The following is a 50,798-nucleotide window of genomic DNA, read 5'->3' on the forward strand; positions in this document are numbered from 1 at the left end:
CCGGCTCGCCGGTCCCCCTCCTGTGCACCCGCCCCTGTGCGCCGCTTGTCCTGGCGGGTTCTTGCTTGGTCTGTTGTTGTTGAATGAGTTATTATCTTGATAGTTAATAGGCGATAAATATTTCATAGGTTGAAACGGGGGAGTTCACGAGCCGCCCGTGTCGACCGACCTCGTGGCCTGGTCCCTGATTCCCGCAACAGGCCCCGGAGGTCGTCACGGACCGGCACAACCGATGAACTCCTCGACGACGGCGTCCGCGGTGCGCCAGATCCTGGCGAGCACCGAGGGGTCCTCGGCATCGACGCTGTCGTGGATCAGGCGCACCCGGGAGTGCTCGATGCGGCAGAACTCCGCCACCTCGACCCGGAGCTGGCGGTCGAGGTGGCGGTCGAGGCCCGCGGTGGCGAACTGCTCGGCTGAACTGCCCGCGAGCCCCAGCCACAGCGTGCTGCGCACCGCGAGGTTCGACCCCTCCCGGGTGTAGGCGAAGCCGTGGGCCCAGGTGCGTTCGATCCAGCCCCTCAGGATCGCGGGCGGCCCCGACCACCAGACCGGGAAGACCGCGAGCACGTGATCGGTCCGCCCGATGCGCGCCTTGTGCCCTTCGACCTCGGGCGAGCCGGGCTTGCCCGGGTCCGCCCAGTCCGGTTCGTCCTCCGGCCGCATCCTCGGGTCGAAGCCCTCGGCGTACAGGTCCAGGAAGTCGATGTCGAACCCAGCGTGGACCAGCCGGGCCCGCACCCGCGCCGCGACCTGGCCGGTCAGCGAGCCCGCCCGGGGGTGGGCGAGCACCAGCAGGACCCGGTTCACCGGTTGACGTGCACCGACTTGTGCCTGCTCTCGGTGAAGGTGGCCGGGCGGCAGGCCGTCGTGCACCGGGCCATCGGGGCGGTGTCGGGATCGTCGAGCCGCCAGGAGGTCTCCACGCTCGCGTAGGCGCCGAGGTCGGCGATCTTCTCGGGGCGGGAGACGAGCGTGCGGGTGGCCACGTCGATGGTCTCGACCAGGATCTCGTCGTCGGCGACCTCGAAGTGCTCGTGCAGCAGCGCGATGCCGAACCGCCCCAGCATGCCGTGCTCGGCGAGCACCGCGCGGAGGTCGTCGAAGCAGGGCCGGTCCGCCTCGGTCAGCGGGGGCACGTCGTCGATGTCGGGCAGGGCGGGCAGCGGAAGTCCACCGATTCGGCTCACCATGGCTCCTCGGGTTGTGTCGGTGACGCAATCGTGCTGATCGACGCCCGGCGTTGTCATCACTTTCGGTCAACCTCGGTCACCCGTAAGATCACGGAGTGTGAGACCGGTCGAACGGGGAGTTCCGCCCGCGCCCACCGGGGCCCAGTGCGTCGACGACGTGGTGCGGCGACTGCGGGAGCTGCGGGCGTGGGCCGGGGTGTCCGAACGCGAGATGCACCGCCGGGTGCGCCGCGCCCGGTCCGGGCGCGGGGTCGCCGAGCTGCCCGCGTTCGACACCGTGCACCGCTGTTTCTCCCCAGGCCGCAAGCGCCTCAACGAAGACCTGGTGGTGGAGATCGCCGCCGTGCTCGGTGGCGACGCGCTCCGGTGGAGGCAGGCCCTGCAAGGGCTCGCCGGGGGGCGGTTGCCCGAGTCCCCGCGGTTGGGTGGTCGCGTGGAGCCGAGGTTGCTGCACCACTACTGGCACACCGCCGTGTCGGCGATGGCCCGCTACGCCCCGTACGAGTGCCACCAGCGGCCGGTGGCCCACTCCCCCGCGCCGGTGTTCCGCTCGCGCGCGGACGCGACCGCGTGGCTCAACGCCGAGCGCCCCACCCTGGTCGCGGTCGCCGGAGCGCACAGCGCCGAGTTCTCGGAACTGCTGGGCCAGTACCTGGAAGGCGGTTGCCACTACCGGGATGCGGAGACCCTGCACACCGCGGCGGCGCGGTCCTCGTGCCCGAGGACGAGGGCGAACGCGCTGAGGCGGCTCAGCGTCGTGCGGTGGAAGACAGGCCGGTACCCCGCGGCGCTGGCCTGCCTGCGGGAGGCGTTGACGCTGTTCCGCGCCTGTGGTGACCGCGCGGGTGAGGGGAAGGCGCTCAACAACCTGGGCAGCGTGTACCGCCGGATGGGCCGCCCGCGCGAGGCGTTGCGCTGTTACCCGCGGTCGATCGCGTTCGCCGGGCAGGCGGCGGATCGCGACGCCGAGGCCAACGCGCGGAACTGCCTGGGCATCCTCCACGCCTGGCTCGGCCGCCACCGCGCCGCGGAGGAGCAGCAACGGATCGCCCTCGACCTGTTCCGCGACATCGGCAACCAGTCCGGTGCCTGCCGGGTGTGGTGTGACCTCGGTGATGTGCTGATGCGCACCGGGAGGTACGACGCGGCCCTGCGGTGCTTCCCGCCCGCCATGGCCGCCGCGGCAGACGTCGGCGACCAGGTGGGTCTCGGCTTGGCCCTGGCCAGGGACTGGCTGGTGCACGCCCGGCTCGGCACCGGGGCGTCGTCGGACCGCCTCGACCAGGCCCGGCGCATAGCGGCGGAAACCGGTGACTGCGCCCTGGAGTCCGAGATCCGGTATGGGCCCCGTGTGGTTCGCTGGTGACTCTTCTATTCCTGACTGTGCTTCAGAATTCCTATATATCAAGATAGTTGATAGGGATTAGATGTTTCAGAGGGTGATACACACGGTCACCCTCAACTGCCGGCGTGCGGGGGTCGCTGAGTACCGTTGCCGTGATCCCCGGGGGTGATCCGGTGTGGACGGTGGCGGCACGACACCGGTGAGCGGGGCTCGCTTCTCCCGGGAGGCGCCGCGACCGGCTTTCGGGTGTCGATCCCGACCGCCTGGGCGCGTCCTGGTACTACGATGGCGAACGGCTCGACGCGGGAGGCAGTGAGAGTGACCACCTGGACCGATGTGATCAACTACGTCCGCACGCGGTACGAGGTGCTGGAGGAGAACGAAAGCTGGCTCCGCTTCCGGCTCGACACCGAGGGCACCCGCACCCAGCAGGTCGCGGTCCACCACGTCCCCGACGCGGACGGTCGGGCGTGGCTGGAGATCTCCTCGGCCGTCGGTCGGGCCGACGCGGTCGACCAGCGCAGGCTGCTCGAACTCGCGGGCACGGCCCTCATCGGCGGGGCGGCCGTGTCGGGCGGCGTCGCGCTGCTCAAGCACACGGTGCCGCTGGAGGACCTGAGCGTCCTGGAGGAGTTCGAACGGCCGCTCAAGCTGCTCGTCGCCAGCGCGGACGCCTTCGAGCACGAGCTGACGAACGCCGACGACTTCTGACCGCGGTGGAGGGGGGCGCGGTGCTCACCGGGCGGGCGGTCCTGCGCCGGTCGATGCGCGCGCAGCGCGGCCGAATCCTCGCCGCCGCCGCGCTGTTCACCGGCTACCAGGCGGGTGAGGCGGCGGTGCCGATCCTGATCGGGGTGGTCATCGACCGCGCCGTGGCCACCGGGGACGCGGGGGCGCTGCCGGTGTGGCTGGGGCTGCTGGCGGCGGCGTTCGCCGGGTTGTCGCTGTGCTGGCGGTTCGGCATGCGGGTCGGCACGCTCGCCGGGGTGCGGGCGGACCGGGAGCTGCGGCTCGCGGTGGCGGCCAGGGCACTCGACGCCCGCGGCGGGGGCGCCCTGCTCCCCGGGGAGGCGGTCAGCGTGGCGACCGCCGACGCGCGGCGGACGGCGACGGTGAACTTCCTGGTGCCGCACGGGATCGCCGCCGCGGTGGGGATCACCGTGGCGGGTGCGGCGCTGCTGGCCTTCTCGGTGCCGCTGGGACTGCTGATCCTGCTCGGCACGCCGCCGTTGCTGCTGGTGGTGCGGCTGTTGAGCGCGCCGCTGGAGCGCCGCGGCGCCGCGCAGCAGGAACGCGCAGCGCAGGCGGCCGGGGTCGCCGCCGACCTGGTGCGCGGGGTGCGGGTGGTGAAGGGGATCGGCGCGGAGGCCGCGGCGATGGCCCGGTACCGGCGCACCAGCCGCGAATCGCTCGACGCCACCCTGCACACCACTCGCGCGGAGGCGGGGTACTCCGGGGCGGTCATCGTGGTCAACGGGCTGTTCCTGGCCCTGGTGGCGCTGGTCGGCGGTCGGCTGGCGGCGTCGGGTGAGATCACCGTGGGCCAGTTGGTGTCCGCGGTGGGGTTGGCGCAGTTCCTGCTGGCGCCGCTGGGGACGTTCGGGGAGATCACCGCCGCGCTGGCGGCGGGCCGGGCCTCGGCGGCGCGGATCGCCGGTGTGCTCGCCGCGCCCGCGGCGGTGACCGGCGGGGATGACGAGGTCACCGGGCCGGTCTCGGGTGAACTGGTGCTGACGGGGGTGCGCGGCCCCGGGTTGTCCGGTGTGGACATCCGGGTCGCGGCGGGCGAGTCGGTCGGGGTGGTGGTGACCGATCCCGCCGCCGCGACCGCGCTGCTGCGCTACCTCAACCGCGAGGCGGACCCCGAGTCCGGCCACATCGGACTCGACGGGGTGGGCTTCGGCTCGCTCGACCCGGCGGCGCTGCGGGCGGCGGTGCTGGTGTCCCCGCACGACGCCGACCTGTTCGAGGGCAGCGTCGAGGAGAACCTGTCGGTCCGGGCCTCCCCCACCGCCGACCTGGCCCGCGTCGCCCCGGCCACCCGGGTGGACCAGGTGGCGGAGGCGCTGCCCGCCGGGCTCGCCAGCGCGGTCACCGAGCGGGGGCGGTCGCTCTCGGGTGGGCAGCGGCAGCGGGTCGCGCTGGCCAGGGCGCTGCTCGCCGATCCGCCGGTGCTGGTGCTGCACGACCCGACGACAGCGGTGGACGCCGTCACCGAGGCGGGGATCGCCGCGGGGCTGCGCGAGCTGCGCGCGGGGCGGACGACCGTCCTGCTGACCAGCAGCCCGGCCCTGCTCGCCGAGGTCGATCGCGTCGTCTTCGTCGACCGGGGTTCGGTGGTGGCCACCGGCACCCACGCCCGGCTGATGGCGCAGAACCCCGGCTACCGCGAGGCGGTCCTGACGTGAGCACCCCTCCCCCGGGCAACGCGCCGCTGCCCATCGCCGCACCGGAGCGCACCCGGAAGCTGGTGTGGGCGCTGCTGCGACCGCACCGAACGCAGGCGGTCCTCGCCGCGGTGGCGCTGCTCGGGGCGGCGGGGCTGAGCCTGCTCACCGCTCCCCTGCTCGGCGGCGTCGTCGACCTCGCCGCGAGCCGGAACACCGGGGCGATCACCGGTCGGGTGGTGCTGCTGGCGCTGGCCGCCCTCGGCCAGGGCGGACTCGCGTTCGGCGGGTTGGTACTGGCCTCGCGGCTCGGTGAGCGGGTGCTGGCGGAGCTGCGGGAGGGCTTCGTCGACAGCGTGCTCGCGCTCCCGCTGGAGCGGATCGAGGAGGGCGGGTCGGGGGACCTGACCTCGCGGGTCACCGAGGACGTGGCGGCGGTCAGCGAGGCGGTGCGGCAGGCCTTCCCCACCTTCGTGCAGTCGGCGCTGGTGATCGGGTTGACGCTGTTCGGGCTGCTGGCGCTGGACTGGCGGTTCGCCGCGGCGGCGCTGGTGGCGGTGCCGATCCAGGTGGCGACCGCGCGCTGGTACCTGCGCCGGTCCGGGCCGCTGTACGCCGCCCAGCGGGTCGCCGCGGCCGGGGAGCAGCAGCAGTTGCTCGACAGCTTCGGCGGTGCGGCGACCGTCCGCGCGTTCCGGCTGGCAGAGGACCACGTGGCCGCTGTGGGGCGGCGGGTGGACACCACCAACGGCCTGGTCGTCGAGGTGACCAGGACGCAGACCCGGTTCTTCGGCAGGCTCAACAGCGCCGAACTCCTCGGGCTGGCCGCGGTGCTGGGCATGGGGTTCGTGCTGGTGGACGCCCGGCTGGTGACCATCGGCGCGGCCAGTGCCGCCGCGCTGTACTTCGCCAACCTGTTCGGGCCGGTCAACTCGGTGCTGTTCCTGCTCGACACCCTCCAGTCGGCCACGGCAGGCCTGGCCCGGCTCGTCGGGGTGATCGACGAGCGCCCCCGGGCGGGCGCGGGCACCGGCGCGGTCCCGGCCGACGGGTCGGTGAAGGCGGTGGGACTGCGGCACGCGTACGTCGCCGGCCACGAGGTGCTGCGCGGGGTGGACCTGGACATCCCGGCGGGCAGCACCGTGGCCCTCGTCGGTGCGAGCGGGGGCGGCAAGAGCACCCTGGCCAAGCTGATCGCGGGCATCCACCGGCCGACAGCGGGTTCGGTGCACCTGGGCGGGGTGGCCCTGGCCGACCTGGACCCCGTCGCGCTGCGCGAGGCCGTTGTGCTGGTGACCCAGGAGGTGCACACCTTCGCGGGCACCCTGGCCGAGGACCTGGCCCTGGCCGCGCCCGGGGCGGACGCCGACGCGGTCCGGGGCGCGCTGGCCACCGTCGGGGCGCTGGACTGGGCGCTGGCGCTGCCCGACGGCCTCGACACCCGGGTCGGCGCGGGCGGGCACGAGCTGACCGTGGTCCAGGCCCAGCAGGTCGCCCTGGCCCGCCTGGTGCTGGCCGACCCGGCGCTGGCCATCCTGGACGAGGCCACCGCGGAGGCGGGCAGCAGCGGTGCCCGGGTCCTGGAGACCGCGGCGGCGGAGGCGTTGCGCGGTCGCACCGGCATCGTCGTGGCGCACCGGCTCAGCCAGGCCGCGGCGGCGGACCTGGTGCTCGTCCTCGACCGCGGCCAGGTGGTCGAGCAGGGCCACCACGACACGCTGGTGGCCGCGGGCGGCCGCTACGCCCGCCTCTGGGCGGCGTGGTCCACCGACCGCGCCTGAACCTGAAACCGACCGAGCGAACGCTCTGGTCGAACGGGATTTCAGCTACGATCACCCGCACTGCGACGGCGAGTGCGGGAGGGCGGCCTTGGCTCGATCGACCCCGGCGCGCGGCACCGCCGACGCGGACCGGGTCGCGCTGGGTTCCCGGCTGCGGCAGGCCCGCCGGGCAGCGGGGCTGACCCTTCGCGAGGTCGCGGGCGCCCTCGCGGTCAGCGCGGGCACCTGGAGCGCCGTGGAGAACGGGCGCACCAGGATCACCGAGGACCGGCTCGCCGCCGCCGCGGCCCTGCTGCGCACCCGACCGGAAGACCTGGTGGAGAGCCCGGAGCGGCCCGAGGGCAGCGACTGGCGGGCCTTCCCGCCGCTGGAGCTGGAACCACCGCTGGCGGGGGCGCTGGAGGCGTTCGTCGAGCTGGGCTACCACGGTGCGGGCGTGCGCGACATCGCCCAGCGGGCCGGGTTGTCCGTGCCCGGCGTCTACCACCACTGGGCGAGCAAGCAGGACCTGCTGGTGGCGCTGCTCGACCTGGCGGCGGCGGACCTGCTCGCCCGCGCCAGGGCGGCGCGGGCCGAGGGGGACGGGCCGGTGGAGCGGTTCACGCGGCTGGTCGAGTGCCTGGCGCTGTTCCACACGCACCGCCGCGACCTGGGGTTCATCGGCGCAGGCGAGATGCGCGGCCTGGGTGGGGAGAGCCGGGCGCGGATCACCGCGGCCCGGCAGGAGGTGCAGCGCATGGTCGACGACGAGGTGGCCGAGGGTTGCCGACGCGGGCTGATGGGCACCCCGCTGCCGCACGAGGCCGCGCGCGCGGTGGTGACGATGTGCACCGCGCTGCCGCGGTGGTGGTCACCGGAGGGGCCGTCGTCGCCGGAGGAGGTCGCCCGCCAGTACGTCGACTTCGCCCTCGACGTCGTCCGGACCGGGCACTCGCGTTGACAGCGAACCGGACCGCGGCCTAGCGTCGAACCGACCAAGCGCTCGGTTTGTTCAGGAGGCTTCCCGTGTCGGTGTACGTGCTCCCCGCGCCCTCGGACCGTGCCCGCGCGCTGTACGACCGCATGGTGGTCTTCATGCAGGAGCAGGTCCTGCCCGCCGAGGCCGCCTACGCCGCGCACCGGGCGGCGGCCGGACCGGACGGGCACGAGGTGCCGCCGGTGGTCGAGGAGCTGAAGGGCGCGGCGAAGGCCGCGGGCCTGTGGAACCTGTTCCTCCCGGCCGAGTCGGGCCTGACGCAGCTCGAGTACGCGCCGATCGCCGAGCTGTCCGGCTGGAGCCTGGACATCGGCCCCGAGGCGATCAACTGCGCGGCCCCGGACACCGGCAACATGGAACTGCTGCACCTGCTCGGCACCGAGCAGCAGCGGCGCGACTGGTTGGAACCCCTGCTGGCGGGCGAGATCCGCTCCGCGTTCGCCATGACCGAGCCCGAGGTCGCCAGCAGCGACGCCACCAACATCGCCACCCGCATCGAGCGCGACGGCGACCGGTACGTGGTCAACGGCCGCAAGTGGTGGACCAGCGGTGCGATGGACCCCCGCTGCGCCTTCTTCATCGTCATGGGCAAGACCGACCCGGCGGCCGAGGCGCACCGGCAGCAGTCGATGGTCATCGTGCCCCGCGACACCCCCGGGGTCGAGGTCGTGCGGGACCTGCCGGTGTTCGGCCACCACGACCAGCACGGCCACGCCGAGGTCCGGTTCACCGACGCGGCCGTGCCGGTGGGCAACATCGTCGGCGAGGAGGGCGGCGGGTTCGTCGCCGCGCAGGCCCGGCTCGGCCCCGGCCGCATCCACCACTGCATGCGCGCCCTCGGCGCCGCCGAGCGGGCGCTGGCCATGGTGGTCGAGCGGGCGAGCACCCGGGTGGCGTTCGGCGGGCCGCTCATCGACCAGGGCGTGGTGCGCCAGCAGCTCGCCGAGTCCCGGCTGGAGGTCGAGCAGGCGCGGCTGCTGTGCCACCACGCCTGCCACGTGATCGACACCCAGGGCAACAAGGCCGCCCGCGACCTGGTGGCCATGGCCAAGGTCGCCGTGCCCCGCGCCGTCACCGCCGTGGTGGACCGGGCGATCCAGATCCACGGTGGGGCGGGCGTCACCGACGTCACGCCGCTGGCCGCGATGTACGGCTGGCACCGGGCGATGCGCCTGTTCGACGGGCCCGACGAGGTGCACCTGCGCTCGGTGGCCAAGGCCGAACTGCGCCGCACCCCCGTCCTCACCCCACCCCGGGGGTAGGACCTGTCTCCGAGACCGGGTTCCCCGACGGAGCACCAGCGTCTGGGACCGAGGCCGATCGGCAGCGGTGCCGGTCACCCGGCGGATGGTTCTCGGTGGCCTCGTTGTCGACGGGCTGTGGACAACCGGTCACAGGGGGGAACGCCGCGCGGTAGGGTTGCCCCCGCTCGGCTTGGGGACGTTTCAGGGGGACTGGTGGCGGACGACGATCTGGAGCTGTTGCGTGCGCGCAACGCTGCGGCGAAGGAGCAGGTGGACGGCCTGCTCGACACCTTCCGGCAGCAGACCGAGGCGCTGCGCGAGGCCCAGGACGCGGCGCTGCGCGCCAGCGCGTCGTTGACGTCGAAGGACGGTCTGGTGCGGGCGAGCGTGGATTCGTCCGGGGCGCTCAGCGCGCTCGAGTTCGCGCCGTCGGCGTTCGACCGGTCGACACCGGAGGCGTTGGCGCGAGCCGTGCTGCAACTGGCCCGCCAGGGTGCGGCGGAGGTGCGCGAACGGGTGTCGGACCTGATGGCGCCGGTGAGCGGCGGGCTGCCCGACCTCAGCGACCTGTTCGACGACGCGCCCTCCCTGCGCGGGCTGATGGCAGGCATCCCAGTCCCGCAGGCCGACGCCCCGCCCTCGCACGAGTCGCCGGGCGACGCCGACGACGACGTTCCCGATAGCTGGCTGCGGCGGCGGTAGTCGTGGTCGCACCCGGGGGGAAGATCGACATCCAGCCGGATGTCGCGGCGCGCGCGGCCGAGCGGTTCGCCGCGGCCGCCGAACGGTTGGCGGGTGTCGCCGCGACGCTGGAGGGCGCGCTCGGTGCGGCGGGCGAGTGCTGGGGCGATGACGAGTCCGGCCAGGAGTTCGCGAAGGACTACGTGCCCGGCGCCGACGGCACGGCACAGGGCTTCGCCGCCGTCGTCGAGGGTCTGCGCAACGTCCACCGAGGACTGGTCGACACAGCCAGGTCCTACCGGGACACAGAGGGGACGAACACGGCGGGTTTCGGGGGCGGTGGCTGAGCCGTGGGCATGGAGATCCCCGACGAGGTCAAATGGCTGCTGCCCATCGTCGTCGGTGAGAGTTGGCCGGAGGGCGACGAGGACGGGCTCCGGCGGCTGCGCGACGCGTGGCACGCCGCCGCGCGAGGCATCCCCGGCGTGTCGGAGACGGCGGACCGGGGCGCGCGGGAGGCGCTGGCGTCCTGGTCCGGCGAGGCCGCGCACAACTTCGAGACCCTGTGGAAAAAGTTCGCCGAGGGCGACGACGCGTACTTCACCGCGCTGGCGAAGGCGTGCCAGGCGCTCGGCGACTCGGCCGACGCGACCGCGCTGGACGTCGAGTACACGAAGTACATGATCATCGCATCGCTGGTCGTGCTGGCGATCTCCATCGCCGCCATGCTCGCGACGTCGTGGTGCACCTTCGGCGCGTCGACGGCGGGCATCGTCCCCGCGCAACTGGCGACCCGGGTGGTCGTTCAGCAACTGTTCCGGCAACTGCTGCAGAAGCTCGTGCAGCAGGGCTTCAAGAAGGTCGCCCAGGAGATCGTCAAGCGGGTCCTGGCCGAGGTGCTCCAGAACGTCGCGCTCGACGTCAGCATCCAGAGCCTGCAGATGGTCGCGGGCGAGCGCAAGGACTGGGACTGGGACAAGACCACCGACTCCGCGATCAGCGGGGCGGTCGACGGCGCGATCGGCCTGGCCTCCGACGCCGCGCCGAAGAACGTCACCCGCGGGGCCTCGGACAGCGTGGCCCGCCACGTCGTCGACGACGCCGCGCGCGGCATGGCCCGGGGGGCGACCGAGGGCGTGACCTCCACCGTCGCCCAGGCCGCGGTCACCGGCGACCTCGACGAACTCAGTGCCCGCGACGTCCTCACCGGCGCCTCCAGCGGGGCCGTCGACCGGGGGGTCGACCGGGTCAAGGACGGCCCCACCCCGACGGCACCGTCGTCGAACCCCGCGGCGGACGCCGGTTCCGCGACCGCGGGCTCGCAGGTCGCCCCGGTGCCGCGGCCGGTGGTGGGCGCGGCGCACACCAGCACGGAAGCAGCGTCCGCCCCACCCGCGGCAGACCCGTCGACCGGACCGCGCACACCGCCGCACCCCCCTGCCCCTCCCCCATCCGGTCCCGACACCCCGACGGGCAGCCACTCGCTGGGCGACGGCGGCGCACGCCCCGCCCAGCCCGCGACCGGGGGGAACTCGCACGGCCCGACGTCGAGCCCGTCCCGGGGTTCCGGGGGCAGTCCGTTCGGACCTGCGCAAGGCGGCGGGCAGGTCCCCGCCCCGCACAGCCAGAGCGGCGGCTCCCCGAGCACGAGCCACCCGGTTCCGGGCAGCGCAGAGCCCCGTGGCCACAGCGCGTCCTCGCAGGGCCACAACAGCTCAGCCCCGGCACAGCCCGCAGGCGGCGATCACAAGGCAGGTGCCGCTCGAACACCCGACAACCCAGCGTCGTCACCGCACTCCGGCGGGGGGAATCCCGGGCACAGCCTCGACGGCGGCTCGTCGCAGGCGCACAACAGCCGCCACACCGGCACCGGGGGCGCCGCGCACGGCACCGACACCGGTGCACCGCACGCGGCAGGCAACTCGTCCCAGAGCGCTCCGCACCCCGGCGGTGGCAGCTCCGGCCACCCGAGCTCCCCCACCTCGCACCCCGGCGGTGGAACTCCCGGCACCTCGGGCTCGGCAGGGCACGGCGGCCCCTCGCAGAGCATTCCGCAGGTGCCCGGCGGCGGGCCCGCCCACGGCCACCCCGGTTCCACCGGTCACAGCAGCCCGCCCGCCGCGGACTCGGGGCACCGCGCGGACAGCCCGCGTGCGCACGACCACGGCCAGTCCTCCGGTGGGGGGTTCGCCGGAGGCAGCGGCCCCGGTGCGCCCGGCGAGAGCCGCGGCGGCTCCACCAAATCGGCGGGGTCCACCACACCGGGCACGGCCACCGGCGGCTTCGGTGCGATGCCGAGCGGCCTCGCCCCCGACAGCGGTCCCCCGCTGTCGGGGTCCACGCGCGGTCAGCAGGGCGGCGGTGGACCCGGGTTCGGCCAACAACCGGTGGGCGGGACTCCTCCGGGTGGCGGCCACCCCCCGTGGGGTGGCGGCAGACCGCCCCAGCGGGGCGGCTCCTGGCAGGGTGGCGGTGTACCGCAGCGGAGGCCGGTGCCCCCGTCGTCACCGGACAACTTCCACGGACCACGCCCGGAGGGCCCGCCTCCAGGAACCGCACCGCGCGGACGCGGACCGCGCCCCCACGGCGATCAACCCCCGATGCCGCCTGGTCCGCGGGCAGGCTTCGTACCGCTTGGGCCTGGACCGCAGGGCGCTCCCCTCCAGCAGGGTGGTCCGCAACACCCGGGTCCGCAGCACCCGGGTGGGCAGCACCAGCAGGGCGAGCAGCACGGGCAAGGGGCGCCGTTCCAGCGAGGCGGTCCGAACCGGACGGGCAGGCACGGCGGTCACCCGCCCCGCCGGAACGCCCCGGATCAGCCGGGGCCGTACCGGCAGGGACCCGCGGGCGGGTGGGGACCGAACCACACCGGCAGCAGGCCCAGCCCGCACCAGCAGCCGTCCGGCGTCCAGCCGCCCGGGGGCACCCGCGGCGACAGGCCGCCGCGGGGTTCCCAGCCGGACCGGGTGCCGGGTCCGCCGCCCGACCGGCAGTTCCCGCCACGCCACTCCGAGGCCGGACAGCGCCCGCCGGACGGGCGTACCCCGCAGGCACCTGCTCCGCACCCCGCACAAGCACCGCCGGAGCAGCACACGCCCCCGGAGGGTGATCGGTGGCGGCCCCAGGCTCCGGACGGGCCCCGGGCCCCGGAGCCCGGCGCAGCCCGACCGGTCGACAGGACACCCGCGCGGCCGACGAGGTCTGAGGCGGATGCCGAGAGCCCGGTGCCGAAGCGCGCCGACCCGAAGCCGGACCACGCGTTCGAGACCAGCACGCCCGACGAGGACAAGCCGAACGACACCGCGTCGGGCGGTGGCAGCCCGGCCGGGGACGAGCCGGTCGACACCGAGCAGGACACGCCCCCACCTGTTCAGAGCAGCATCACCGACGCCTTGGAGCCGTCGACGGAACCGCCCGACATCAGCGACGGGTACCTGTACGACCCCGACTACCGGGCCGGGCGCGAGCAGAACGCCTCCTTCGCCCGGCTGGTCCTCGGGCCGGAGCACAAGACCGACCGCCTCGATGCGCTGACCAGCGAAGCCCTGCGGTTGCGTGACGCCGCGCCCGAGCTGGCCCGCTTGTCCGACGCGGGGGCGATCGCCCTGCACACCTACACCGAGCACGACGTGTTCGACAACGTCAACTCGGCCATGCGCGTCGGCCCGGGGCGCGATTCGCGGGCGTTCGAGAGCATGGTCGACGCCAACCGGGCGATCGTGTCGGCGATCAACGAGCTGCCCGCCCGGCGACTGAGCATGGTCCGCGGCATCACGACGTCGCGGGGCGCGGCGGGGGCGCGGTGGATCGCCTCCCAGTACGAGGTCGGCAAGACCACGGTCGAGCCCGCGCTGGTGAGCGCGACGATCAAGGAACACCCGGACGACAAGAGCGGTTTCGGCGACGACGTCGAAATCCACGTCGAGGGCAAGACGGCCCGCGACATCCAGGCGCTGTCGCTCAAGGACGGCGAGCGCGAGGGCATCACCAAGCCCGGCAGCCAGTGGCACACCGTCTCCAAGGAGACCCGCGAGGTCCTCGGCGCGGACGGCGCGCTCCGGGAAAAGACGATCATCCACGTCAAGGAGGTCGTCGCGGGCGACCCGGAGCACCTCGGCCCGAGGGAGGCCGAGGCCGAGCTCAACCGGCGTCGTGGGATCAACGCGGCCGAGAGGACCCGCCGCGAGGCCGAGGCCGCGAAGGCCGCGGCAGGCGGCGGCAACTCCCCCATCTTCGACGCCCTCGGCGGTGACGGCGCCGAGGCCTCGACGCCCGACGGGGACGCACCCCGCCCGAACAGGTCCCCCGGCGAGTCGCTGAGGAACCGCCTCGACGGGGACGGCACGGCGTCGAGCAGGGACGCGGGGTCGGACGAGGCCTCGGGTGCGAGGCGCGCCGACCGCCAGGGCGAGGCCCGGTCGGAGCACCGCACCCAGCCCGACGGCAACGCCCGGGAATCGGCAGCGCGGCGACCCGGAGCGACCACGGCACCGCACCAGCCGGACACCGCCCACACACCCGACCGCGCCGAGGCGCCGACCTCGACCCGGGCAGACCAAGCGCAGAGCACACCCCGGGACCGCGTCGACGGCCGAATCCCGGCGCACCGCGCCGAGGCGCCCGCACCGCCCCGGCCCGACAACGCGCAGGGTGCTCCACACCGGAGTGGAACAGCACCCGACTCACCGGGGTCCGACCACAGCCGAAACCCTTCGCAGCGCGAAGGTTCACCGGACCCGGAGCGTCTCGACCACGGGCAAGGCGCACCGCAGCGCACGGGGGCACCCGACTCGGCGCATCCGGGGCAAGGCGCACCACGGCAACGCACAGGGGCAACCGACGCACTGCGGTCGGAGGACCCCCCGACCGGGCCACGGCACCGCGATGAGGTCGCGCCGGGGCACCGCACAGCAGCGCCCGAGGCGAACCGGCCCGACAACGCGCACACCGCCGCGCCGCAGGCACGCCCCGGCGGGCAACCCGCGCCCCTGCGCAGGTCTGACCACGCCCAGACCGTCCGACTGCCCGATGAGCACCGGCCCCGGTCCAACGAGCACCCGCCGCCTGCGAACCCGCGGCGGCTCATGAGCAGCGGGCGGATGGCGGACCTCACGCAGCCCGTGGACCCCCGCCTCAGCTCCTCGCAACAGTGGGGACGGCTGTCCCGCGCCACCCGGCCGCCGTTCGAGGCCGCGATCCACGCCGGAACCGCGCACCCGTTCGACGCGGGGCGGTACCTGGCCGCGGAGCACCCGAAGATCGCGGTGGTGAACCCGGGGTTCCGCCACCCACTCGCCCACGAGAACGGATTCCGCACCAACTGCACGAGGGTCGCCACGGCTTCGGCGCTGCGGCACGCGGGCATCGAGGCGGAGGCGGGCCCGGTGCGGCCCGAGCACCTCGACTCGCACGGAACGCTGGAGTACGTGCAGGACCGGCTCGGCGGCTCGTGGCAGGAGCACCGGGACTTCGACAGCGTCATCCGGGAAATGCGCGGGCGGGCGACCGGCTCGCGCGCGGTGGTCGCGGTCGAGTTCGTCGGTCCCGGCGGGACCACCCACAAGCACGTCGCCGACGTGGTGCACACCCGGCACGGCGTCGCGTTCGTGGACGGGCAGTCCAACACCCTGCTGCACCTGCCCACGAACGCCCACCGGGTGCGACTGCTGCCCTACGACCTCGAAGAGGTGTCCCGCAGGCATCGCGAGCGCGCCGTCGGGACACCCCCCGGGCAGCACCGCGGAGAGGGCGGGTTCGGCGGCGCGGAGCCCGATCCCGGAGCGGATCGCCCGCACGGGTCGGAGGATGCCGGGACCCCTGCCGACCGGGGCACGCCCGCGGTGGACCCGCGCGGGCTCCCGACGGCCGAGGAGGTGCGGCAGTACCTGCGCCGCCCGGAGGTCGAGGCCGCGATGCGGTTGGCCGACCGGGCCAGCCTGCGCGACGATTCGGCCAAGATCACGGTGCGCGCCAACGGGGAGGCACTCCGCCTGCACGTCGGCGAGGCCATCGCCGTCCTGCTGCCGCGCCACCCGGAGTTGCTGCGGTCGATGCGGAACACCCCGTTCCTGGAGACCTCGTTCCTGCAGCGCCCGCAGGCCCTGGCCAACCTGCTGAGCCACCACGAGGCGGTCGGAATCCTCAACGATTGCCTCGACCGCACCGAGGACGGGGGCGGCGCGGCGCGGGCAGGCGAGCCCTCGGCCGCGCCGCGGCCTGCCTCGCGCACGCCGGAGCAGGTGCGGATCGCCGACGATGCGCGCGGCTTCGCCAACGACACCCCGGTCGACCAGCGGCAGCAGGGCGGGTACGACAGCAGCCGCGACGGCGACGACGACTACCGGCGCGAGTACCTGGAGTCGCTGTTCTCGAACTGGGCGGGCAAGCAGCGACTGCTGCACTCGCTCGCCGCGGAGGTGGCCGAGGCGGCAGGCGGTGAGGCGCATTCGCGTCGATCGGAGAAGAGCCGCGTCCGCGCGTGGGACAAGGCCTCGGCGCCGGGCAGGACGCCTGCTCAACTGACCGACCTCGTCGGCTCGAAGGTGCAGTTCCACACGATGTCCGACGCCTACCGCGGCTTGGCGGCGCTGCTGTCGATCGTCGACCGGCCCGGCAGCCCCTTCGAGATCGTGACCTTCGACGACCGCTTCGCCAAACCCCAGGTGAGCGGCTACCGGGACTTGCAGATGACGGTGCGCATGACCTTGCCCGACGGGTCCGCGCACGTCGGGGAACTGCGGCTGCACCTGTACAAGATCGACGAGGTGGCGCGGTACGAGCACGCCCTCTACGAGGTGCGCCGGGACATCAGGGCGATGGCCGCCGAGCGGGCGGCGGCGGAGAACGCGGGACGAGCGCCGGAGGACCGGGTCGCGCCACGCATGGCGGCGCGGGAGCAAGCCCTGGTCGACTCGATCCTGCGCCGCGAGCAGGAGTTGTTCGGCGCCGCGTTCGCCGAGGCGGGCGGGACCACGGAAAGCGATGAGGCGTGATGGCCGGGACAGTTGACCACTTCCGCTACTGGCAGACACCGTACCGGGTGGAACGGGGGGAGGACGGGGTCGAGCACGGCTACCTGCTCAACCGCGACACGGGCCGGTTCGACACCGCCGACGACCTGGTGTTCGAGGTCGTGGGCGCGACGACGACGAGCCACATCACGACCGTGCCCGTCGAGCAGTACGTGTGGGAGTGCGAGGAGCTCCGGCAGCAGCTCTCGGGTGAGGGCCCGGTGTTCGCGCTCTACGACACGATCGAGGCGATCTACGCCAACGCCCGGTCCGAGGGCCGCAAGCGGCTCGACCCGGCCGAACGCGCGCTGGTGACCTCGTTGCGGCAGCGGACGCACGGGTTGTGGGAGGACGACGAGCGCAGGCGGGCCGCCGGGCAGGAGCCGAAGAACGTGGTGACGGGCAAGCGGGGGCAGCGGTGAGCGTGCGGGGCTGGCGGATCGACGCCGACGAGGCCGTGCGGCGGGTCGAGGAGTGGCTGCGGGTCAGCGGGCTCGACACCCTGGGGGTGGAGCGGGACAAGGTGGTGCGCACCCCGGAGGGGTGGTCGGTGCCGTACAACTCGCTGACCCACATCGACGGGTCGAACCCGCTGGCGGAGCTCTTCCCCGCACCCGCGTTGATCGTGCGGGAGCCCGACGGGCAACTGCGGCAGGCGCCACCGATGCCGGACATGGTCAGCACGCCCGCGGCGGTCCCCGGTGAGCGTCGCCTGCTGGAACTGCTGGACCCGGAGTTCGAGGAGTCCGGGTTGCAGTACCTGGGCGTGCCGCCGCAGGCCGTCGTGGGCTGGCGGGACCCCGAGACCGACGAGCAGATCCCGAACAGCGGGTACCGGCCCGGCGGTCTGCGCAAGGGGATGCGCAGGCCGCGGGAACCGCTGGAGTGGGTGCTGGTCTTCCGCAACGCGAACTGGCTCGACGACCGGCAGTTCCTGGTGGCGTTGACGCAACTGGACGGGTACGTCCCGCAGCCCGCCCGGGGTGTGGTCTACGCGAGCACCCTGGCCATGGGCGTGGACGGCGGCGACACCAGGTGGGTCAAGGTGTCGCTGTCCACCTACGCCCAGAACGTCTCGGCCGACTCGCGGGTCACGCTGCGCGGGGCGCAGCGGACGGAGCACTTCCGCGCCGGGGACCTGGCGGAGGTGCTGCGGGACTTCCCCCGGGTCTTCGCCCCGGTGTGGGAGGAGCACACCCGGTTCGACCAGAGCGAGCAGCTCGCCGCGGAACTGCGGCTGCTGGCGGGCGAGCTGGGCGTGCAGCCGATGGAGCACGGGCCGGAGGGCGCGGTGGGGGCCGCGTTCAAGAACGGGTGGGAACTCCACGACGACCAGGTCCGGGCGATCGCCCGCGCCGGGCTGTGGAGCCGGGCCGCGTCGGAGAACAACCACCCGCTGCCCGCCGACCCCACCGCCGAGGGCTTCCGCACCGGCTACGACGACGACGGCCGTCCCCTGCCCGTGCTGGACACCTACGGCAAGTTCCACCCGAACCACAACTACGGTTGGCGCTACAGCTATCCGAAGGTGCTCGGCGCCTACCTCGGCTTCGCGCTGGGCGAGGCCTCGGCCCGCGCCAACAACGGCGGCCGGTGGTCGGCACCCGACCAGTTCCGCATCGGGCCCCACACCCGCCGCCTCCTCGCCCTGACCGACGGCCTCATCCGCCTCGCCCACGACCACCCGAACCCCGGCGGGCTCGCCGCTGCCGCCCGAGCGGGCCTCACCGCCGACGACGGCTGGCTGCCGAGGGTCCTCGGCCCCGTCCCGGCGCTGGTCGACCCGGGCGCGGCGGGCCTCGTCTCCGCCCTCCCGCTCGCGCTCCTCGAAGGCGGTCCGCACTCCCGCCCCGAGGGCGGGCTGTTCACCGCCGTCCCGGCGCTGGCCGCCCCGGAGGACGCGCAGGCCACCCACCACCTGGCCCGGGTCTTCGCCGAGATGCTGCGCAAGCAGCCGTTGGACAACCGCCTCTGGTTGCTCCTCCCGGAACTCGACCTCCGCGACCTCGACCTGCGGCTCCCCGACTACCGCTGCTCCGGTGTCCCCGACATGCCCCACCCGGCGCGCCTGGCCTCAGCGCGCGACGCCATGACCACCCTGCGCTTGGCGCTGGCGGCGGCCTCCGGCCACGAACACCTCCCCGAGTGGACCTACCGCCGCGCCATCCAGCACGAGGGCAACCGCCCCCTCGTCAGCGCCATCGCCGGAGCCGTCCTGGGCAGCCACATCGAGGCCCCGGGCCTGCGCTACCTCGACCGCCTCCCCCAGCGGCACATCATCGAGACCCTGGTGGAGGACGCCTTCGCCCACTTCAACCACGCTTCCCCGAAGAACCGCCCCGGTCACTGGGACCGCCGCTACCCGCCCGTGCGGGTCGAGGAACGGTGAACCGCGGAAGCGGCGCCGGGGTGTTCGACGGGGTTGAGGTAGGGGAGGGAATCCAGGGGCCGGTCGGTGAAGAAGTGGACCATCAGGTCGGCCAGTTCGGTGTCGCGTTCGAGGTGCAGGAGGTGGTCGGCTTCCTTGACGGTGGTGAAGCGGCCGCCGATGGCGCGGGCGACCTCGCGGCCCCTGGCGGGCGGGGTGAAGGTGTCGTGCTCGCCCGCGATGAGGAGGGCGGGCGCGGTGACGGTGGGGTGGGTCAGGTGCCAGGAGTGGGCGAGGAGGCGCTCGCGGTGGGTGAAGTCCTGGGCGAGGGCGCGCTGGTCGCGGGTCGCCATCGTGTGGCGCATGTGCCGTTCCACGATCCGGCGCCGCTTCACGGGCAGGTGCGCCGGGGACATGAACTCCCCCACCATGGCGTCGGCGAGTTCCCCGAACTGACCGGCGTCCCACATCCGGCTCCAGTGGTGGACGCGGGCCACGGCCTCGGGGGTCAACTCCGCGGTGAGCGCGGTCAGCATCAGGCGGCGCACGGCCCGGGGGTGGTCGTGGGCCAGCCGCAGGGCGATCGGGGAGCCGAAGCAGCCCCCGAAGAGGTTCACCGGCCCCAGCGACAGCGCGCCGATGGTGTGGTGGACGGCCCCGACCAGGAAGTCCGGGCCGTGCTCGGCGGGCAGGTGGTCGGAATCCCCGTAACCGGGGAGGTCCAGGGTCACCATGCTGGTGTGCTCCAGCAACTGCCGCTCGTAGCGCATCCAGGAGTGCCGGTACTGGGAGGAACCGCCGATGATGACGAGTGGTTCGGTGGCGGCGGCACCCGTGGTGGCGGTGCGGGCCACGAACCGGAAGCCGCGGTACTCCAATTCGTGGTCGGTCGCTCGGACGCAGGCGGTGGTAGACATCGCGCCTGCCTACCGGATCACCTCCGGGGCTGGTGACCACGAGGGGCGTTTCGCCGTGGGTTTCACTCGGACGAGTGGCGAAATGCCGGGCTGGCGCGCCGGGCCGGGCACCTCCTCGTTGCCCGCCCGACCGGGTCGGGCGGGCAACGAGGAGCGGTGATCACCCGACCTGCCACCGCGTGGGTTCGGTGGTGTAGCCGGAGGGCGTGAAGCCCCAGGAATGACCGACCACGACCCGGTTCTCGCTGAGGTCGCCGGGGACGGCGTTCGGCAGCCCCTCGACCGGGGGCAGCGGGATGGCCGTGCCGCGGGTCCACAGGGTGAGCGCGTTGTAGCCGGACGTGCCGAGCACGTCGCCGTTGTCCGCCACCAGGTACGCCGATGTGCCGACCCCCTCGGGCGTCGTCAGGAGCGATGCGGGAGCGCCGCGCCGCCACAGGGTGGCGCGGGCGGCGCCCTGGCCGGTGCGGCTGGTGCCGACGACGTCACCGCGGTCGTTGATGGTCTTGGGGCCCGTGCTGATGAACGCCTGCAGGTCGCCCTCGGGGGCGCGCAGCACGGTCGGCACACCGTTGGTCCAGCGGACGCCGAGTGCGCCGAAGGAGCCGCCGGCCACGAGCACACTGCCCGAACCCACGACCTCGCCGGAGTTGTTCATCCCCTCGACGGTCAGCCTGAACTCGCCGTCGCCCTCGGGCAGGCCGGTCGGCTCGGGCAGCTCCGCGCAGATCCCGTCGGCCCGGCAGGAGAACGGGAACTGGACGGTCTCGGTCCCGGTGAAGACGTTGGCGGTGCCCGCCACCTCTCCCCTGTCGTTGAGGAATTCCGGGGAGATGCTGACCGATCCGGGCACCGGACCCGGGGGCGGGGTGAGCCGCACGAGTGAGCCGTTGCGCTTGGCGACGGCGAACTTCCCCGGTTGGCCGACCGCGGCCCAGCCGAGCAGCACCTCGCGCCTGCGGTTGACCGCCAGGCCCTGGCTGCTGACGACCGGCTCGGGCGCCGCGATCGGGGTCGCAGCCCCGGTGGGCGAGAAGAGCACGGCCCGGTCGGCCACGTTGCCGGTGGACCACCCCGCGCCGTTCATCGCGCGCACGTTCGCGTCGGCGCCGAGCCGGATCAGCCTGCCGCCGCGCCACAGCACCGACTCCCCCGGTTCGGTTCGCAGGTGGCCCGCGACGGTGCGCCCGTTGTCGCTGACGAAGGCCGCGACCCCGCCTGCCACGCCCTGCGGCAGCGGGAACGGGGCCGCCACCGCGGTGACCGGGGTGGCCTGCGCGCTCGGTGCGGCGAGCAGCGCGGCCAGCGCCGTGGCCACCGCGGTCGCGGCGAGCACCTTGTTCCTCATGGGACCTCACGTTCCGCCTAATGGATTAATCTGCATAATTACATTATCTCGATCGGGCGCGCGGGTCCATCCCCGACCGAAGACCGGTCACCCACCGGTCGCTGTCTATGCTGGCTCGATGCGCACACCCGCCGAGCCGACCTGGTGACCGCCCGCTTCGAGGAACTCGACTGGCGGCCGACACCCCTGGGCGAACTCGTCCTGCGCCGCAGGCTCGACCCGGTGTCCGGTCGGCAGGTCCACGAGATCAAGCTCGGCGACGAGTTCCTGATGTCGAGCATGTTCACCGCCTCCGAGGTCGCGCTCGGCCGGTTGGCCCTCGGCAGGCTCGACGGCACCGGGCTCGACGTGGTGGTCGGCGGGCTGGGGCTCGGCTTCACCGCGCGCACCGTCCTGGAGAGCACCGCGGTCCGCTCGCTGGTCGTCGTGGACGCGCTGGCCGAGGTGATCGAGTGGCACGAGCGGGGCCTGATCCCCGCGGGCGCCGAACTGACCGCCGACCCGCGCTGCCGGTTCGCGCACGGCGACTTCTTCACCATGGCCCGCTCCGCCGACGGCCTCGACCCGGCCGAGCCGGGCAGGCGCTTCCACGCGGTCGTCGTGGACATCGACCACTCCCCCAGGCACCTGTTGCACCCGGACAACGCGGTGTTCTACACCCCGGCCGGGCTGCGGCACCTCACCTCGATGCTGCACCCCGGCGGCGTGTTCGCCCTGTGGTCCAACGACCCGCCGGACGCGGAGTTCACCGAGGTCCTCTCCAAGGTGTTCGCCGACGCCGCCGCCGAGGTCGTCACCTTCGACAACCCGTTGCAGCAGCGCGACGCCACGGCCACCGTCTACCTCGGATCGGTCCCGCCGGCCTGATCCCCGGGTGAACGCGGTGGGGACGAAGCCGTTCCCACCGCGGTGGTGGCTGGAGTTCACATCGTCGAAACCACCCGGGCGAAGCGCCTGTCCTAGGGTTTCGCCATCCTCGACGACATCGATCCCTTCATCGGTACCGCCGCCACCTCCCTGCCCGCGGCGCAGGGGCTGGCGGCCACCTGGTGGTGGCCGAAACCGCAGGTGGGCAACACCCACCCCGGGGCCACCTCCCCGCTCGGCATGGTGTCGGCCTGCGCCTACTCCGGCGCCTACCCCACCGGGTACGGGCTCTACACCAAGAACACCGAGGGCGTGCCCGAGCCGATGTTCGACCGGGTGCAGGCCTCCGGGTTCACCCACTTCCAGCAGTCCGGCACCGGGGCGATCCGCAAGTACTACAACTACGTGCGCGTCACCCCGATGGTGCAGCCGCTGGACACCCTCGGGCAGGCGTGGCCGCTGCACGACGAGACCGCCGAGGCCGGGTACTACGCGGCGACCCTCGACACCGGCATCCGCTCGGAGATCACCGTCGGCGAGAAGGTCGCCGTGCACCGATACACCTTCCCCGAGCACCGCAGCGCCCGGGTCGTCGTCGACCTGTCCTGCGGCGGGCTGGCGATCGACCACGGCCGGACGGTGCCGCTGCGGGCGCACGTGGAGAGCACCGGCAACGGCCGCGCCCGGGGCACCGTCGTGGTCGAGGGGGTGCCGCTGTCGGTGCACGTGGAGGTCGACAGCCCGGGGTGGCGGCAGATGCTCTGGCACGACCGCAGGCTGATCGAGGGCGGCACGCGGCTGGACTTCGACCGCATCCGGCACACCACGCTGCGCCCGTTCGGGCTGCTGTTCATGGGGCCCACCCGCGCCGGGCAGAGCGTGGAGGTGCGCATCGGGTTCTCGCTGCGCGGCTGCGAACAGGCCAGGGACAACCTGCACCGGGAGTGCGGCGGGGCGGTGTCGGCGTTCGACGGTGTCCGCGCGCAGACCAGGGCCCGCTGGCGCGACCACGTCGGCCGGGTCGAGGTCGAGGGCGGGTCACCGGCACGGCGGCGGGTGTTCGCCACCTCGCTGTACCACTCGCTGATCAAGCCGTGCTTCGCCGACGACGAGAGCCCGTTCTGGCCGACGGCCGGGCCGTTCGCCTTCGACGTGTGCACCATGTGGGACATCTACAAGACCCAGTTGCCGCTGCTCGCCGCGATCTGCCCCGGCCGGGCCGGGGACCTGCTGGAGTCGCTGATCCGGGTGTGCGAGGAGGAGGGCAACTTCCCCATCGGCTACCGGATGGCCCGCGGCGCCGACCGGTTCTTCCGGCAGGCGAGCGCGCTGGCGCACACCGCGCTGGCCGACGCGCACGCCCTGGGCCTTGGCGACCTGGACTGGAACTGGGCGCTGGTGCACATGGAGGGCGACCTGCGCCGGATGTACGGCGAGGACTTCTACGAACACGGCGTGGTGCACCCGATCTCGCACACCCTCGACCTCGCCTACGCCTACCACTGCACCTCCGGGGTGGCCAGGGCGCTCAACGACAGCGGGCTCGCCGACGACCTCGACGCCCGCGCCCGGCTGTGGACCAACGCGTTCGACCCGGCCACCGGCCTGCTGCGCGACTCGTCGTTCTACGAGGGCGGCAAGTGGAACTACTCGTTCCGCATCCTGCACGACATGGCGGGCCGGATCGCCGTGGCCGGGGGCGACGACGCGTTCGTGACCATGCTCGACCAGTTCTTCGGCCACGGCCAACCCCGGGTGGTGCAGCCGGGCAAGCGCCCGGACCAGACGGTCATGGCGGCGGGGTACGCGCTGAACCGGTTCGAGGGCCTGAACAACGAGCCGGACATGGAAGCGCCGTGGTCCTACCACTACGCGGGCAGGCCGGACCGCACCGCCGAGGTGGTGCACGCGGCGCTGACCTGGCAGTTCGGCACCGGCCCCGGTGGGCTGCCGGGCAACGACGACTCCGGTGGGCTCAGCTCCTGGTACGTGTGGGCCTCGCTCGGGCTGTTCCCGGTCGCCGGGCAGAACCTGTTCCTGGTCAACGCCCCCGCGTTCGAGCGCGCCACCGTCCACACCGGCCGCGGGGAATTCGTCGTCGAGACCAGCGGCCACCGCGAGGCGCCGATCAGCTCCGACGGGCTGGAGCAGGCGCCGCCGCCGCAGTACGTGCGGTCGGCCCGGCTCAACGGCAAGCCGCTGGACGCCGCGCACATCAGCGGGTCCGACCTGCACGCGGGCGGCACGCTGCACCTGGAGCTGGGCCCCGAGCCCTCGGGGTGGGGGCACCGGGTCCGCCCGCCGTCGTCGTCGGACCCGTTCGGGACGGGAGCACACCCATGACACGACCGAACCGCCGCCTCGTCATCGTCGTCCGGGCCGACCCGGTGATCTGCGGGCACTCCGGTGAGGCGCGCAACCTCGCCGAGGTCGCCCGCACCAGGGGCTTCGACGACGTCCGCCTGCTCACCTGGCCGATACCGGCGTTGCAGGCGGCGGGCCTGCCGCTGAAACCGCTCGACCGCATCACCCCCTACGGCGACGGCATCACGGTGGAGCGGCCGGAACCGGTCGGCGACTACCGGGTGCCGGACGGCCGGTACGTGGCCGGGCTGACCGGGCGCCTGGTCGAACTGCTCGCCGAGCCGGTCCCGACCACGTGCCTGTCGATGTACCTGGCCCCGCACGACGTGGTCGTCGGCGACGCCGTCGCCGCGGCGCGGGCGGCGGGCTACGCCCCCGACGTGCGCACCATGGCCAAGGCGGTGGGCTCGGACGTCACCAACGTGATCCGCTCCTGCCTGCGCGAGGGCCGCTTCGGCGCGGCGGTGGTCCTGTTCACCACCTTCCTGGCCAACGACCGGGTGCTGGCGGTCTCGGAGTACACCCGCCAGGAGATCATCGCCTCGGCGCGGGACGTGGACGCCCACTGCGGCACCCGCTTCGCCGAGGAGTGCGCGCGGCGGGTCGCGGTCAGCTACCCGCCGATCGACACCTCGGCCTACCTGGACCTGGACCCGGCCGCGGTGGACGCGGCACTGCACCGGCGGGGCCTGGAGCGCGACGGCTACGTGCTGTTCCTGTCCCGGGTGGCGCGCGCCAAGGGCATCCACGACCTGGTCACCGCGTTCGCCCGGTCGAAGGCGCGGTCGAAGGTCAAGCTCGTCGTCGCGGGCAACGGCCCGGCCCGCGACCAGGTCCGCGCCCTGACCGGGGACGACGACCGGATCGTGCACCTCGACGACGTGGACGACGAGGAGAAGCCGCTGCTCATGCGCGGCTGCGCGGCCTACGCGCTGCCGACCAAGCCGGAGCCCGAGTTCGTCGAGACCTTCGGCATCGCCCTGACGGAGAAGATGCTGGCGGGCGGCGGCCCGGTGATCACCACCACGACCGGCGGGACCGGCGAGGCGGTGGGCGACACGGCGATCACCGTGGCGGCGGGCGACGTCGCGGGCATCGCCGCGGCGATCGACCGGGTGGTGCTGGAGCTCTCGCCCGGGGAGCGCGCGGCCATGGAGGTCCGCGCCCGCGAGCACGCCATGGCCTTCGACCGGGTCCGGGTCTTCGACGACCTGTTCGCCCCACCGGACCCGATCACCCTGGCCACCCCCCGCTCCGCGTAGCGCGGTCAGACCGGGTCGCCGTCCGGCGGCGGCAGGTCCAGCACCCGGACGACCCAGGGCAGGGCGGTGCCCAACTGCGCGCGCTGGACCACGCGCACGCGCGGGGCCGTCGGGATGGGCGGCAACCCGGCGCGGGCGGCGAACAGGCCCGCCACCAGTGCGGCCATCGCCGGGTCGAGGTCGAGGACGTCCTCGGGGCGCGGGCCGCCCTCCGCGTGCAGGCTCGGCAGCCAGAAGGCGACGTCGAGCTGCGGGTTGCCCAGGGCGGCGTGGTTCCAGTCGAACAGGACGGCCGCGCCGCCGCGCAGGCACAGGTTGTCGCTGCGGACGTCGAGGTGCAGGGTGGCGGTCCCGGTGAGCGCTTCCGGGGTGGCCGCCTCCAGCAGGACCGGCAGCGCGCGGTCGAGCCAGGCCGGGGAGCACAGGCCCAGGGACAGGAAGGGCCCGGGGTCCTCGGCGACCACAGGCCAACCGGCCGCGGCGTGGTGGTCCGTGCCGATCACCGGCAGGTCGAGCGGGGTCGCGTGCACCTCGTCCAGGGTCCGCAGGACCGCGTCGACCGAGTCCCGGGTCCACGGTGGGGGCCAGGTGGCGTCGGTGAGGTCTTCGAGCACGAGCAGGGGTTCGGCGCCGTCGTCGTCCCACCCCAGGAGTTCGGGGAGGAAGGCGGCGCTGAGCCCGCTGTAGACCGCGTGCTCGGCCCGCAGCCAGGACGCGGTCAGCGGCGCCCGCGCCACCTTGACGAACGCCGAGCGGCCCGCGCCGGTGCGCACGACCCACCGCTGGTTCGGCGCGTAGCCGCGGTCGGTCACCGCCCGCGCCCGCACGACCGGGGACCCCAGGATGCGCCGGACCCGCTCAGCGGTGGCCCCGTCGAGGTTCACGGCGCGCAACGGTAGCCGCCGCCGAGGTGCCCGCACGACCCGTTTCGCCGCCCGGGGCGGGCGCGCGGGCGGTCGCGGACGGACATCGGGCTGCCGATACGCTGGCGGGCGCGAAGTGCGAGAACAGCGGAGGAATCGGTGGCAGGGAAAGACGGGCAGGACTGGGTTGCGCGGATCACCGACCGGGTGATCGCGGAGGCCGACCGGCGGGCGCCGGGCAAACCCATCGTGTCCGCCTCGGGGATCAGCCCCTCGGGGCCGATCCACCTGGGGAACCTGCGCGAGATCATGGTCCCGCACCTGGTCGCCGACGAGGTGCGCCGCCGGGGGCGGGACTGGGTGCACATCCTGTCCTGGGACGACTACGACCGGTTGCGGCGCGTGCCCGCCGACCTGCCCGCCGACTTCGCCGAGCACATCGGGCGCCCGCTGTCGGCGGTGCCGGACCCGTGGGGCGAGTACGAGAGCTGGGCCGAGCGGTTCAAGGCGCCGTTCCGCGCCGCGCTCGCGCAACTGGGCGTGGAGCTGCGCGAGATCAGCCAGACGCAGATGTACAGGTCCGGTGCCTACACCGAGCAGATCCTGCACGCGATGGACAACCGCGCGGTCATCGACGAGCTGCTGTCGCGGTACCGCACCAAGGGCGGCGACACGCCACCGTCCGAAGAGGAGTACTTCCCCTACCGCCCGTACTGCCACGAGTGCGGTCGGGACGAGACGGTGGTGACCGGGTACGACCGCGACGCCGCGACCGTCGACTACCGGTGCCGGTCCTGCGGGCACGGCGGCACGGTGCGGCTGCGCGAGGCCAACCACGGCAAGCTGGTGTGGAAGGTCGACTGGCCGATGCGCTGGGCCTACGAGGGCGTGGTCTTCGAGGGCGGCGGGGTGGACCACTCCTCCCCCGGTTCCTCGTTCACCGTGGGCTCGGACCTGGTGCGCCGGGTGTTCGACGCCGAACCCCCGGTGTACCAGGGGTACTCGTTCGTCGGGATCAAGGGCGCGGCCAAGATGTCCGGGTCGCGCGGCGGGGTGCCGACGGCGGCCGACGGCCTGCGCGTGCTGGAGGCGCCGGTCATGCGCTGGCTCTACACCCGCCGCAAGCCGGAGCAGGCGTTCACCGTGGACTTCGGGGCGGAGGTCGTGCGCCTCTACGACGAGTGGGACCGCCTGGGCACCCGCGTCGCCGAGGGCAAGGCGGACGCCTGGGAGGTGTCCGTGCTGGACCGGGCGACCGAGACCAGCCTCGGGAAGCTGCCCCGGCCGCAGCGCACGGTGTCCTTCCGGTTGATCTCCGCCGCGCAGGACATCACCGCGGGCGACGAGCGGCAGCTCACCCGCATCCTGCACGACGTGGACCCGGAGCTGACCCCGGCCGCCGTGCAGCCCCGGCTGGCACTGGCCGCGAACTGGCTGGAGGAGCACGTCCCGGCCGACGAGCGCACGCGGGTGCGCACCGAGCCCGCCACCGAGGCGCTGGCCGCGCTGGGCGGGGCCGACCGCGAGCACCTGCGGCTGCTGCTGGAGCACATGACCGACGACTGGAGCCTCGACGGCCTGACCCGGGTCGTCTACGGCGTGCCGAAGCTGGCCGCGGGCCTGCAACTCGACGACGCGCCCACCGACGGGGTCAAGCAGGCGCAGAAGGACTTCTTCAAGCTCATGTACCAGTTGCTGCTGGTCGATTCCGAGCGCGGGCCGCGGCTGCCCACGCTGCTGCTGTCCCTCGGCGACGACCGGATTCGGCACCTGCTGCCGGTGGGCTGACCCGGCGGTGGGCGCCGACCCGGGTCCGGGTCGGCGCCCACCGCGCTGTCACGGCCGGTCGTCGAAGAGCTGCACCCAGCGGCCGTCGAAGCCGCCGTTCGCGGCGGTGTACCACTGCCCGGTCAGCCAGGTCCCCGCTTCCCGCCTCTCAGCGGTGTCGACGACCCCGGTGTGCACGAAGAAGTCGTGCTGCCGCCAGTAGGCGCCGTGCGAGGCGGGGTCACCGCTGGCCGCACCGCGGCTGCGGCCCTGGCTGTCGAGACCGAGGCCCTGGTAGCCGCCGAAGTCGTCGGAACCGGAGATGGTGTCGGCGTTCTCCTCACCGGAGTAGGCGCCGTAGAACCAGCTCTTCGACAGGATGCCCTCGCGGCCGTCGGTCAGGTCGGACCGGCCGGAGTCGCGGGAGGCGGTGTAGAAGCGCTGGAGCCCGGCGGTGACCTCGACCGCACCGGATTCCGAGGTCACCGGGGACTCCAGCAGGACGTCGCTGGACTCGTCGCTGAGCCAGTGGGTGGCCCAGGCCGCGTGCTGCCAGTGGGTGGGGACGATGTCGGCGAGGTCCTGCAACTCGTAGGTCACCCGCTTGGTGGCCCGCCAGGGGACCTCCGTGTCGTCGTCGACCTTGCTGGCGAGGTCGTGAGCGGCCGCCGGGGTCACCGCGCCCGCCCGCAGCGCCGCCACCGCGCCGGTGGAGCGCTCCGGGACGAAGACGTAGTGGACGTTCTTGTCGCTGTCGTTGTTGATGTCGACCTCGGCCGTGCCCGTGCCTTCAATCCGCGACGCCACGGTGGCCCAGGAGTCGGTGACGAACCGCAGTTCGTGGCCGTGGCGGTTGACCGTCACCGAGTCCAGGTCGCTGCCGTCGGCCTGCCACAGCATCAGGTGCTTACCGGTCGGGGCGGTCATGAAGTTGACGCCGCGGCGCATCACGTGGTCCTTGTGGTCGGTGATGGTGGCGTACACGGGGGTTTCGCCGATGCCGGGGTCTCCGGTGACACCGTGCAGCACGATCTCGACGCGCTCCCAGTCGTGGATGTCCTTGAAGTCCTTGTCGGCCGCGTTGTAGACGTGGTAGATCAGGACGAGGTCCTTGGTGCCGCCGCTGGTGTACTCGATCAGGGCTGTGTAGAGGGTGGGCCGGATGCGCCAGTCGGGGTGGGCGCCCGCCAGGGTGTACCGGTTGACCTCGCGCCAGTTCACCCGGTTGTTCGAGAAGTTCCCGTCGCGGTCGAAGTCGTAGTTCGACAGCCAGTCGGTGCCCTCGCGGCCGCTGCTCTCGTCCCCGCGCTTGAAGATGACGGGCGCGTAGTGCGACAGGTACGCCTGCCGCTGCGCCGCGGTCAGCGTCCACGCCGCCGCCGACGCACCGCCCACCCCCGGCACCGCCAGCGGCGCTGCCACCAGCAGCAGGACCGCGACCAACCCGCGAACGACCTTCGACACCGCGCACCCCTCCCGACGTCACCAGGTGATCAGGCTAGTGACCCCGGGCAGGTGGCCACATCGGTCAGTTGGAGTCAGTTCCTTGCCAACCGATGCCGCTCTCGGCCACAGCGGCGGTGGGTCAGGGGGCGGTGTCCGTCCAGGTGACCGGCAGTTCGTGGACGCCGTAGATGTTCATGTCGGTCCTGAGCCGCACCTCGGCCGCCGGGACGGCGAGCCGGAGGGTCGGGAAGCGGCGCAGCAGCCCGCCGAAGCCCGCCCGCATCTCGATGCGGGCCAACTGCTGGCCGAGGCACTGGTGGATGCCGTGGCCGAAGGACATGTGGCCGCGGGCGTTGCGGTGCGGGTCCAGGGCGTCGGGGTCGTCGAAGCGCCGGGGGTCGCGGTTGGCGGCCAGCAGCGCGAGGACGACGGTCGAGCCCTCCGGGATCGTCTCGCCGCCGAGTTCGATGTCCTCCGTGGCGTAGCGGTAGAGGAAGTCGACCACGGCCAGGTGGCGCAGGAACTCCTCGACGGCGCCGGGCAGCAGGTCCGGGTCGGCGCGCAGTTCGGCGGCCAGGTCGGGGTGCTCCAGGAGCGCGAAGGTGCCCAGTGCCAGCATGTTGGCGGTGGTCTCGTGGCCCGCCAGCAGCAGGACGAAGGCCATGCCGACCAGTTCCTCGACGCTGAGGTCGTCGTTGCGGGCCAGGTCGGACAGCAGGTCGTCGGCGGGGGCGGCGCGCTTGCCGGTGACCAGTTCGGCGAGGTAGCCGGTCAGCTCGTTGTACGCGGCCATCTTGTCCTCGAGCGAGATGTCCTTGACGAGGATCTTGGCGGAGTTGACCTGGAAGTTCTCCCGGTGCGCGTAGGGGACGCCGAGCATTTCGCAGATCACCAACGAGGGCACCGGCAGCGCGAACTCCCTGACCAGGTCGACCGGTGGGGTCAGGTTCGCCAGGTGCTCCAGTTGCCGCTCGGCGATCTCGGTGATGTGCCTTTCGAGCTGCCGCATGCGCTTGACGGTGAACGCGCCGGTCAGGGTGCGCCGCAGCCGGGTGTGGTCCGGCGGGTCCATGTTGATGAACACGCCCGGCACCTGCGGGGACGGTTCGGTCATGGCGGGCATGCCGGGGGTCTCGTAGGGCAGGTGCAGGATGCCGATGTCCTGGCGGGAGCTGAACCGGGCGTCGGCCATGGCCTGGCGGACCGCGTCGTAGCCGGTGACGAGCCAGCCCTCGTGGCCGTCGGGGAAGAGCATGGGGCTGACGGGGCGGCCCTCGCGCAGCCGGGTGATGGCACTGGGCGGGTCGAAGGGGCTCGCGTCGCGGTCCAGGGGGAGGCCATGCGGAGTGGGGACCGTCGAGGTCATCGGGTTTCCTTTCGCGGGAGGGTGGGGATCAGGGCGGTCAGCGGGCGTATTCGCGGTTGAACAGCCGCTTGGACCAGAGGTGGCCGCCGAGGGCGATCAGGGCGCACCAGCCGAGCGCGACGGCGGCGTTGTGCCCGACCGGGGTGCCCATCAGCAGGCCGCGCAGGGTTTCGATGATCGGGGTGAACGGCTGGTACTCGGCGAACCAGCGCAGCCCGGCGGGCATGGAGTCGGTGGGGACGAACCCGCTGCCCAGGAACGGCAGGAGCAGCAGCGGCATCCCGACGTTGCTCGCGGCCTCGACGCTCTTGCTGACCTGGCCGAGCGCGACCGACAGCCAGACCAGGGCGAACGTCAGCGCCACCAGGAAGCCCGCCGTGGCCAGCCACCCGCCCACCCCGGCGGCGGGCCGGAAGCCGACCAGCAGGGCCACGCCGATCACGACCGCCAGGGCGAACGCCGCCTGGATGACGCTGCCCAGCACGTGCCCGGTCAGCACCGAGACGCGGGCGATGTGCATGGTGCGGAACCGGGCGATGATGCCCTCGGTCAGGTCCATGGCGACCGAGATCGCCGTCCCCTGGACCACGGCCGTCACGGTCATCAGGATGATCGCGGGGGTGACGTAGTCGACGTAGGCGTCGCGCCCGCCGGACGCCCCGCCGAGCCCGGCGCCCAGGGTGCCGCCGAACACGTAGACGAACAGCAGCAGGAACACGATCGGCATCCCGACGAGCATCACGGTCAGCGACGGGTAGCGCAGCATGTGCTTGAGGTTGCGGCGCAGCATGGTCGCCGAGTCGCGCAGCGGGTGGAACCGGAGGTCCGCCGGGGCGGGTCCGGCGGGGGCGGGGGTGCTCATCGGGAGGTCACCTTCTCGTCGTGGGGGTTGCCGGTGAGGGCGAGGAAGACGTCGTCGAGGTCAGGGGTGTGCACGGACAGCTCGTCGACCTCGATGGCCCGGTCGTCGAGCCGGTCGATCAGGGTCTTGAGCGAGCGCAGGCTGCCGTCGCTGGGCACCCGCAGGGTGAGGGCGTCGTCGTCGCGGGAGACCTCGCCCAGCAGGCGGGCGGCGGCGTCCAGGCCGAGCGGGTCGGCGAACCGCAGGCGGACGTGCCCGCCGGGGATGCGGCGCTTGAGCTGGTCCGCGGTTCCCTCGGCGACGAGCCTGCCGCGGTCGAGGACCGCGATGCGGTCGGCCAGCTCGTCGGCCTCCTCCAGGTACTGGGTGGTCAGGAAGATGGTGACGCCACCGGCCACCAGCTCCCGGACGATCTGCCACATGCCCCGGCGGCTGCGCGGGTCCAGGCCGGTGGTCGGCTCGTCGAGGAAGATCACCCGAGGGCTGCCGACCAGGGTCATGGCCAGGTCGAGCCGCCGCCGCATCCCCCCGGAGTACGTGGAGACCGGCTTACCGGCCGCCTCGACCAGGTCGAACTGCTCCAGCAGCCGCCCGGCGCGGCGCTTGCCGTCGCCCCGGGGCAGGTGGTGCAGGTCCGCCATCAGGTGCAGGTTCTCCCTGCCGGTGAGCAGGTTGTCCACCGCGGAGAACTGGCCGGTGACACCGATCGCGGCGCGTACGGCGTCGGGTTCGGTGGTGAGGTCGTGCCCGGCGACCCAGGCGCTCCCGGCGTCGGCGCGGATCAGGGTGGACAGGACCTTGACCGTGGTGGTTTTCCCGGCGCCGTTGGCGCCGAGCAGCGAGAAGACGCTCCCGCGCGGGACGTCCAGGTCGATGCCGTCGAGGACGACGTGGTCGCCGAAGGACTTGCGCAGCCCGGTGGCCGCGATCGCCGAGTGCTGGGTGTGCATGGGATTTCCCTTCCGGGGTGGGAGGAGCGGGTCAGGAGCGGCGGATGGTGATGGCGCCGAACGAGGTCTGCGCGCGCACCTCGACGGTCTCGTCGGACTCCCCCGGGCTGGTGGCGTTCTCCAGCAGGTTGCGCACCTGCCCGAAGCCGGTGTTCACCTCCAGCCAGGCGGCGGTGCCCTCGGCGATGCCGATGTCCAGGTCGCCCATCGCGGTGCCGAGTTCGACCGAGCCGCGGGCCACCTCGCCGAGGCGGATGCTGCCGTTGGACGTCTTCGCCTCGACCCCGGCGCCCGCCCGGTCGACGGAGATGTCGCCGTTCGCCGAGCGCACCCGCACGTCGCCGGTGACCCCGGCGAGCGCGGTGTCGCCGTTGGAGTTCTTGACCACCACGGAGCCGTCGGTGTCGCCGATGCGGACCTTGCCGGAGCCGGTGTGGACCTCGGCGTTGCCCGCGACGCCGTCCGCGGTGACGTGCCCGGCCGCGGTGTCCACGCGCAGGGAGCCGGTCCGCTCCAGCCGGACGTTCCCGGCGGAGGTCTTGAACCGGCACTCGCCGAGCCTGCCCGTGCCGTTGAGGTCCCCCACCTGCACCTCGCCGGTCACCTGCGAGCCGCTGGGCAGGGCGATGGACACCTCCACCGACCTGGTCTTGCGGGAGAAGTCGAAAGCGCGCGACTTCGGCCCCACGACCTGGAGCACCCCGTTCGCGTAGTCGACGCGGACCCGTTCGGCGGCCTGCACGTCCGAGTCGTTGGACTCGTCGCTCGGGCGGACGTCGACGGAGGTGTCGGCGCGGTCGCTCGCGGTGATCCGCACGTTGCCCGTGCCGAGTTCGACGGTGACGGAGATCGGTTCGGGTGTGTCGAAAATGGGCATGGCTGTCCCCTCGTCATGGGTCGGTGGCACATCCCCGCAGGTCAGGGACGCGTGTGGGAAAGCGGTGCAGCGGTGGGACTGTGGTGGGGCTAACGCACCCAGCCGGTGAGGCGCTGTTGGGCCCGCTTGGCACCGGTGCGCTGCTCGGGCCGCTGGTCGCGGTCGGAGCGTTGCAGTGCGGTCGAGGCCGCGCGGACCAGCCAGGCGTTGACCGAGCGCCCCTCCTTGGCGGCGGCCTCCTCGACCGCGGCCTTGAGCTGCTCGGGGAGGCGCACGTTGATCCGCGAGCTGGGGCCGTCCTCGGCGATCAGCGGGCCGCCGTCGGCCGCCGCCGGGTCCTCCTCGACCGCGGCCTCGGCCGGTTCGGCAGGCGGTGCGGTCACGACGAAGTTCGGATCGCGGCCGCGCAGGCGCAGTTCGACCGAGCCGGGGGCCAGGTCCCGGGTGATCTCGTCGGCCGCGGCGGACAGCGCCTCCAGCAGCGTCATCCGGATCGCCGACTCGAGCGACCCGGTCAGCCGCTCGACCAGCAGCCGCGCCTCGTCGCCGCTGGCTTCGGCGAGCGTGGCGAACTCTCGTCCGAGGTTGCCCACATAGGAGGTCAGGTCCATGGCACAAGCATGGCACACGCGTGGCACCACGGCAAGCCATCTTGGCTCAGAGTGATGCCACAGCGGCGCCAGTTGACGCGCCAGCGTTGAAATGCGCTGGTCAAAGCGGTGCCATCCGACGACCCGGGAGGCTCTGGAGGTGGGCGGGGGTCTGGGCGGCGCGTTCGTCACGCCCGCCACAACCCTCCGCCGAAGTTGTTCGGTGCGGTACTAGAGCCACGGGTCGGCGCGGTGCCAGCATGGGCGCCCCGGCATCAACTGGAGGTCCCCGTGGTGGTTCGACCGTCGTGGCGCCCGCTCGCGTGCCTGGCCGTGGCGGGTGTCGCGGTCACCGCCCTCACCGGGTCGGGCAGCGGTGCCGCCGAAGCCGCCCCGGAGCCCGTGGCCGACCACGTCGAGGTGACGACCGGGGGCCTGCCGTCGGTGCCCGCCTACCGGGTCGCCGCGCCCGTCGTCGACGGCGGTGTCGCCGTGCTGGACGACATCGCCGACTACGGCGCCGAGCGGGTCAGCGGGCGGGCGGGGCTCGCCGGTGGGGCGACGGCCGCGTTCGACCTGCGCCGCGGCGCGATCGGGCTGGCGGGCGAGGTCACCCTGGACGACCCGGCCGCGGGCGTGCGGGTCAAGGCCCAGGTGTCCGGGGGCGTCAGCCGGGTTGCCGACGACACGATCCGGTGGTCGGGGCTGGTGGAGATCACCAGGGCCGGCAGCCGGAACCTCGTACTCGCCACCATCACCGTGGTCGACCGCGTCCTGGACGCGGGCAACCACGCGGTCACCCTGCGCCACGCCGGGCAGGACCGCAGGGCCGTCGTGCACGTGCCCGCCGGGCGGGGCGGGGCGCGGGGGCTGCCCGTCCTGTTCCACTTCCCCGGGTTGCTGGAAACCCCGGCCGTCGCCGAGCAGTACGACAAGCTGACCCCGCACGCCGACGAGCGGGGCTACCTGCTCGTCATCCCCGAGCACTACGGCACCGGGTGGCAGGGCGTCCTGGGCGGCCCGCCCGTCCCCGACGTCGACGACCCGGGTTTCGTGCGCGCCCTCGCGGCCGAGGTCCACGAGCGCTTCGGCGGTGACCCGCGGCGGACCTACTCCTCGGGGATGAGCAACGGCGGGTTCTTCACCAGCCTGACCGCCTGCGTGCTCACCGACGTGTTCGCCGCCTTCGCCCCGGTCTCGGGCCAGCTCAACGACCCGCGGGGCTGCGCGCCCGCGCGGCAGATCCCGATCGCGATGATCCACGGCGACGCCGACCCGCTGGTCCGCTACAGCACCACCGTCCCCGCCGCCGCGTTCTGGGCGGCCCACAACGGGTGCGCACCCGAGCCGGTCGCCACACCCCTGCCCGACACCGACCCCGACGACGGCACCACCGCCATCCGGCACGACTACACCGGGTGCGCCGCGGGTGCCCCGGTCGTCCTGTTCCAGGTCGTCGGGGCCGGGCACGCCTGGCCCGGCGGCGACCCGTACCCCGTGCCGTCGCTCGGGATCGCGGGCCGCGACCTCGACGCCAACGAGACCATCTGGGACTTCGTCTCCCGGTACACCCTGCCGGTCTCCTGACCCCGTGACCTGATCCGTCCGCACGCGGACCACCGCTGTCCGCGCCCGCGGGCATACCGTCGTGGTGTGGACAGCGGAGCGCGACGGGTCGTGGTGGTGGTGCAGCCCGCGGTCAACCTGTTGGACCTGGCCGGGCCGGTGCAGGTCTTCGACGCGGCGAACCACCGCGGCGCGGCCTACCGGCTGGAGTACGCCGCGGTGGCGGACCGGGTCGACAGCGCGCAGGGGCTGCGGCTGGCGGACCTGGGGCCGTTGCCGGATGTGTCCGCGGGCGACCTCGTGCTGGTCCCCGGCCCCCGGCTGGAGCGGACCGGGGTGCGGGTCGACCCGGAACTGGTGACCTGGCTGCGGCGGTCGGCGGCGGCCGGTGCGGAGTTCGCCGCCGTGTGCAGCGGGGCGGCCGCGCTCGGCGAGGCCGGCCTGCTGGACGGCCGCCGCTGCACGACGCACTGGGAGCTGCTGGAGCCCATGCGTTCGCGCTACCCCCGGGCGAAGGTCCAGGACGGCGTGCTGTTCACCCACGACGGCCCGGTCAGCACCAGCGCGGGCGTCGCGTCGGGCATCGACCTGGCGCTGTCGCTGGTGCACCGCGACCACGGCCCGGCCACGACCGCGGCCGTCGCCCGCGCGCTGGTCGTGTACCTGCGCAGGCCCGGCGGTGGGGCGCAGTTGAGCCCGTTCCTGAGCTCCCGGGCGCACGTCGACGAGGCGGTGCACGCCGTGCAGGACCACATCGCCGAGCACCTGGACCGGCCGCACCGGCTGGCCGACCTGGCCGCCCGGGTGCACCTGTCGCCGCGCGGCCTGAGCCGGGCGTTCACCGCGGCAACCGGCATCACCCCGCTGGAGTTCCACCAGCGGTTGCGCCTGGCCATGGCCGAGGACCTGCTGACCGCGACCGACCTGACCGTGTCCGCGGTCGCCGCCCGCACCGGCTTCCGCGACGCCCGCCAACTCCGCAGGCTCTACCGCGAACGCCACGGCGCCCCGCCGTCGTCGCTGCGCGCCTGACACCCGATTCTCCCGAGAGGACCCCATGCGCTTCCGCGTGCTCGGCGGCGTCGTCGCCGCGACCCTGTTCGCCGGTGCCGCCGCCCTCGGCGTGACCGCGTCGATGGCGGAGGGCTTCCCCGAACCGCCGCCGGGCCACTGGCCCGCCACCGCACCCGTGCCACCGGACCGGCTGGTGGTGGCCGTGGCGGTCGGCGCGACCGGTTCGGTGGCCGCCGACGTGCTCGCCCCGTACTCGGTGTTCGCCGGGTCGCCGCGGTTCGGGGTGCGGGTGGTGGCCCAGGAGCTGTCGCCGGTCACCCTCTCCGGCGGGTTGCACGTCGTGCCGGACAACACCTTCGCCCAGGTCGACGCGCCGGACGTGGTGGTCGTGCCCGCGGTCGTCGACTGGGCGGGGCCGGGCGAGGCGGCGCTGCGGGAGTGGGTGGCGCGGCAGGCGGACCGGGGCGCGCTCGTCCTGGGGGTGTGCAGCGGGGCCAAGGTGCTGGCCGAGGCGGGGGTGCTCGACGGCCGCTCCGCAACCACGTTCTGGTCTGCTGTGGACGGTATGCGCGATGACCACCCCGCCGTGGAATGGGTCGCGGGCAAGCGGTACGTCGAAGACGGTGACGTCATCACCACGGCGGGCGTCAGCTCGGGGGTCGTCGGGGCGCTGCGCGTGGTCGAGCGGTTGGCCGGGCCGGAGGAGGCCGAGCGGGCGGGCGCCCTGGCGGCGTACCCGGGTTGGTCGCGCGCGGCGGGGCTGGACATCCCGGTGCGCGGGTACTCCCCCGCCGACCTGCCCTACGTGCTCAACGCGGCCTTCCCGTGGGGGCGGGCGACCACGGGGGTCGGGGTCGGCCCGGGGGTGGACGAACTGGACCTGGCCGCCGCCCTGGAGGTGTACTCCGGCTCGTCGTTCGCCCAGCGCACCGTCCCGGTGGCCGTGGACGGCGAGACGCGCACCCGGCACGGCCTGCGCCTCCTGGCCGCCGCACCCGCCGACCTCGACCGCCTGGTGCTGACCGCCGACGACCCGGCGCTGACCCGGTGGGCCGCTGAGCACGACGTGCCGGTGAGCCGGGTGCGCGGGTTCGACGCCGCGCTGACCGACCTGGCGGTCACCGCGGACCGGGCGAGTGCGACGGCCGCCGGCAAGTTCATCGAGTACCCGACCGCGCACCTGGCGCTCACGGGCGGCCCGTGGCCGTGGCGCCCCACCGTCCTGTTGGTCCTCACCGTGCTCGTGGCGGGCACCGCAGGCCTGCTGATCGCCCGGCGGGACAAGGGGAAAGCGTCGGACGGGGGAAAGTAGACTGGTGAGGGCATCCGAGGAGGGCCAGTGCTCACGAAGAAGGGTGCCGCGACCCGGCAGCGGATCGTGGAGGCGGCGGTCGCGGAGATCCGCGAGCGCGGCATCGGCGCGGTCACCCTCGACGACGTCGGGCGGCGCAGCGGCACCGGCAAGAGCCAACTCTTCCACTACTTCCCCGGGGGCAGGGAGCAACTGCTGCTGGCGGTGGCCCAGTGGGAGGCCGACCGGGTGCTGCGGGACCAGCAGCCGCACCTCGGGCAGCTCACCTCGTGGGCGGCGTGGCGGCAGTGGCGGGACGCGGTGGTCGAGCGCTACCGGGAGCAGGGGGGGCACTGCCCGCTGGGGGTGTTGATCACCGAGGCGGGCAGGCACACCCCAGCCGCGCAGGCGGTCACCCGGCAGCTCCTGGGCCAGTGGCAGCACCACGTCCGGGTCGGCATCGAGCAGATGCAGGGCAGCGGTGACATCAGCCGCGACGTCGACCCGGACGCCGTGGCCGGTGCGCTGATCGCCGCGATCCAGGGCGGGGTGGTGATCCTGCTGTCGACGGGTTCTCCCGCGCACCTGGAATCCGTCCTGGACCTGTGCTTGGACTACCTGCGCACCTACCGCTGAACCCAGTTGCGCACCACCGGGTGGTAGCAGGCGGCCTTGTCCCCGACCTTGGCACCGGGGCTGACCAGCCACTCCTGGTACTGAGGGGTGAACATCCGGTAGACCGACGCCGGGGCACAGCGCTGGCTTTGTTGAGGTCAGCCCGCAGCCGCGCGGGCAGCTCGAAGTCGAGCGCCGCCAGTGACGTGCCGAGCTGCTCGCCGGTCAAGCCGGTGTCGGAGGGGCGGTACTTGCCGGTGAGGAAGCCGCCGAGCGGGCTCCACGCCGTGACGCCGGGCCCCAGGGCCTGCCCGGCCGGGACGTGCTCGGTCTCGACGGTGCGCTCGATGAGGGAGTAGGGCAGTTGCAGGTTGATCATCGGCACGAGCGAGTGGGCCTCGGTGAGGGTCTGCGCCCGCGCGGCGTACCAGGCGGGCACGTCGGACAGCCCCGCGTACCGGATCTTCCCCGCCCTGGTGAGGTCGTCGAAGGTGCGCAGCACTTCCTCCACCGGCGTGATCCGGTCCCAGGTGTGCAGCAGGACAGGTCGAGGTGGTCGGTGCGCAGGCGCCGCAGCGACGCCTCGACCGCGCGGAGCATGTGCTTGCGGGCGTTGCCGCCCGCGTCCAGGTAGCGGCGCAGGATCGGCCGGGCCTCGTCCTCGGTCCTGCCGTACGCGGCGTGGAAGCCGCCGGTGCCGAAGTTCATCGTGCCCAGTGCCAGGCGGCTGACGCGGAGCCCGGAACGGCCCAGCAGGAAGTGGTTGTCCAGTGCCATGCCCGCCACGGTGCAGCGGGAAAAATGGGCCCGCAAGTACAGAATCAGCGGTGCGCCGCGGGCGGCACCCGCCCGGCGAGGGTGACCCCGCGCGGAGTAGAGTCCTCTGTGGACGATGGGATCGAGTGGCGGATTGACAGGCCGCGCACCCACCGCGCGTCGGTTCGCCCGGTCCCCGCCTCCCCGCAAGGAGCAGCGGGGCAGGGCCGTCCGGGTGCGGCCCGCGACAGAGCGCAACTCACTGGAATAGCCTAGTAACCCGGGTCACACCACGCCGATTTCCCCTGCGCGAGAGCACATCAGTGAAGGGGCGTGGGAATGTGAGATCCAAGCGCATGATCGGGGCGACGGCGGTGGCGGTCGCCGCCGTGGTCGCAGGCGGGGTGCAGGCGGTGGCCGTCGACGGCAACCTGCCCGGCGGCACGAGCATCTCGGTGGACGTCGCGAGCCCGGCCGCGGGCACGGTGGTGCCGCAGGGGCCGGTGACCGTCACCGGCACGGCGGCGATCGGCACGGGGGTCGCGGTCAAGGACACCGCGCTCACCTACGTCGTGGACGTCTCCGGCAGCACCGCGGCCGGGTGCGCGGCGGGCACGATCCTCACCTGCGAGCAGACCGCCGTGACCAACCTCAACGCCATCGCGGCGGCACCCAACACCGTGGTGGGCAGCGTCGGCGCGGTCGTGTTCGGCTCCGACGCCGCGACCGTGGACGTGCGCCCGATCGGTGGTGACCAACTGCTGACCGCCCCCGAGTCCGACGAGAACGGCAACGGCGCCCGCGACGTCGAGGAGGCGGTGAACTCCGCGGTGATCGGCGGGGTGCAGCAGTTCACCCCGAAGTCGTTCCCCAGCGGCACCAGCTTCGTCCCGGCCGTGCAGGCTGCGACGACGGTCACCGGCGCCCAGACGCAGGCCCGCAAGGTCGTGCTGTTCCTGTCCGACGGGTTCGCCTCCGGTGACGTGACCGGGGTCGCGGGCGCGGTGCCCGCCAACGTCGACTACCACACCTTCGCCGTGGGCCCCGGCTCGGCGTGCAACGGCGGCGCGTACAACGCCAGCCTCCAGGCCATCGCCGACCTCACCGGCGGCACGTGCACCGCGGTGCCCGACCCGGCCAACCTGCCGAACGTGGTGCCCGGGATCATCAACTCGACGCTGACGAACCTGGCCCTGAGCGTGGACAACGGGGCGCCCACGGCGATCACCAACATCACGCCCGGCCTGCCGCAGACCGGTCCGGCGTCGGTGGGCTACACCGTCGACACCGCTGCGCTCACCTCCGGCACCCACCAGTTGTGCGTGACCGCGCGCGGCACGGACGGCGGCGGCGCGGGCACCGTCACCGACTGCACCACCGTGATCGTCAACGACCCCCCGGAGGTGATCCCCGGCGGCCCGTACTCGGGTCAGGAGGGCACGCCGGTCGCCCTGGCGGGCACGGTCGTCGACCCCGACGGGCCGAGCCTGGCGACGCAGTGGAGCGCGGTGCCGCTGTCCGGTGTGGACGCGGGTGCGACGTGCGCCTTCTCCGCGCCGACCTCGCTGAACACGACCGTCACCTGCGATGACGACGGGGTGTGGACCCTGCGGCTGGTCGCGAACGACAGCCTGCACCCCGACGTGGTCGCCACGACCACGCTGACGCTGACCAACGTGGCGCCCCAGGTCGGCATCTCCGCGCCCGCGAACGGCACGCTGGTGCTGCGCGGCACGCCGATCGGCGTCACCGCGCCGTTCACCGACATCGCCACGCACGACACCCACACCTGCACCGTCGACTTCGCCGACGGCACCCCGGTCGCGACCGGGACCGTGGCGCAGGGCGCGGGTTCGGGCACGTGCACGGCGTCGCACACCTACACCGGCGTCGGCGCGCACAACGTCCTGGTGACGGTCACCGACGACGACGGCGGGTCCGCCACCGCCGTGGTCAAGCTGGTGTCGTACGTGCGGGCCGAAGCGTGGTCGATCAGCGCCTCCGGCCTGCTCACCATCGCCAAGACCCCGCACGCCACCTGCCCGCCGTCCTCGGACAAGACGACCGCCTCGCTGAACGTGCTCGGCCTGGCCTCCGTGCAGGCGCTGCACGCGGACTGCTTCCTCGACGTCCAGACCGGCCGCACCGACGCCGGGGCCGAGGTGTCCAGCGCGAGCCTGCTGGGCGGCGCGATCACCCTGTCCGACATCGAGACGAGCTGCATCGCCAACGAGTCGGGCCTGTCCAGCTCGTCGCGGGTGGGCACGCTGAACGGCACGCCGATCGGCACGGGACCCGCCAGCATCGGCATCCCGGGCGTGGCGACCGTCCACGTGAACCAGACGGTGCTCGGCCCGAACGGGCAACGCGCGCAGTACGCGGTGCGCGTGGTGACCCTGCTCGGGCAGGAGATCATCGTGTCCGGTTGCCGGATGGGCTTCTGATCCCCGCGGCGCCCCCGGGGTGATCGTCCCGGGGACAACCACCGCATTGCCCCGGCCGCCAGTGGCGGCCGGGGCAATGCCCGTTTCGGGCCCGTCCAAAATGCGAAAACTTTTCCGCCATCCTGCGGGCAAAGATTTACCCAATGTCAGATAATGATGTTATTGCAGTTCACACCAGCGGCGAGCATGGGGTCCCCACGCGCGAACCATGACGCCACCTCCACGCAAAGCGATGCATCTACCCTGGTCAGAGCACCAGTGCGCGCGATGTGCCAAAAATTTCGGATCACCCCACATTAGATGACAACACGCTGCCCCGTTCGGATAATGTTGTTATCTGCACCCGCCCATCCCATTGACAGCGTTGTTCGGGGTGACCCATCCTCGTGGCATTCGAGTCCGGCGGCGAGCACGTGGAGCCGATGAACACCCGGCGCCGTCCGAAGGGGAAGGGCACACGACAATGGCGAACCCGTCCGGCATTCCGCGCACCGAGGAGCAGTGGCGGGCGTGGTTGGGCCAGTGGCTCGCGGAGCTGCTGGGGCGCCCGGTCGCCGCGGCGGAGTTCGAGCGGCCGCTGCGGGACTTCGGGGTGTCGTCGCGCTCGGCGACCGTGCTCGCGGCCCGCATCGGCGAGGTGACGGGCGAGGAGCGGCCGAGCACCCTGGTCTGGACCGCCCCGACCATCGCGGACCTGGCCAGGACGATCGCGGGTGGCACGCGGCGGGCACCCGACGCCGAGGCCCCGGTTGGCGAACCGGGGGTGCCGGTGGCGGTGGTGGGGCTGGCCTGCCGGTTCCCGGGGGCACCCACGGCCGAGCGGTTCTGGTCGCTGATGACCGGTGGTGAAACCGCGATCAGCGAGGTCCCGGCGGGCCGCTGGGCGCAGTTCGCCCCGGGAGCCGACGACCACGGCCTGCCCCGCGCGGGCGGTCACCTGGCGGACGTGTCCGCCTTCGACGCGGAGTTCTTCGGGATCAGCCCGCGCGAGGCCGAGGGGATGGACCCGCAGCAGCGGCTGCTGCTGGAGGTCGCCTGGGAAGCCCTGGGCAACGCGGGCATCCCGGCGAAGGCCCTGCGCGGCACCGACACCGGGGTCTTCGTCGGGCTGTCGGCCACCGAGTACGCGCAGCTCACCATGACCGACCTGGACCGCGTCGACGCGTGGTCGGGCACCGGTGCCGCCGCCTCGCTCGCCGCCAACCGGCTCTCCTACGCCCTCGGCGCGCACGGCCCCAGCATGACCGTGGACACCGCCTGCTCGTCCTCGCTGGTCGCCGTGCACCTGGCGGTGCGGGCACTGCGCGCGGGCGAGGCGTCGGCGGCGCTGGTCGGTGGGGTGAACTTGCTGCTCTCGCCCGGGATCACCGCGAACTTCCACCTCGCGGGCGCCCTCGCCGCCGACGGGCGGTGCAAGCCGTTCGACGCGTCCGCCGACGGGATCGTGCGCGGGGAGGGCTGCGGGGTGGTCGTCCTCAAGCGACTGCCGGACGCCCTGGCCGACGGTGACCGGGTGCTGGCCGTGCTGCGCGGCAGCGCGGTCAACTCCGACGGCCGGTCCAACGGCATCACGGCGCCGAACCCGGTGGCGCAGGAGCGGTTGCTCGCCCGGGCGTACCGGGAGGCGGGCGTGTCGCCCCGCACGGTGGACTACGTCGAGGCGCACGGCACCGGGACGCCACTCGACGGCATGCCCCAGGTCCCGCTGGCCCACCTCTGGCACGACGGCGAGCCGATCGACCTGACCCCCGCGGCGGACCTGTCCCTGACCGCCTCGATCAACGAACGCCGCCAGGCAGGCCCCGGGTCGTCGGCGGGGTCTCGGCCCCGGAAGGCGCCACCCTGCCCTTCCTCTGGAGCTAGGAGCACAGTGCGAACCAGAACCCTGCTCACCGCGTTGGCCGTGGTCGCGGGCGCGCTCGGCGCACCGGGACAGGCCGCCGCCGCGCCCGCCGGGGTGGCCACCGGCCCGCAGATGATCTTCGCCCCCCAGTCCTGCCCGTTCCCGCTGTTGGTCGAGCAGCCGGTGCGGGTGGAGGGCCTGGTGGACTTGCCGACGACCGCGCCGTTGGACCAGCCCACCCCCGCGACGCAGGCGACCTTCACCGTCACCTTCCCCGCCGCCGTCCGCCAAGGGCTGTTCCTGGTGGGCGCGGAGACGCTGGACGGCACCATCACGGTCCCGCTCACCGGCACCCACTCCGACGGGCGGGTCATCTCAACCGACCACGAGATCCCGCTGGCCGGGGTGCCCGTGCCGGGTCCCCCCGGTCCGATCCAGATCGTCGGCGGGGTCCCGATCCCGTCGGTGACCGAGACCGCTCCCACGGTGCTCACCTGGCGGGTCGGCGGCCTGCGGGCGTTCCTCACCCCGAAGCGGGCCGACGGCACGCCGACCGGGCTCGGCTCGTTCAACACGGGCTGCGCGGTGCCCGAACGCGCCCGGACCGGGGCGGCCCGGACCTCCTTCGGCGGCACCACCCAGCCCGCCGGGGCGGTGACCGCCCAGGAGTGCCCGATGCCGCTGATCGGCAACCAGACCACCGGCGTGCGGGCGACGACCCAGCTCCCCGCGCGGCTCCCGACCGGTGCGAGCACCCCGGCCACCGACCTGGACCTGGCGGTCACCTTCCCACCGCTGTTCACCTCGGGCCTGGCACTGGTGGACGCCACCCAGGTGCGCGGCACCCTGCGGCTGCCGGTGACCGTCGTCGCCGACGGGGTGGTCCGCAGCCGCACCGAATACCGGTTCGCCCTGCCCAACACCCCGGTCCCCGCCGAGGGCAGCGCTCTCACCCTCGGCGGCCGACCCGGCTGGCACCGGAAACCGGCACCACTGCGGGCGTCCTGGAGTGGGAGATCGGCGACCTGACGATGGAGCTGACGCCGCTGAACGGCCGGGAGCAGGAGACCGGGCTCGGCTCGTTCACCTCCACCTGCACGATGCGCTCCGGACAGGACCCGCGCCTGGCCTCGGTCCGGTTCGCCGACGCGGAGGTCCCGGGGATCGTGCAGGACTGCGCGTTCCCGTTGATCGGCCCCCAACCCCAGGAGGTGCGCGCCCGCGTGGACCTGCCCGCCGAACTGCCGGTGGGGTCGACCACGCCCGCGAGCACGACGACCACCAGCTTCCGGCTGTCGGAGACGACCGTCCAGGGCCTGCACCTGATCGGCGCGGCCCGACTGCGCGGTGAACTGCGGCTGCCGATCACCCGCTCCTTCGAGGGCGCCCCGGCGGGGACGCGGACCTACGTGCAGCCGTTCGTCGTGGCCGTGCCGCAGGGCACCGCCGTCCCGCTCGACGTGCCCGGCACCGCGGTGCTGGACCCGGCGACCTCGGCGGTGCCGGGCGTGCTGAGCTGGTCGGTGGGCGGTGTCGGGGCGACCCTCACCGCGGTCAAGGCCGACGGCTCGATGAGCGAGGCGTTCGACCTCAGGTGCATCACCCGCCCCGGGCAGGACCCCCGGTTCGCCTCGGTCCGGTTCACCCCCGACGACCCGACGCACTTCGCGTTCACCACGGCGGCCAACTCGCGACTGGTGAAGGCCGGGGCGACCACCGCCCTGTCCGACACCGCCACCGGCGAACTGCCGCCCACCAGCGGCAAGGTCACCGGAACCCCGTTCAGCGGCACGCTCACCGCGGGGTGGACGCGGACTTCCGGCTGCAACACCCTGTCGCTCACGCCCAGGAGCTGACGACCGGGCTCGCCCCGCCGATCGACCGGTGCCGAAAGTCCTTCCGCGGGCTTTCCGCGGTTTTGCAGCGCACGGGGTCATCGTCGAATCGTTCGATCCGAACGACAGGGGAGGAACCCATGTACCGCACAATCGCCAAGTTCAGCCTGGTGGCCGCACTCGCGCTGCCGTCCGTGCTGCTCGCGCAACCCGCCTCCGCCACCACCGCTTCCACGACCGGCGCCGTGGGGGTGGCGGTCACGTGCAGCGGAACGGGCTGTGACAACAGGGACCCGGTGGCCACCGGCTGCGCCTCGAGCGCCATCAACGCGGTCACCAAGTCGACCAGCAAGGGGCTGTTCATCCTCAAGTACTCGACCGTCTGCAAGACGAACTGGATGTACGTGGGCAACTACGCCGGTGGCAGCACCCGCAGCGACGGGAAGCTCCAACTGGACGCGTGGGACCAGACCCGGGGCAAGCAGGTGCAGTTCCTCGCCTCCTCCAGCGCGGGCCTGCACTACGGCAACATGGTCTACTCCCCCGGCGACAACTGCGGTTACGGGCTCGCCGACTGGTCGGGCGGCGAGTGGGACGTGACGCTGAAGTCCAGCGGCTGCTAGCAGATCCGCGAGGGACAGCCGTCGTCACTCGACGCCCGCGAGCAGGGCGCGGGTGGCGACGGCCTCCTCGGTGCGGTCGGGGAGCGCGTCCCACAGGGTCGTCGCGGCGGTGAGGTGGGTGCGGGCGGCGGCGGTGTTGCCGTCGGCCAGGGCCAGTTCGCCGAGCAGGCGCAGGCAGGTGGCCTGGGCGACGGGTTCGCCGACGACGCCGCGGAACAGTTCCACGGCGGTGCGCAGCGCCTCGACCGCGGGGGCGCGGTCGCCGAGGTCGAGGTAGGTCCGGCCGAGGGCCATCAGGGTGTGGGCGGCGCAGTTGCGGTCGTCGAGCGAGGTGAAGATGGCCAGGGCGTCGCGCAGGGTGGCGAGGGCGCGCAGCGGGCGGCCGTGCGCCCGGTGCAGGGCGCTGAGGTGGCGGCGGACGGTGGCCTCGCGGTGGCGGTCGCCGGTGTCGTGGGCGACGCGGAGGGCCTGGCGGAAGAAGTCCTCCGCCTCCGCCGTCCGCCCCTGGGCCAGCCGGACGACGCCGAGGGATGCCTGCAACTGCGCCTCCAGGGCGCCGTGGCCGCCCGCCACGGCGATGCGCAGCGCGGCCTCGGCGTGCTCGGCGGCGTCGTCGGGGCGGTCCTCGTGGCGGGCGATGGTGCCCAGGCCCGCGACCGCCAGGGCCAGGCACAGCCGGTCGCCGACCTCGGCGGCGAGGTGCGCGGCGCGGCGGAACTCCGCGCCGGCGGTGGCGAACTCGTCGCGGTAGACGTGGAGCTGGCCGAGGCCGCGCAGCAGCGTCGCCTCGCCGCGGTGGTCCCCGGCGGCCCTGGTCGCGGGCAGGGCCAGCTCGTGGCCGCGGTGCCAGGCGGTGAGCATGGCCCGGTGGTCGTGGTAGGGGACCATGGCCGCGGCCAACCGCCAGGCGGCTTCGGCCAGACCCAGGTCGGCGGCGAGGGCGATGGCGCCCAGGAGCGTCGGGTGTTCGGTGTCGAACCAGGCCAGCGGGTCGCGCACCAGGTGGCGCACCTGGTCGGCGGGCAGGATCGACGCCGTCGGGCCGCGCACCCGGAACAGGCTGGTGTACATCAGGTCGGTGGCCTGGTCGGCGAGGTGCAGCCAGGTGGCGACGAGGCGGGACACCGCGGCGCGGCGGTCGGCCTCCGGCAGCGCGGCGACGGCCTCGGCGGCGTAGGCGCGCAGCAGGTCGTGCAGGCGGTAGCGGGGCCTGCCGAGGGCGTCGGTGTCGACGGCGCGCACCAGGTTGGCGTCGACGAGCTGGTCGAGGACCTCCTCCGACGCCGGTTCGCCCAGCAGCACACCGAGCACCCAGCCGGGTTGCGGTTCCGGCCCCAGCAGGCCCAGCAGGGCGAACCCCCTGGCCGCCGCCGGGGGCAGCAGCCGCAGGCTCAGGTCGAAGCTGGCGCGCACCCCCAGCTCACCGACGCGCAGCTCGCTGATCCGCCGCGACGAGTCGGCCAAGCGCTGCACGAGCACGGCCAGCGGCCAGGTGCCGCGACTGGCGAGCCGGGCGCCCACGATCCGGATGGCCAGCGGCAGGTGCCCGCAGGCGCGCAGCACGGCCGCGGTGTCGCCGGGTTCGGTGGCGACCCGCCGCTGCCCCACGATCCCCGCGAGCATCCGGAACGCGTCGCGGTCGTCGAGGACGTCCAGCGCGACGTGCCGGGCGAGCAGGTCGGGCAGCCGCTGCCTGCTGGTGAGCAGCACCGCCGACCGCCCGGTCGGCGGCAGCAGCGGGCGCACCTGGGCGACGCTGGCGACGTCGTCGAGCACCAGCAGCACCCGCCGGTCGGCGAGCAGCGACCGGTAGCGGGCGGCGCACTCGTGGGCCGAGGTCGGCACGGACGTGCCGGTGACGCCCAGCGCGCGCAGCAGCTCGGGCAGGACCTCCGCGGGCGGGCGCGGCGCGTCGGAGGTGCCCGCCAGGTCCAGGTGGAGCTGCCCGTCGGGGAAGTCCGCGCGGGCGGCGTGGGCCGCGCGCAGGGCCAGGGTGGACTTGCCGACCCCGGGGGCGCCGCTGACCAGGCAGGTGCGCGGCTCCGCCCCGATCGCGTCGAGCACCTCGGCGAGTTCGTCGGCGCGACCGGTGAAGTCGGGCAGGTCGGCGGGCAACTGGCACACGGCGGCCGCCGCGGCGGGCGCCGACAGGTCGCCGACCGCCGCGGGCCGCTCCGCGACCGGGCCGAGCAGCGCCGGGTCGTCGGCGAGGACCTGTTCCTGCAGGCGGACCAGCGCGGGCCCGGGTTCGGTGCCGAGTTCGTCGACCAGCAGGCGCCGCACGTCGCGGTGGACCGCCAGCGCGTCGGCCCGGCGACCCGCCCGGTACAGGGCGAGCACCTGCAACTCCCGCAGCCGCTCCCGGTACGGGTTCTGCTCGACCAGCCGGGACAGGTCGGCCACGGCGGCGGCGTTCTCACCGAACCCCACCGCGATCTCGACCAGCAGTTCGGCCGCGTCCACCCGGTGCTCGTCCAACCGCGCCCGCTCCGCGACCGCGGCCGGCGCATCGATCCCGGCGAACGGCACGCCCCGCCAGTGCGCGAGCGCGGCGCCCAAGTGCCGCTCAGCGCTGCTCAAGTCCCCGGCAGCACGGGCGGCCCGCCCCCGCCGGACGAGGTCGGTGAACACGGCGCTGTCCACCACCGAGGCCGGGACGCGCAGCGCGTACCCGGTGCCCACGACGGCGAGGGCGGCGTCGCCGAGCCCCAGCGCGCGCCGCAACTCCCCGACGTACTTCTGCACCAGGTTCACCGCACTGCGCGGCGGCCGGTCACCCCAGACGAAGTCGATGATGGCGGCCCGGTCGACCACGTCCCCGCGACCGAGCAGCAGCGCCGCCAACACCACCATCGGCTTGCCGCACCCCACCCCGACCCGCCGCGCGCCCACCCACGCCGTCACGGGCCCGAGCACGCCGAACCGCGTGCCGGGCACCAGCCCACCCGAGTCCCCGTCCGCCATGTCCCGGTCCCCCGAAGGTCACGTGCGCGCAGGCGGTACGGCACTCCCCCGACCGCCGCACCACGACCGTGTCGAGCCACCACCTTGGGCCACCGGCGCGGACCAACGCACCGAAAGCGGGTGGTTTCGCCCGTTCGGGTTAAGACCGCATCCCGTTCGGGGTGCGGGCTCGTGGGCGACATGGTGATCAACGGTGGATGACGTGGTCCACGAAGTCGGTTCGGGGTGGGTTTGCGGAGGCAGGCGATCGAGCAGGCCAGGCGTCGACCATCGCCAGGGCGAGGGCGGCGTACTGGGTCGCGATCCGGTCGGCGGTGTCGGAGCCCCGGGTGTCGAACCAGGTGGAGACGGCGGCGGCCGTGGTGATGATGGCGCGGGTGGCGAGGGCGGGGTCGGTGGTGGGTGTGGACCATAGGGTATTCGGGTGCGTGAGACCGATGTCGAGGTGGCGATCCGTGCAGTTGAGGCCGGGGCGGGTGTCGTGCGGGCGATGTACGGCGGCCGGATGGAGAGGTTCGCCAAGTCCGGAGACGACTTCGCGACGGAGGCGGATGTCGCCGCTGAACGGACCATCATGGCCGTCTTGCGGGAGGCACGCCCGGCAGACGGCTTCCTCGGTGAGGAGGGTGGCGACCTCGGCCAGGCCGCCTCCGGTCGCCGCTGGCTGGTCGATCCGTTGTGCGGGACGCTCAACTACGCCGCGCGCACCCCGCTGGTCGCGGTCAACGTGGCCTTGCGAGCCTGCGACCGCGTGAGCACGGCGGCTGTGGCCGACCCGCTGTCGCACGAGGTGTTCTGGACCGACGGTGAGGCGGCCTCCGTCCGTTCGGACGAGCGGGACACACCGCTGCGGCCCGACCCGACCAGCCGCCTGGTCGACCTCAACCTCGACCCCCCATTCCCCAACAAGGACTGGTTCCTCGCGGCCGACCTGCTGACCGACGAGGGCTTCACCAGTGTGTTCCACCCCAGGGTGCTGTCGACCACGTTGGCACTGGCCTGGGTGGCTGTCGGCCGTCGTGCCGCCTACATCACCGACGGGCGCCTGCGCGACAACGTGCACTTCAGCAGTGGCATCGCCCTGTGTCAGGCCGCAGGTTGCGTCGTCACCAACCTCGCGGGCCAACCCGTCCACACCGGTGTCCAAGGGCTCATCGCCGCAGCCGACGCCACCACGCACGCCAAACTGCTCGACCTCCTGTCCCACCGGCGACAGCCGCGAACACCCTGACCTCAACGCGAGGCGTTCCCGGGCCGAGCGAGGAGGTGGATCGGCGGTCCGCACGTCCGCGCATCGGGTTCCCGGTGCGCTGCGACGGATCGGCCGAACCTGTGCCGGGACACCGTGGTCAGGTGGGTCAGCCGCAGTGGCGGTTGGCCCAC

Annotated in this window: 37 protein-coding genes and 1 pseudogene; 24 read left to right on the forward strand and 14 right to left on the reverse strand. The window is 73.6% G+C overall.

What is annotated here, in order from left to right; all coding sequences use genetic code 11:
• Window positions 1-213 precede the first annotated feature (213 nt).
• A complete protein-coding gene (locus UO65_RS36840; protein WP_035284564.1) occupies window positions 214-810 on the reverse strand; it encodes an NAD(P)H oxidoreductase in 597 nt (198 codons plus the stop codon).
• Entirely contained in the window at window positions 807-1,190 is a 384-nt protein-coding gene (locus UO65_RS36845; protein WP_161784485.1) for a hypothetical protein, read from the reverse strand. The genes UO65_RS36840 and UO65_RS36845 overlap by 4 nt, the downstream gene beginning before the upstream one ends.
• 100 nt (window positions 1,191-1,290) lie before the next feature.
• On the opposite strand from UO65_RS36845, the gene UO65_RS19135 reads away from it, so the two are divergent.
• The 11 genes from UO65_RS19135 to UO65_RS19185 all read left to right on the forward strand — a co-directional run bounded on the left by UO65_RS19135 (window position 1,291) and on the right by UO65_RS19185 (window position 19,006).
• Window positions 1,291-2,559: a tetratricopeptide repeat protein gene (locus tag UO65_RS19135; RefSeq protein WP_152552160.1), complete on the forward strand. Its 1,269-nt coding sequence runs from the start codon at window positions 1,291-1,293 to the stop codon at window positions 2,557-2,559.
• A 297-nt stretch (window positions 2,560-2,856) separates the two neighbouring features.
• Entirely contained in the window at window positions 2,857-3,249 is a 393-nt protein-coding gene (locus tag UO65_RS19140) for a hypothetical protein (RefSeq protein WP_035284570.1), read from the forward strand.
• Window positions 3,250-3,302: 53 nt separating this feature from the next.
• Window positions 3,303-4,946 carry an ABC transporter ATP-binding protein gene (locus UO65_RS19145; protein WP_052021369.1) on the forward strand — a complete coding sequence of 548 codons (1,644 nt, stop codon included), beginning with the start codon at window positions 3,303-3,305 and terminating at the stop codon, window positions 4,944-4,946.
• Window positions 4,943-6,706, forward strand: a complete 1,764-nt coding sequence (locus UO65_RS19150; protein ID WP_035284574.1) for an ABC transporter ATP-binding protein — start codon at window positions 4,943-4,945, stop codon at window positions 6,704-6,706. Before UO65_RS19145 ends, UO65_RS19150 begins: the two co-directional genes overlap by 4 nt.
• A gap of 88 nt (window positions 6,707-6,794) precedes the next feature.
• Window positions 6,795-7,646, forward strand: a complete 852-nt coding sequence (locus tag UO65_RS19155; RefSeq protein WP_035284576.1) for a TetR family transcriptional regulator — start codon at window positions 6,795-6,797, stop codon at window positions 7,644-7,646.
• Between the two features lie 122 nt (window positions 7,647-7,768).
• Entirely contained in the window at window positions 7,769-8,944 is a 1,176-nt protein-coding gene (locus tag UO65_RS19160; protein WP_200873407.1) for an acyl-CoA dehydrogenase family protein, read from the forward strand.
• A gap of 195 nt (window positions 8,945-9,139) precedes the next feature.
• Window positions 9,140-9,628: a YbaB/EbfC family nucleoid-associated protein gene (locus UO65_RS19165; protein ID WP_052021362.1), complete on the forward strand. Its 489-nt coding sequence runs from the start codon at window positions 9,140-9,142 to the stop codon at window positions 9,626-9,628.
• Between the two features lie 2 nt (window positions 9,629-9,630).
• Window positions 9,631-9,954, forward strand: coding sequence for a WXG100 family type VII secretion target (locus tag UO65_RS19170; protein WP_052021363.1), 324 nt, complete (start codon window positions 9,631-9,633; stop codon window positions 9,952-9,954).
• A gap of 9 nt (window positions 9,955-9,963) precedes the next feature.
• Window positions 9,964-16,599, forward strand: a complete 6,636-nt coding sequence (locus UO65_RS19175) for a WXG100-like domain-containing protein (RefSeq protein WP_233427741.1) — start codon at window positions 9,964-9,966, stop codon at window positions 16,597-16,599.
• Window positions 16,599-17,039: a hypothetical protein gene (locus UO65_RS19180; RefSeq protein ID WP_035284579.1), complete on the forward strand. Its 441-nt coding sequence runs from the start codon at window positions 16,599-16,601 to the stop codon at window positions 17,037-17,039. The genes UO65_RS19175 and UO65_RS19180 overlap by 1 nt, the downstream gene beginning before the upstream one ends.
• Complete coding sequence (locus UO65_RS19185; RefSeq protein ID WP_161784486.1) at window positions 17,036-19,006, forward strand: YrhB domain-containing protein; 1,971 nt, start codon at window positions 17,036-17,038, stop codon at window positions 19,004-19,006. The genes UO65_RS19180 and UO65_RS19185 overlap by 4 nt, the downstream gene beginning before the upstream one ends.
• On the opposite strand, the gene UO65_RS19190 is transcribed toward UO65_RS19185, so the two are convergent.
• On the reverse strand, window positions 18,976-19,902 hold the full coding sequence (locus UO65_RS19190; RefSeq protein ID WP_052021364.1) for an alpha/beta fold hydrolase: 927 nt from the start codon (window positions 19,900-19,902) through the stop codon (window positions 18,976-18,978). The two genes, UO65_RS19185 and UO65_RS19190, sit on opposite strands and share 31 nt — an antisense overlap.
• A 160-nt stretch (window positions 19,903-20,062) precedes the next feature.
• Window positions 20,063-21,250: a hypothetical protein gene (locus UO65_RS19195; RefSeq protein ID WP_035284583.1), complete on the reverse strand. Its 1,188-nt coding sequence runs from the start codon at window positions 21,248-21,250 to the stop codon at window positions 20,063-20,065.
• 144 nt (window positions 21,251-21,394) lie between these two features.
• On the opposite strand from UO65_RS19195, the gene UO65_RS19200 reads away from it, so the two are divergent.
• The 3 genes from UO65_RS19200 to UO65_RS19210 all read left to right on the forward strand — a co-directional run bounded on the left by UO65_RS19200 (window position 21,395) and on the right by UO65_RS19210 (window position 25,743).
• A complete protein-coding gene (locus UO65_RS19200; protein ID WP_035284585.1) occupies window positions 21,395-22,117 on the forward strand; it encodes a polyamine aminopropyltransferase in 723 nt (240 codons plus the stop codon).
• 117 nt (window positions 22,118-22,234) lie between these two features.
• Complete coding sequence (locus UO65_RS19205; protein ID WP_324608975.1) at window positions 22,235-24,460, forward strand: GH92 family glycosyl hydrolase; 2,226 nt, start codon at window positions 22,235-22,237, stop codon at window positions 24,458-24,460.
• Window positions 24,457-25,743, forward strand: a complete 1,287-nt coding sequence (locus tag UO65_RS19210) for a glycosyltransferase (protein WP_035284589.1) — start codon at window positions 24,457-24,459, stop codon at window positions 25,741-25,743. The genes UO65_RS19205 and UO65_RS19210 overlap by 4 nt, the downstream gene beginning before the upstream one ends.
• Before the next feature lie 5 nt (window positions 25,744-25,748).
• On the opposite strand, the gene UO65_RS19215 is transcribed toward UO65_RS19210, so the two are convergent.
• On the reverse strand, window positions 25,749-26,627 hold the full coding sequence (locus tag UO65_RS19215) for a phosphotransferase (protein ID WP_035284591.1): 879 nt from the start codon (window positions 26,625-26,627) through the stop codon (window positions 25,749-25,751).
• A gap of 138 nt (window positions 26,628-26,765) precedes the next feature.
• Between UO65_RS19215 and lysS the strand changes: the two genes are divergently transcribed.
• A complete protein-coding gene (gene lysS, locus UO65_RS19220; protein ID WP_035284592.1) occupies window positions 26,766-28,394 on the forward strand; it encodes a lysine--tRNA ligase in 1,629 nt (542 codons plus the stop codon).
• A 48-nt stretch (window positions 28,395-28,442) separates the two neighbouring features.
• On the opposite strand, the gene UO65_RS19225 is transcribed toward lysS, so the two are convergent.
• The 6 genes from UO65_RS19225 to UO65_RS19250 form a co-directional block, all read right to left on the reverse strand.
• Window positions 28,443-29,837 carry a hypothetical protein gene (locus UO65_RS19225; RefSeq protein ID WP_035284594.1) on the reverse strand — a complete coding sequence of 465 codons (1,395 nt, stop codon included), beginning with the start codon at window positions 29,835-29,837 and terminating at the stop codon, window positions 28,443-28,445.
• A gap of 121 nt (window positions 29,838-29,958) precedes the next feature.
• Window positions 29,959-31,185 carry a cytochrome P450 gene (locus UO65_RS19230; protein WP_035284596.1) on the reverse strand — a complete coding sequence of 409 codons (1,227 nt, stop codon included), beginning with the start codon at window positions 31,183-31,185 and terminating at the stop codon, window positions 29,959-29,961.
• 37 nt (window positions 31,186-31,222) lie between these two features.
• Window positions 31,223-32,047, reverse strand: a complete 825-nt coding sequence (locus tag UO65_RS19235) for an ABC transporter permease (RefSeq protein WP_035284598.1) — start codon at window positions 32,045-32,047, stop codon at window positions 31,223-31,225.
• Complete coding sequence (locus UO65_RS19240; RefSeq protein ID WP_035284600.1) at window positions 32,044-32,997, reverse strand: daunorubicin resistance protein DrrA family ABC transporter ATP-binding protein; 954 nt, start codon at window positions 32,995-32,997, stop codon at window positions 32,044-32,046. The genes UO65_RS19235 and UO65_RS19240 overlap by 4 nt, the downstream gene beginning before the upstream one ends.
• A gap of 31 nt (window positions 32,998-33,028) precedes the next feature.
• On the reverse strand, window positions 33,029-33,874 hold the full coding sequence (locus tag UO65_RS19245; RefSeq protein ID WP_035284601.1) for a DUF4097 family beta strand repeat-containing protein: 846 nt from the start codon (window positions 33,872-33,874) through the stop codon (window positions 33,029-33,031).
• 89 nt (window positions 33,875-33,963) lie between these two features.
• A complete protein-coding gene (locus tag UO65_RS19250; protein WP_035284602.1) occupies window positions 33,964-34,485 on the reverse strand; it encodes a YlcI/YnfO family protein in 522 nt (173 codons plus the stop codon).
• Window positions 34,486-34,755: 270 nt separating this feature from the next.
• Here UO65_RS19250 and UO65_RS33445 point away from each other — a divergent pair, with 270 nt between their 5' ends.
• The 4 genes from UO65_RS33445 to UO65_RS19270 all read left to right on the forward strand — a co-directional run bounded on the left by UO65_RS33445 (window position 34,756) and on the right by UO65_RS19270 (window position 38,971).
• Window positions 34,756-36,051, forward strand: coding sequence for a CE1 family esterase (locus UO65_RS33445; protein WP_052021365.1), 1,296 nt, complete (start codon window positions 34,756-34,758; stop codon window positions 36,049-36,051).
• Between the two features lie 66 nt (window positions 36,052-36,117).
• On the forward strand, window positions 36,118-37,062 hold the full coding sequence (locus tag UO65_RS19260; protein WP_035284603.1) for a GlxA family transcriptional regulator: 945 nt from the start codon (window positions 36,118-36,120) through the stop codon (window positions 37,060-37,062).
• 25 nt (window positions 37,063-37,087) lie between these two features.
• Window positions 37,088-38,356 (forward strand): DJ-1/PfpI family protein, encoded by a 1,269-nt coding sequence (locus UO65_RS19265; RefSeq protein ID WP_052021366.1) that lies wholly within the window; start codon window positions 37,088-37,090, stop codon window positions 38,354-38,356.
• A 27-nt stretch (window positions 38,357-38,383) separates the two neighbouring features.
• A complete protein-coding gene (locus tag UO65_RS19270; protein WP_035284604.1) occupies window positions 38,384-38,971 on the forward strand; it encodes a TetR/AcrR family transcriptional regulator in 588 nt (195 codons plus the stop codon).
• Window positions 38,972-39,242: 271 nt separating this feature from the next.
• Here the strand turns inward: UO65_RS19270 and UO65_RS38200 are convergent.
• Window positions 39,243-39,461 (reverse strand): annotated as a pseudogene (locus UO65_RS38200) (aldo/keto reductase); the annotation flags it as partial.
• Window positions 39,462-40,047: 586 nt separating this feature from the next.
• On the opposite strand from UO65_RS38200, the gene UO65_RS19280 reads away from it, so the two are divergent.
• The 4 genes from UO65_RS19280 to UO65_RS19295 all read left to right on the forward strand — a co-directional run bounded on the left by UO65_RS19280 (window position 40,048) and on the right by UO65_RS19295 (window position 46,451).
• A complete protein-coding gene (locus UO65_RS19280) occupies window positions 40,048-42,150 on the forward strand; it encodes a vWA domain-containing protein (protein ID WP_152552161.1) in 2,103 nt (700 codons plus the stop codon).
• A 463-nt stretch (window positions 42,151-42,613) separates the two neighbouring features.
• Window positions 42,614-45,022, forward strand: coding sequence for a type I polyketide synthase (locus UO65_RS19285; RefSeq protein WP_035284608.1), 2,409 nt, complete (start codon window positions 42,614-42,616; stop codon window positions 45,020-45,022).
• Window positions 45,023-45,024: 2 nt separating this feature from the next.
• Complete coding sequence (locus UO65_RS19290) at window positions 45,025-45,849, forward strand: DUF6801 domain-containing protein (protein WP_035284611.1); 825 nt, start codon at window positions 45,025-45,027, stop codon at window positions 45,847-45,849.
• A 119-nt stretch (window positions 45,850-45,968) separates the two neighbouring features.
• Window positions 45,969-46,451 (forward strand): DUF2690 domain-containing protein, encoded by a 483-nt coding sequence (locus UO65_RS19295; protein ID WP_052021367.1) that lies wholly within the window; start codon window positions 45,969-45,971, stop codon window positions 46,449-46,451.
• 24 nt (window positions 46,452-46,475) lie between these two features.
• Here the strand turns inward: UO65_RS19295 and UO65_RS19300 are convergent, their stop codons facing one another.
• Together UO65_RS19300 and UO65_RS38995 are read right to left on the reverse strand one after the other, a co-directional pair.
• On the reverse strand, window positions 46,476-49,415 hold the full coding sequence (locus tag UO65_RS19300; RefSeq protein WP_052021368.1) for an AfsR/SARP family transcriptional regulator: 2,940 nt from the start codon (window positions 49,413-49,415) through the stop codon (window positions 46,476-46,478).
• Window positions 49,416-49,602: 187 nt separating this feature from the next.
• Complete coding sequence (locus UO65_RS38995; RefSeq protein WP_161784487.1) at window positions 49,603-49,854, reverse strand: hypothetical protein; 252 nt, start codon at window positions 49,852-49,854, stop codon at window positions 49,603-49,605.
• Here UO65_RS38995 and UO65_RS19305 point away from each other — a divergent pair.
• Complete coding sequence (locus UO65_RS19305; protein ID WP_035284613.1) at window positions 49,840-50,646, forward strand: inositol monophosphatase family protein; 807 nt, start codon at window positions 49,840-49,842, stop codon at window positions 50,644-50,646. The genes UO65_RS38995 and UO65_RS19305 overlap by 15 nt on opposite strands.
• Window positions 50,647-50,798 lie beyond the last annotated feature (152 nt).

This window comes from Actinokineospora spheciospongiae (assembly GCF_000564855.1).
GTDB classification, from domain to species: domain Bacteria; phylum Actinomycetota; class Actinomycetes; order Mycobacteriales; family Pseudonocardiaceae; genus Actinokineospora; species Actinokineospora spheciospongiae.

Coding starts and splice junctions, on each gene's coding strand:
- UO65_RS19145 (WP_052021369.1), top strand. CDS start 3,303: ATGCGCGCGCAGCGCGGCCGAATCCTCGCCGCCGCCGCGCTGTTCACC.
- UO65_RS19210 (WP_035284589.1), top strand. CDS start 24,457: ATGACACGACCGAACCGCCGCCTCGTCATCGTCGTCCGGGCCGACCCG.
- UO65_RS19180 (WP_035284579.1), top strand. CDS start 16,599: ATGGCCGGGACAGTTGACCACTTCCGCTACTGGCAGACACCGTACCGG.
- UO65_RS19285 (WP_035284608.1), top strand. CDS start 42,614: ATGGCGAACCCGTCCGGCATTCCGCGCACCGAGGAGCAGTGGCGGGCG.
- UO65_RS19290 (WP_035284611.1), top strand. CDS start 45,025: ATGGAGCTGACGCCGCTGAACGGCCGGGAGCAGGAGACCGGGCTCGGC.
- UO65_RS19230 (WP_035284596.1), bottom strand. CDS start 31,185: ATGACCTCGACGGTCCCCACTCCGCATGGCCTCCCCCTGGACCGCGAC.
- UO65_RS19300 (WP_052021368.1), bottom strand. CDS start 49,415: ATGGCGGACGGGGACTCGGGTGGGCTGGTGCCCGGCACGCGGTTCGGC.
- UO65_RS19235 (WP_035284598.1), bottom strand. CDS start 32,047: ATGAGCACCCCCGCCCCCGCCGGACCCGCCCCGGCGGACCTCCGGTTC.
- UO65_RS19240 (WP_035284600.1), bottom strand. CDS start 32,997: ATGCACACCCAGCACTCGGCGATCGCGGCCACCGGGCTGCGCAAGTCC.
- UO65_RS19265 (WP_052021366.1), top strand. CDS start 37,088: ATGCGCTTCCGCGTGCTCGGCGGCGTCGTCGCCGCGACCCTGTTCGCC.
- UO65_RS19190 (WP_052021364.1), bottom strand. CDS start 19,902: ATGTCTACCACCGCCTGCGTCCGAGCGACCGACCACGAATTGGAGTAC.
- UO65_RS19245 (WP_035284601.1), bottom strand. CDS start 33,874: ATGCCCATTTTCGACACACCCGAACCGATCTCCGTCACCGTCGAACTC.
- UO65_RS19160 (WP_200873407.1), top strand. CDS start 7,769: ATGGTGGTCTTCATGCAGGAGCAGGTCCTGCCCGCCGAGGCCGCCTAC.
- UO65_RS19195 (WP_035284583.1), bottom strand. CDS start 21,250: ATGAGGAACAAGGTGCTCGCCGCGACCGCGGTGGCCACGGCGCTGGCC.
- UO65_RS19175 (WP_233427741.1), top strand. CDS start 9,964: ATGGAGATCCCCGACGAGGTCAAATGGCTGCTGCCCATCGTCGTCGGT.
- UO65_RS19295 (WP_052021367.1), top strand. CDS start 45,969: ATGTACCGCACAATCGCCAAGTTCAGCCTGGTGGCCGCACTCGCGCTG.
- UO65_RS19250 (WP_035284602.1), bottom strand. CDS start 34,485: ATGGACCTGACCTCCTATGTGGGCAACCTCGGACGAGAGTTCGCCACG.